Here is a 57671-nt window from a genome sequence, read left to right as displayed (position 1 = left end):
CCATAATAGACCGCGCTGATCGAACCATAATCCATCGGGAGATGAGAAGTCATTGCTGTCATCGAGCCCTGAAATATTCACCTGTGGATCGGTATAGGCTGCGCGAGCACCAAAGGCATAAATATCCCACGTAAAGGCATCACCACTTTCTTCTTTCCAGCGAATGACATGACCGTTGATATTCCCATCCGCTACACTGGGATCGCCTGTTTCGTCGTAGCTACGCGGATTGGCAGCGTTGCGCGCTTCAGAGGAGCCGCCGCCTTGACCACGTCCACTGCTGGAGCTTCTACTATTGGTGAGTGCAAAATAGACTTCGGAATTGGTTGGGTTTACACCACCCCATTCAGGGCGATCCATTGGCGTAGCACCAGCTCGGTCAGCCGCGATGCGGGTGTGTATGGCAATTTCATCAGCACTCATACCTTGTAGTGCTGCATTATCGCTTGTTAATGGCAGCCATTCGCCACTGCCATCGTCGTTAAATTTAGCGGCGAAAAGAGTGCCTTCATCGAGGTATTTGTCGCCGACTTCGAGAGCGCCATCAGCATCTGCTGCGTCCCAGTTTTGCGCAGAAACGAATTTGTAGATGTACTCGTTGCGCGCGTCATCGCCGGAGTAGCAAATCAGTGGTTGTCCTTCAACAGCCGGTGCAAACCATGCACCTTCATGTGAAAACCGACCGATAGCGGAACGTTTTTTAGGTGTTGAATCAGGGTCATAGGGGTCGATTTCAACAATATAACCAAAGTGGTTAGGCTCATTGCGATAGTCTGCCGTCGCCGTTTCACCCAGTTTAGAAGCATTGAAACGAGACTGTAGTGCTTCTGCACCGTCTGCTTTATCCCAATCTTTGTAATTGAACAGGCGTGTTCCGGAGTACATACCGTAACGAGTCAGCTCGTCAGATTCGCTGCTTTCATCATCCAGTGTAAAGTAAGCAAAAAAGTTTTCTTCTCCCGAGAGGTAAGTTCCCCAAGGGGTCACACCATTTCCGCAGTTATTGATGGTGCCAAAGGTGCTGATGCCATCGTTCGATAAAGCCGTTTTAAGCAAAGGAGAACCGCTTGCAGGCCCAGATATTTCCATGGCACTGTTGACGTGCCAGCGCTTATTAAGTGAAGAGCTTTTGTCTACAGCCCACTTGTTATCGGTCTTGCTAATTTCGATGACGGCAACACCAATTGCATACTGCTCTTTAAGGACTTCGGCCATTGGACGCATACCATTGTCATCAACGCTAGGACCATTTTTATGGAAGTATACTTCAGTGATTTCCTCGTGGTTTACTGCTAACAAGCCGTGATCAGAGGTGCTGCTGCCTTTGGGCAGAGGAAAAAATGCCATCGCATCGTGATGATCCCCTGAGCGAAGATCCCAGTTACCGTCGTCTTCGCCATCGTTTTGGTATTCACTTAAATCTGCACTCAGCGGATCGCCCAAGGCATAGAGCACGTCAGCTGAATAGCCAGTAGGTAATACGACTCGATCAGCTAGACTTTTTGATACTGCATCAAAGCCGAGCTCTACTGGGGTATCGTCCCCGGAGGAACCATTACTATCGCTACAACCCGTCAGGCCCAGAGAGCCCAGCAAAGAAACAGCAGTCACAGAAAGACCACCGGCGAGTACTTGCCTGCGACTTAAACGCAGCTGAATAATCTCGTCGATACTCGTGTTACCTGAATTGTTGCTATCTTCTACAGGATGATTACTCACAATTCTCCCCCTCCATTAGTGTTAACTATTGGGGAAAGATAGTAGACACGAATTATTGCCGTAATGTGACGTAATTATTAAGCAGCAAGAAAATCAGCCTTAACTAGGCTTTGTGCGTCAAATGTGACAGAACACGATAATGGTCAACAGGGCATTTATTATTCCTGCAGGTATTATCTAGCGCGCAACGCACTGCCCATTTTATAGCACAGCTACCATGAAGCAGCCGATCAACATGTTGAATATGGATGGGCCCCACCCGATGCCATCTCCCAGATGCTTCTTGCTATACCCATGTGGCTGTTATTTGAAGTAGGAATTATTTTCGGAAGATTGGTGAAACAAAAACCCTCTGAAGATAATAACGATAGAAACGAATAAAGCCCTGAATCAATAATCATCAGGGGGAGCATCGTATCCAAAAGCGAGGTTTTCAAAACGGGTGTGCTTACCAATAAAGCTAAGTCGAGCAGTACCAATCGGGCCGTTACGCTGCTTGCCTATGATAATTTCGGCCATTCCCTTGTCGGTGGACTCTTCGTTGTAAACTTCGTCACGGTAGATAAACATAATGACGTCGGCATCCTGTTCTATCGCCCCAGACTCCCGCAAATCCGAATTAATCGGCCGCTTATTTGGGCGCTGCTCCAACGCACGGTTAAGCTGAGAGAGAGCTACCACTGGGCACTCAAACTCCTTGGCAATGCCTTTCAAGGAACGCGATATTTCTGATATTTCAGCTGTACGGCCTTCGCTACTTGTCCCCGCCACCTTCATTAATTGAAGATAGTCGAGCATAATCATGCCGATACCACCATGCTCACGAACAATTTTACGCGCACGGGAACGAACTTCCGTTGGCGTCAGTGCCGGTGTATCGTCAATAAATAAAGGCCGGTCCTTTAGCTTTGCCACCGCAGCACTGAGTTTGGGCCAATCCTCTTCTTCGAGTCGACCTGTTCTAACTCTTGTTTGGTCTATTCGACCTACCGAAGACAGCATTCTCATCATCAGCTGATTGGCTGGCATTTCCATACTGAACACCAGCATTGGCAATTCACTATTAAGCAGCGCGTTCTCAACCAAGTTCATGGCAAACGTGGTTTTACCCATAGAGGGTCTTGCCGCAACAATGATTAAATCCGACTTTTGTAAACCCGATGTCATTTCATCAAGCTTTTCAAACCCCGTCGTTAAACCTGTAATGGCATCTTCGCTACTAAACAGCTCGTCAATTTTATCAACGGCTTGCTTTAGCAGAGGAGTTATCGGTGTAAGACCGCCCGTTTTGGGGCGCTCTTCAGAGATTTGCATGATAGCCCGCTCGGCCTCATCCAGAATCTCATCACTGTTACGGCCCTCGGGATTAAAGCTATTATCTGCAATCGCATTTGCAGCACTAATTAATGAACGGAAGGTTGCTCTCTCTCGAACAGCCTGAGCATAGGCGCGAATATTCGCTACAGAAGGGGTATTACTCGCTATATCAGCAAGATAAGCCGCACCTCCAACCGCTTCAAGCTCGCCCGATTTAGCGAGGGACTCCGCCAGCGTTACAACGTCTATCGGTTGCTCAAGCTGAACCAGCCGTGTCATCTGGGCAAACACCTTACGGTGCTCTGGACGGAAAAAGTCGCCCTCCCCAACCACATCGGCCACCGAGTCCCAGCCTTCATTCGCGATCATCAGACCGCCAAGCACTGACTGCTCGGCCTCAACGGAATGTGGCGGCAATTTTAGCTGGGCAAACTCGCGCTCATCGTCAAAGTTTGGCGGAGAATCAGGGTATACGTCAGGGTGCACAGGACCGTCACTAAGTATTGTAAGATCGAACATTGTGGCAAAAAAAAAGCACGGCCGCTACAAACAGCGATCGTGCTTTTTCGTCATATCATAAAATTATCAGACATGACCTACCTCAGCGACTACACACTGAGACAAATTATCTAAAGCAGTGAATCAGTATTATTCAGCAACTACTGAAATACTAACTGCCTGTACCACATCGCTATGAAGCTGAATCGCGACTTCGTAATCACCTAGATCACGAATTGGCCCCTCAGGCATACGCACTTCGCTTTTGTTAACTTCAACGCCAGCGGCTGAAATCGCATCAGCAATATCGCGAGTACCGATAGAACCGAATAGCTTTCCACCATCACCAGCATTTGCACCAATACTTACTGCCAGCTCAGCCAATTTAGCGGCACGGCCATCAGCAACACCGCGCTTCTCAGCTGCAGCAGCTTCTAAGTCTGCGCGACGAGTCTCAAACTCAGCAACATTTGTTTTCGTGGCTGGAACCGCTTTTCCAAATGGAATTAGGAAATTACGACCGTAACCAGATTTAACATTAACCTGGTCACCCAGATTGCCAAGCTTGCCAATTTTCTCTAGTAGAATCACTTGCATGGTTCTTACCCTCTTAAATACGCCGACATTTACGTTACCTCACTGTGCTGGAGGAACAGGCAAACGCCGTCTAATATCAATCCAACTATCCACAATCGCTGCTAATATCAAAGCCACCCAAAGCGGCTGTAAAATAAACAACGCTACGTAAAAAACTATTAACCAAACGCGGCCTAAACCCAAACGGCCAACCACACCATGTATCAACGCCAAGCCGGCAATCACAATGGGCATAACACACATAATTGCCCAAAACCGATAATGACCACCAATTTTGCTTAACAATAACATCACAGCTACCAAGCCGATCATTACTGTAGGGGACAATCTTAACTGCCACATTTCCACGCGAAAACCGCCTGGGTTGTATAACAGTGACTGCCACCAGCGCGCCAGCATTACGGCCAACACACTCCACAAAACGGTGCTAACACCGATCAACGCCGCCACATCTCCTGTCGTAATTTCAGGAAAAGTTCCCGGCGCAGATGCCTGCATTGTCTTCAACATTGGCTGAACTAGTTCAAGCACAGATGCCAAATAAGCGTTTGCAAACTGCAAAAGCAGTAAGGCTGAAAACAAGCCTACTGCCACCGCTGTAATTAGCGCACTAGCCCATTGTTGCGTGTTACGAAGTACAAGGGCTGTTACCGAGGCCCCTAGCAACATAGTCAACGGGCCAACATCAGCGCCAATGGTCGCTACAGCTATAGCGGGTAAAAGCGCCCAAAAAACAACATAAGCACCTTCAGCCAAACCTTTGCGCAACAACACCAAAACCGCTGCTGCTACACCAACCCAAGCAAACACGAGCGTACCAACACCCAAGCCTGCAACGGCTAATGCCTGCAAGCGCCCTTTCATAATAAATTCAGCTAAGGCGCGCATGGTATAACGTCGATATCTTACTTGTGACTATCTGTATAAGGCAGCAACGCTAAGAAACGCGCGCGCTTAATTGCAGTAGACAATTGACGCTGGTATTTAGCATTGGTACCAGTGATACGACTAGGTACAATTTTGCCTGTTTCAGAAACATAGGCTTTCAGGGTTTCCAAATCTTTATAATCGATTTGGCTAACACCTTCCGCAGTAAAGCGGCAAAACTTACGACGACGGAAAAAACGTGCCATAACTACTCTCCTAACTAAATCCGCTATTATTCAGCTTTTTCTTCTGCCGCTTCGGCATCAGAATCGCTATTGTTTTCAGCTGTTGACTCAGTTGAAGAGTCTTCACGGCTGCGCTCAACACGTTGCTCACTGCGGCTACGGCGCTCACGGCTTTCTTTTTCCGCTTTCATGATTGGAGACTCTTCAGTCACCGCATCATCGCAACGAATAATAAGATTACGCAGTACAGCGTCGTTATAACGGAAGTTAGTAGTTAATTCTTCCACAGCTTCAGCAGAGGCTTCAGCATTGATCAGCACATAGTGTGCCTTGTGGATTTTATTGATGGGATACGCTAGTTGACGGCGGCCCCAATCTTCTAGACGGTGAACTTTACCGCCATCTTTTTCAATGGCTTGCGTATAACGCTCAACCATACCTGGTACTTGTTCGCTCTGGTCAGGATGGACCAAGAACACTATCTCGTAGTGACGCATTTTTCAGCTCCTTACGGGTTAAGCCACCCTTTACGGTGTGACAAGGAGGACAACTCTGCCTTATAAAGACGGAGCTACCATAAATCAAGAGCGCGGATTTTATGCAAGGCAGCGATCAGATGCAAGCAATTAGCATATTTATTAAACAATTTTACTAAGGCTGACGCTGGCGAACCACTTCAAAAAGACAGATACCCGTCGCCACAGACACATTTAAACTGCTAACCGAGCCCGCCATGGGTAGTTTGGCCAGATAATCACAGTTTTCGCGGGTAAGCCGGCGCATTCCTGCACCTTCTGCACCAAGCACCAAGGCAACTGGGCCTTTCAGGTCGCGCTCATACAATGAAGATTCAGCTTCCCCCGCCATACCCACCACCCAGATACCGGCCTGCTGCATCTGCTGCAAACTACGGGCTAAATTTGTCACCTGAATAAACGGCACGACGTCCGCCGCACCACAAGCAACCTTAAACACCGTCGCCCCTAAACCTACAGAGTTATCTTTGGGGGCTACCACCGCCGTCACCCCAGCCGCATCAGCGCTTCGTAAACACGCACCCAAATTATGTGGATCAGTGACACCATCAAGTACCAAAATTAACGCAGCACTTCCTGCCGCCGCCACTAAATCAGGTAAATCTTTTTCCCGGTACTCCAAGGCAGGTTCCGCTAACGCCACCACTCCTTGATGACGACCTTCAACCATCTTATCCAGCTCTTCACGAGCACGCTGGACAACTGCTATTGAGGCAGATGCCGCCAAGCTCAATATTTCTTGTAAGCGCTTGTCGCCACGACCGCGCTGAACATAAAGATTTTTTATCCGCTCAGGATTACGCGCCAACACCGCTTGCACGGCATGAATTCCAAATATTTTTTCTGTCACAATACTTTGCTCTACCTACTACGACGCTTACTGGCAACACCCGACTTACGTGCGACCGTTTTTTTAGCCTTCGCAACAGTACTTGCCCCTTTTTTTACCGCAACCTTTTTAGCAGCAGCATTTTTCCCAGTCGCTTTCTTCGCAGCAGAATGAGAAGTCGCTTTTTTTGCCACGTCAGTTTTCGCATTACGGCGTTTAGACGAAGCCTTACCCGCAGAAGCCTTACCCCGCGCTGGCTTAGAGCCAGCTCCCGGCACTATACCTTTTGCCAAGGCCTCGCGAACCGATGGTTTTCTACGCTTAGTCGGTTCTCCAGTCGGCAAAGCCAAATCTATTTTCCGCTGATCAAGATCCACCCCCATGACCTGCACTCGTAGAGAATCACCAAGCTGGAAGGTACGACGTGTTCGCTCACCAATAAGTCGCTGATGCGCCTGATCAAACTGATAATAATCTTGCGGAAGTGCAGAAATATGTACCAACCCTTCTATATAGAGGTCTTTAAGCTCAACAAACATCCCAAAGCCGGTAACTGCGGCAATAACACCTTCAAACTCACTACCAACATGCTCCTGTAAAAATTCGCATTTCAAAAATGCCATCACATCTCTACTGGCATCATCTGCTCGCCGCTCAGCCATAGAACAGTGCATGCCTTGGGCAATCAACGCTTCCATATCGTAGGGGTAGATTTTTTTCCGGGCCAACGCAGGGGCGCCTTCTACTTTATGAAAGCACTTGGCAGCATCACCGCCACCGCTACGCACCAAATAACGCAAAGCCCGGTGTACCAATAAGTCAGGATAACGACGTATTGGCGAAGTGAAATGAGTATATCCAGTATAATGCAGACCAAAATGCCCCTCGTTATCAGGCTGATATACCGCCTGACTCAAAGAGCGAAGCAGCATGGTTTGTATCACCGCTGCATCCGCACGCTCACCCAAACTGGACAATAATAATTGGTAGTCTTTAGGACTTGGCTCCACCCCACCACGCAGGCCTAGGCCAATTTCCTGTAAAAACTCCCGCAGATTAGTTAATTTTTGTTCGCTTGGGCCATTGTGCACCCGATACAAAGCCTCTAAACCCGCTCGCTCCAAGGCTTTTGCTGTAGCAACATTCGCACACAACATACATTCTTCTATTAAACGGTGAGCATCGTGCCGACGAATAGGGACAATGGCATCAATCCGCTTTTCATCACTAAACACAATGCGTGTCTCTACCGTTTCAAAATCAATAGCACCACGCTCCGAACGCGCCTTACGAAGCGTGTGGTACAGCGCATGCAAATCTTTTAATTGCGGCACGAGATGATGATGCTTTCCACTATCGTACGAAGGATCAACATCCTTCAGCCCCAAAAGGGCACCCACTTCGTTATAGGTTAAGCGTCCATGAGATCGAATCAAACCTTCGTAAAATCGATACCCACTTAGCCTACCAGCCGCGCTAATCGTCATTTCACAGACCATGGTTAAGCGGTCCACATCAGGCTTCAGCGAACACAAACCATTAGAGAGCGCTTCTGGCAACATCGGCACAACTCGATCTGGAAAATATACCGAGGTTGCACGTTTGTGCGCCTCTTCATCCAGCGCCGACCCTACTTGGACATAATGAGAAACATCAGCAATAGCCACCCACAGCCGCCATCCACCAGACTTCTTAGGCTCACAGTAAACCGCGTCATCAAAATCGCGTGCATCTTCACCATCAATTGTCACAAGGGGAAGCTCACGCAAATCAACTCTGTGCTTTTTATCTTTAGTCGCCGGCTCAGACCCAAAACGGCGCGCTTCTTCCTCTACGGCATCAGGCCACTCAAAGGGAATATCATGACTACGAATTGCTAGCTCAGTAGCTACACCCACGGTACGGCGATCACCCAAAACCTCGATGATTTTACCGCGAGCCTGCTTCCGTGCAGCAGGTTGCTGGGTAATCTCTACCATGACGTAGTCGCCCTCTCGGGCACTACCCACATCGGCGTCATCCAACGCCAACCAATTCTGAATACGAGTATTTTCCGGAACGACCTGCGGTAAACCCCGATGCATCATCAACTTACCAACAAGCTGAACTGTATTATGCTCAACAACCTCAACAATAACCCCCTCGCGACGGCCACGATGATCGACACCGGTTACCTCAACTTTAACGAGATCGCCATCAAACACTTGCTGCATCTGTCGATTAGCGAGATACACATCCTCGCTCTCACCATCAATAATGACAAAACCATAGCCATCTCGGTGTCCCTGAACCGTTCCCTGCATGGCGTCGCCGCTGCTGATTGCACGCAACCTACCACGGCGCCCCTCGATAATTTGCCCGTCGCGAAGCATTGCCTTTACTCGGCGGCGCAAGCCCTCTTCCTGATCTTCGCCTTCCACCTCCAACTGTCGTCGCAATTGAGATAGGCTCAAACCATTATCAACATCTTTAAGTTGCTCGAGAATGAACTCGCGACTTGGAACGGGATTTTCGTAGCGCGAAGCCTCGCGCTCGGCATGAGGATCGGGGAGATTACGGCGTTTAGCCATTCAATCGGGTTTCCTATTTGAAAGGGTTTAAAAACTTATCTGCTAGTGTAACGCAACCGTTGACAAAAATACTTTCTATCAGTAAATTGCGCGCCTTGGCATCACTCGGCCCAGGTGGTGAAATTGGTAGACACGCTAGCTTCAGGTGCTAGTCCTCGCAAGGGGGTGGAGGTTCAAGTCCTCTCCTGGGCACCAAAACTCAAGCCCCCAAAGCAATTGTAAAACCCCTCAAGCAATCTCGCCAACTGAAATCGCTATTACCGCGCATCACTACCAGCTTTGCTAGCAGTTAACTATCAATACAACGCATTTCTTTTATCGCAAGATCCATTTTATCCCACTGAGCAAACAACATAGCAAGGCGCTCTGACTCATTCTGCGGAATATCCGCCGCCGCAACCCGCCAAAATCGCAATCGGACCGTTGCATCCAAGCAACTTCCATTAAATAATTTCACAAAACTCGCCGACCCTTCAAACCCGGTATGAGCACAAAACAATAAGTCCTTTTGTGGCGCATCACGCATTAACGCTAAAACCCCTGCAGGTCGCGGCGGCAACACATATTGCCAACGCTCAGCACGACGTAATGTGTCACTATCACCAGCAATCTTTAAAGCCTGAATAATGCGCTGACGCTTATTTAATGAAAAGCGCGTCCCTTCGACATAAATTACCAGGCTTTCCTGATCAGAAGCACCCGCTGCCAATCGCTGCAAAGCAGCCAGCTCAGCACTCATATCTTCTGCTACGCGATCAAGAAAAACATTAGGTAAACGGCCTCCAACAATATCTAAACATGGGTCTATCAGCAGCTCTTTTTTTAATACATAACGAACACGAAAGCCCTGCGGGATAGCATAAAAGGACACGGGGAAAATAGTGTCGCCAATACTGCAGTGCCTAGGAAGTAGAATGGCCGCCGAGCCAGATAAGGCATCACGGCCTTCAATGACAAATGTTAAGCGGAATATTTTTTGTGCTGCGCGTCGAAGTGTATCCGCCCACCAAAATTGCAAGCGACTATTCGCCGCCAAATAATCAGCCTGCCCTACACCCAAAACACGGTATCTTAGCCAAAGCGCAAAACTAAGAACAATACCTATGCATTCACAAAACAGATACACCAAAATAAAACACAGACAGCGTGGTGCCGCCCTTGCGCCACTCAAAAAACAAGCTAAGAGCAGACTTAAGGGAAACCATAAAAAAATACTAGCCACCATCACCAATAATAAGACGAAAAACAAAGGTATCGTCACTGCGCGGCGCCAAATAGTGTTGCGAGTAATTGCCATATTCTTACTCAAGTTGTTATTTCACTGCATAAGCAAGCAAAACAGCTCGCTAAGGTTTAATGAATAATAGGTCAACGACACGATTACGCAAAATACACTCACACTATGAGCTCACTCAGATACACACCAAATGAAAATCATCATAAATAGCTTATCAAGGCACCCAAGCCATAGGGCAGCCAAACAGGTATTATGATCATTTACGGGCTCGCCTTGCTCCCACAACTTTAATGACAGCAAACATATGCAGAAACTCATCCTCATTGGCGGTGGCCACACAAACGTCCAAGTTCTTAAATCATGGGGAGAGAAACCCATTCCAGGCGTTGCCGTAACACTGATTTCCACCCAACAGCAGACGCCATATTCGGGCATGCTTCCGGGGCTCATTGCGGGCCATTACACGGCGAAAGAAACCCATATTGATTTAATCAGCCTCTGCGCTTTCGCGAAGGCAGAGTTTATTCAAGGCAGTGTGAACCACATTGACCTTGTTAATAAAACCGTATGTATTAGCAGTGGAGACCCAATCGAATTCGACCTTCTTGCCATTAATAGCGGGATAACACCAAACATAGATATAGTGGGCGCAAAGGAATTCGCTACAACCGTTAAGCCAATCAGTGATTTTTACCCTCACTGGCAACACGCTGTACAAGAACTTCGTGATACACACTTATCCAAATCTATTTCTGTTATTGGCGGTGGCGCTGCAGGTATTGAGTTAATACTGGCTATGCACCACGCCATCACTCAAGATCCGAGCATCCAGCAAGAGGTTGAGCTTCATCTAATTTATCGTAGCAATGAGCCGATTAAACACTACCCCAAAAGGATCAAAAAGCATGTTTACGCCGCTCTGGAAAAGGCAAAAATCCAATTACATAAAAATTGTGATGTGACCCGTCTAAGCGAAGGACATATTCACTGTGCAGACACATCGACACTCAAAAGTGATTATATATTTTGGTGCACCAATGCCAAGGCACCTAGCTGGCCCGTCAGCTCAGGGCTGAGCACTAATCAAGATGGTTTCATTGCTGTGGATGACACTCTGCAATCACGTAGCCATGACTTTGTTTTTGCGGCTGGGGATGTCGCCCAGCAGTATCAAAACCCACGCCCCCATGCTGGTGTTTTTGCAGTGCGGCAAGGACCAACTTTATTCAAAAATCTACAGGGGAAATTGCTAGGCAAACGCCTAGAGCAACATCGCCCACAGCACCACTTTTTAAGCATACTCGCACTTGGAAATAAAAAAGCGGTTGCACATCGACACCTCTGGCCAGCACTCTATGGAAGCTGGGTGTGGCGCTGGAAAAATTCTATTGATCAACAGTTTGTCTCTAAGTTTTCCGATCTAAACTAACACCACATCAACTTGCTCAGATGTAAACAACTGCAGACCAACAATACTACATCACCCACACCAGCAACGGCTTGTTTCAAGACCAAGATACTGATGCCACACTTAAACCAAAATAGTCAGGACAAAAACGACAATACCAGCACCACTCAACAGCAACATCTTGCGCTTATACAATGGCGACATCCAGCCCAAATACAAGCCGCTCAACATAATCAACACCAAGGCTATGGCAAATAATTTTTCATATAACTTATAAATAGCAGGACCATGACCTTTATGTAACTCCATCATTGCGGCCTGCAAATTGGGATTCACTTCTTCTACATTCACACCCGTATCGCTTTGCCGCAACGTATAATTCCTGCCACTGGATGGACGCGTATAAAAGTTTTCACCACGCACCCTTACTGACTCAACACGGGCATCCACATTTAATGTCGCCAAGATATTTAAAACATCCACCCTCAATGTCTTACTGTTTGCATCCAATTTTTCACCCGCAACATGGCCTATATGCGTACGAGTCACCTCGCCTTTATAGTCCATCAAATACAAGCCACCGGAGACCGCCATAACAATGACGACAGGTGCAAAAAAAGCCGCTAGATAAAGATGGATCGAAACAAATAATTTACGTGACATAAAACCTCGCTTTAAAAAAGATACCAACAACTTACTAGAGACCAAAAGTCCCAACAAAGTTGCGCAGCTATTCTCGTACAGGGAGCGACAGTGCCGCTATTATCACTTACTGGAACCCAATCATTAATGAAGCGATTTTCTTCATTATCACAGCTCGACGAAAGCCCTAAGATGATTACCAGCAATATTACAATACAAGCCAGAAATCTGCCCCACCCAATATTTCAGCGGTCGGCTTTACCCACCCAAAACAGCTACTCCAGTGGGCATACTAACACTCAGAAGCAAAGGCTCGATGATGCAAGTCAACTTGTCGATCGATTTATTTAGCTTGCCAATATTGCGTGAACCACTAAAACTATAAATTACAGGCACTTTGTATTAACTGAATTTAACCGCCACTTGTTGCGTTCACTAAATTCAATATAACTAGCTGCGACAAAGTGCCGCATCTCGTCACCATCACTACCGGCAAGACACGGGTATACTTAGAATTCAATAACACGGCGAACAACACTACATTCAAAATGGCATTACAAAAACTGGGAGCAAACCCCAACACCGCCAATTTACGCGGTCTTTGTATTATTAGAAGTCTGGTTATAGCTGGGCAAGTCGGCACTGTATTCTACGCCGAAGCCCAGCTCGGCTGGCTGCTTCCCTACGTTACGCTAAAACTTCTGCTTGGCGCTATTTCTGTGTTTGCGTTATTTAGCTGGTGGCGAAGTTTTCGTAGCTGGCCAGTAACAGATATCGAATTGTTTGTTCACTTGTGCGTAGATATTCTTGGCTTTAGCGCTGTACTTTATTTCTCAGGTGGCGCCAACAACCCCTTTATTTCCTATTTATTAGTGCCACTATGTATTTCGGCGGCCACCTTACCCTGGGCCTACGCATGGACATTAAGCGCGCTAGCATGCTCCGCGTACAGCCTACTTTTATTCTTTTTTATTCCTCTTGAAGCAATATCGCCGCTACACCACCAACATGAAGCCTTGCCTAACACCCATATTATAGGAATGTGGGGTAGCTTCCTTGTTAGCGCACTGCTGATTAGTTATTTTGTTTTTAAAATGGCGCACCGACTTCGCCAACGCGAAGCAGAGCTTGCTCGTAGCAGGGAGTACCGACTCCAAGACGATCAATTATTAGCAGTTGCTACCCTAGCCGCGGGAACAGCCCACGAACTCGGCACACCACTATCCACGATGAAGGTCATCTTGGAAGACCTAGCCGACCAGCAAGATCCTGAAAATGCAGAGGACATTACGCTACTTCAGCAACAGCTTGACCAGTGCAAAGATATTTTAAGTAAATTAGTCAGTACCGCTCGCGATCTTAGCGAGAGCGAATTTATCACGATCACGGCCAAACAATATTTATCAGAATTAATCGAACGCTGGCAAGTGTTGCGCCCCGCTTGTGAGCTGACATCAAAGATAAGTAATGACACTGCCACCATCTCTCTTCATTTAGATGGCACGGTCAGCCAAGCAATACTTAATTTACTGAATAATGCCGCCGACGTTAGCCCCAACAATATTTCATTAGAAGTACGGCATACAAGTAGCGATCTTATCTTTGCCATTAAAGATCGTGGCCCCGGCCTTAGCCCACAACAGGCGAACTTGTTGACCAAGGCGTTTGTTAGTACCAAGGGCAAAGGCAGAGGCTTGGGTTTATTCTTGAGTCATGCCACCGCAAACCGCTACGGTGGCACGCTAAGCTGGCAACAGCGTGAAGGCGGCGGAAGCCATGTCGAACTTCGACTACCGCTAAGCAAAATAAGCGAGGGAGCATGAGCGAAAACAACAACAAATTTTTGTTAGTAGATGATGATGTCACCTTCACCACAACACTCTGTCGATCATTAAAGCGTCGGGGATATGTTGTTACTGTCGCTCACAGCGTTGATGAAGCCTTATTGTGCTGCCAGACCTATACACCAGACAAGGCAGTTATCGACCTTAAACTAGAAACCAAATCCGGCCTCAGCCTTATTCCGGTGTTGCGCAATCGCTTTCCGAATTTAAGAATGATTGTCTTAACTGGGTATTCCAGCATTGCCACAACGGTAGATGCTATAAAAATGGGCGCAGAGAATTACTTACAAAAACCCGCCGGCACAAGAGAAATTCTTGCCGCATTTGACAATCAAACCACCACGGAAGACACCCAACTTGATTCACTCAGCCCACCTTCTCTAGACCGAATCGAATGGGAACACATTCAGCGAGTTCTGACTGAACACAACGGCAATATCTCAGAAACCGCCCGTCAACTTGGCATGCATAGACGCACCTTACAACGTAAACTCCAAAAACGGCCCGTCAAAACTTAGCCGTCTTTCTTGGTAGAATAAAACGCATAAAAAAACCGCCATGTCTCCAAGGCGGTTTTTTGCAATGCTTAAATACTTATTCGTCGTCAATACCTGAGTCAACTAGCATAACTCGCACACTGCCAGTGCTGGCATTGGCAACAGCAATATACGCACTACTATCAATAAAAAATGCTGTGATAGCCCCGGCACCAACATCACCACTATCCAGCGACTGATCAGCAGTAAACGTCCGGTTGTTCACGTACTGAACAAACTGCACGCCCAATGGAGACGTAATATCGTAGACAGCAACGCCGCCCGTGCCCTCCAAGCTAATAAAAGCATATATACGGCTGGAGCTGGACAACAATACAATCCCTTTTGGCTCTACACCACGCTCATCGCTAGCCTGGTCACTATCATTAAAGCCAGCACCTACAATGGCATTTGTAATTTTGGCCAGATCAGAACCTGAGTCATACATTAGATCGCCATCTTCATTCCAAATCGAAAACGATCGCGCGCCAAAGGCCGTAATTTGATCGATATCACCGTCGTCATCGACATCGCCTGCCTCTGTGCTAACCGTTAATCGACCCAACTCATCACTATCCTGGGCATCAAAAAAGCTTGGGTTATCAGCGTCAATACCTGGATTACCAGCACTACCCAAATCTTCCGCTCTAACAGCCTCAGAAAAAGCCGCATTCTCTCTAGCTGCGCCTTCATTCACTGTCACAAAGTAATTTTCATTTCCGAAACGATATGCCGCAATACCGTCGGGCTGATACATGCCGTAAACACCATCCCAAGTTCGAATATCAACATTATCATCGTCATTGACATCTAACTCATTACCGGCAACACCAAAATTCTTACTCCCCAGGGCAACGATATGATCAATAGTCAGGTCACTGACATCAATCACCGCAACGGCGTTATTCTCTTGCAGAGTGACAAATAACTTGGCGTTATCCAGCGACACAACAATGTGCTCCGGCTCCAAATCCTGTGCCACAGACGGTGCATTGGCGCCAAAGATACGAACCGCTTCTGGCAAGTCAGCCTCGCGACTTCCACCAACATTAAAGTCTTCAAAACCTATTGTGGTTATCGTTGGGCTATCAACACTATCGGAGATATCAATGACGGTGACCGAACCCACTGGGTCAGAGCTGTAGTCATCGCTAGGGATACCTTCATTGGCAACAGAAATAAAATTCGAAAAGGCGTCAAACACCGCCATTTTAGGTGCAGCACCAACGGTATAGGTAGTAACAAGACTTAGATCTTCCAAGGAGTAAAGCGCCACAATGCCATTAGCCTGAGGATCGCTATTATCTATTGCCACAGCAACGTATGTCCCGCCAATAGTCACCCACTTAGGTGAACCCAAGCTTAGCCCTGAGCTAGTCGCCGCTTCGGCAAGATCCAATTCAACACTGCTGTCTGGCGGTGTTAGTGGGTCAGTGATATCCCACACATCAACAGTATCCGCTTCGTTATTCACCACGAACATCTGGAAATAAGTACCATCGATGGCAACTGATGTCGCCGCCCCAGCCCCAAAGCTTGCATCGTCTCGCTTATATGATGCAGAAGTATCTACATCGTAGCTGATGGAGGGCTTAACGGGTGCAGATGAAAGTACGACAAATGAGCCAATAGGCAGCACCGCAACAATGCTGCTGTCGCCATAAATACCGTATTGATTGTCATTGATAAGCACTGCAAAATTTGAATCTAGCAATGCCATCGCTTCTATATTTTCTGCCAAGGGATCAATTGTGGTGGGTAGCGGCATTGTTAACGAATCATAGCCTAGCTGCTTAACCACAAAATCAATGCCGGTGAGGCTTTCCTGTTCTTCCAAGCTAGGTACGGTGCTAATAAAATCAACGTCAGTACCCAAAACATTAGTGGCGTTAGCTAAGTTAATACGGAAATACTTACTCACCGTTTTTGCTTGCTCAACAATAACCAAATAATCATCATCAAGGGCAATCGCTTCATTGATGGTTACTTCACTCTGGGCCAGAAAATCCCCATTGCTATCTAGGTCACCACTATTGGTCGACTTAATGCCAAAATTCGATGCAGGATCAAGCCTATATAAGTACTCACCCACCATCGCATTTGGTGTGCCATCGCTGTTTAATTCAATTTTACCAATACGCACTATGCGCGAACTGTCTGCGGCATCACTATCAGGGTTAGCGAGCGCACTTTGCATAATAAAATACAAATGCGTGTTATCTGGGCTTAATGCCAATGCCTCGATACCGCGATCAAGCTTACGGCGAGAAAAGATGGCAGGTAAAATCCCGTCGCTTACGGTGTAATTGGCACCACCAAGATCAGTAGCAGAGCCAGATGGAACTTGGCGCTGTAAAATACGGCCATCGGTATCTACCAACAATAAACTTGGGCCATTCTCTTCCGCAATCCAAAATTTACCATTATCGAGCACAACCAGCGCTTCAGGGTCTATTCCATTTGCGGTTGCTGGCAATTCAAGGCCATCAGGCCCAAACGCCTTTTCATTTGTTGCATTGGTAAAGCTATTTGGCAAACCATTCACCGCCAAGCTATTACTACCTTTTATAGTAATAACCTCTGTTTGCTCAAGCGCCAGCTCGGTGCCAATTCCACTCAGCTCCCACTTGACGATTTTAGGTGCATAATCAGGAATAGCGAAGATTGAACCACTATCTGCTCCGCAAAAGTTAGCGACACCAATAGCTGCTTCACTGTCTGCACAATCAATGGTTGGACCGCGATCGCTGATGCTATAAAACACATCGTTAGACTCACCAATTGGACGAAATGCACTACTACCAAAGTTCTCAGTGAGGTTCAGCGTTGAACCACCTGCAAAGGACACCGATGCCAAACTCTCATTTATAGTAAATTGCCGAGAATTAGGCTCAGTACCAGAAAATGAAGACGAACTGTCGTCCCCACTACAGGCCGCTACCGTGGTGAAAGCAATGCCGAGCGACAGAACTTTGAGGCTGCGCGCGTAAATCTGCGGTTCAAAAAAATTCATCAATAGCGTCCCATTTTGCAAATACAGCCGGCTGCAAGGTGTGCACCGGAGCTTTAGCATAAAAGCCAGATAACCTGACTATGATTATTCTTTACTCTAAAAACAAAGGGGCTATATCGCCCCTTTCCATTCCTCTACGACAGCTGAGAACGACCTTTATTTGCAGCGATACGTAAGCGCAAGGCATTAAGTTTTATAAAACCTTCTGCATCTTTTTGATCGTATGCACCCGCATCATCTTCAAAGGTAGCGATAGCTTCGTCAAACAGGGAATTATCAGACTTGCGACCCACTACGACCACATTTCCTTTGTAGAGTTTCAAGCGAACCACACCATTCACAAAACCCTGTGACTCATCAATGGCGGCTTGCAGCATACGACGCTCAGGGCTGAACCAATAACCGTTATAAATCAATTTTGCATAACGCGGCATCAGTTCATCTTTCAAATGCGCCGCTTCACGGTCTAAGGTAATGGATTCAATCGCGCGATGCGCCCGCAACATAATTGTACCGCCGGGGGTTTCATAACAGCCGCGCGATTTCATTCCCACATAGCGGTTTTCAACTAAATCTAAACGCCCAATACCATTGTCACCACCCAGCTTATTAAGGGTCGTCAACATCGTTGCAGGACTCAAAGCTTCGCCATTTAACGTTACTGGGTCACCGTTTTGATAACCAATCTCTATATATGTTGGGGTATCTGGAGCCGCTTCTGGGCTAACACTCCAGCGCCACATATCTTCTTCTGCTTCCCAGAACGGATCCTCTAGATTGCCACCCTCATAGGAAATATGCAGTAAATTGGCATCCATAGAATAAGGTGACTTTTTCTTTTTGCCTGCAAAATCAACCGGTATATTACGTTCAGCACAATATGCCATCAACGTTTCACGTGAAGTCAGATCCCACTCACGCCATGGGGCAATCACTTTGATACCCGGCTTTAAGGAGTATGCGCCTAGTTCAAACCGGACTTGATCATTACCTTTACCGGTCGCACCATGAGAAATGGCATCGGCGCCGGTTTCATTGGCAATTTCAATTAAACGCTTAGCAATCAGAGGGCGAGCTATTGAGGTACCTAATAAATACTCGCCTTCGTAAATAGCGTTAGCACGGAACATTGGGTAAACAAAATCACGAACATACTCTTCACGCAGATCGTCAATATAAATCTCTTGGACACCAAGGGCTTTCGCCTTAGCGCGGGCAGGCTCTACCTCTTCGCCCTGTCCAATATCGGCGGTGAATGTAACCACCTCACACTGGTAGGTATCCTGTAGCCACCTGACAATAACTGAGGTATCGAGGCCACCAGAATAAGCCAACACAACCTTGTTGATATCCGACATTACACACTCCGCTGAATACCTGCAGAGCGCCTTGCCTGCAGGATGAAAAAAAGACCGCCATTTTACCGATCTTTAAGCCGCCGCGCCATGCCACACTACAAGAGGTTTAATATAACCAAGATTCAATGCAGCACTGAGCCCCAAAACCAACAAAAAACCACGAAATAACGACGTTTACTCGTTAACAATAAAATCAAATCACACTCTTTGCATCATTATCGACATGCTCTATGCTTAAAGTGAGTCCACCGGAGTGTGCGCTCACTTTAAAACTACCACCCACTTCATCTTTAAAAGGAACTTTTACGATGAAATACTCCCATTGCCGCGTATACGTGCGCCACGTGTTATTTATTCTACTTTTGAGCCTTCCTCTTTTTAATTCCGCCAACGCGATGGACATCAACACCGCCAGCGCGGAAGAACTACAGACTCTGAAAGGCATTGGCCCCAAACGAGCAGCAGCGATTATTCGCTACCGCGAGGAAAATGGCGAAATCCAGTCACCGGAAGATCTCATCAAGGTCCCCGGCGTTGGTAGCAGCATTGTTAAAGCCAATAGCAACGAGCTGACATTCAGCAAAATCGGGGCGCCACCACCAAGTGAAGAGTAAGCTTAAGCCAGTATAAACACCCGCCAAACGCATACCGCGGGTGTTTATACCCCAAGCAAATTCCTGTAGCATTCCCCGCCAGACACTACGCTTCCAACCAAGCCCGACTTTGGGCCAATAACGGGAGCTTGTATTAAGGCACAACATGCAAACCCTAGAAATTACCCGCCCTGACGATTGGCACATTCACCTACGTGACGGCGACGCGTTACCCCATACAGTCGCCGACGCAAGTCGATATTTCGGCCGCGCGATCGTTATGCCTAACTTGACTCCACCCGTTAGAAATCTAATCGAAGCTAATGCTTATCGGCAACGCATCATCCAAGCACTACCAACAAGCGGCCACCAAGTTACCCCTCTCATGGTGCTGTATCTGACTGACAACACCACAGAGGCTGATATTGCCGATGCCGCCGCATCAGACACGGTGTTTGCGGCCAAGTTGTACCCTGCAGGCGCCACAACAAATTCGGATTCTGGCGTCACCAGCATAGAAAAACTTTATCCCGTCATCGCCGCGATGGAGAAATACGGTTTACCCCTCCTAGTGCATGGCGAAGTTACCGACGCCGATATTGACATTTTTGATCGCGAAGCACGCTTCATTGAGCGCCATTTAACACCGATTGCCACTAACTTCCCCGACTTAAAAATGGTCTTGGAACATATTACCACTGCAGATGCGGCTCAGTTTGTTAGTGGCGCCAGCGCCAATATCGCCGCAACAATCACCGCCCACCATATGCTGTATAATCGCAATCATATGCTGGCCGGAGGCATACGCCCCCACTATTACTGCCTGCCCATTCTTAAGCGCAACACTCATCAACAAGCACTTATTAATGCAGCGACATCAGGCAGCCCAAAGTTTTTCTTGGGCACCGACTCCGCCCCTCATGCGCGTCACCGCAAAGAAACAGACTGCGGCTGCGCGGGCTGCTACACCGCCTACGCCGCTATCGAACTGTATGCCGAAGCCTTTGAAGCCGCAGACAAGCTGGACAAACTTGAAGCCTTTGCTAGCTTTTATGGCCCAGATTTTTACGGACTGCCACGCAACAGTGACACGATCATCTTGCATAAAAACAGCTGGACCGCGCCGGAGCAACTGCCGCTAGGATCAGATACTATTTACCCACTGCGTGGCGGTGAACAGCTGCAATGGCAGCTCGCCTGAGACAACTATGGATTTCAGCGATGAAAAATCGATGATTGCACAACGCTTTCGAGGCTTTCTCCCTGTCGTTATTGACGTCGAAACAGGGGGATTTAATAGCCAAACAGACGCGGTTCTTGAAATCGCGGCCACTTTTTTACGCATGGATGACTCTGGCCAACTCGAACCAGACGACACGGTAAACTACCACGTCGAACCTTTCGAAGGTGCGAATTTAGAACCTGCGGCCCTTGAATTTACCGGTATTGACCCCCACAACCCATTGCGACAGGCTCAAAAAGAAGTCACTGTAATGGGCGAGTTGATGAAACGGATTCGCCAGCAGGTTAAGGCTAATGGGTGCACTCGTGCAGTGCTGGTAGGGCACAATGCGCACTTCGATCTCGGCTTTGTGTTAGCCGCCATCGAGCGCAGCAATATTAAACGCAACCCCTTCCACCCCTTTTCAGTGATGGATACCGCAAGCCTATCAGGGCTTGCTTATGGCCACACTGTGTTAGCTAGGGCTTGTCAGCTGGCCGACATTGACTTCGATAACAATGAAGCTCATAGCGCGGCTTACGATGCGCTTAAAACCGCAGAGCTGTTCTGCCAAATTGTCAATCGCTGGCAGCAGCTAGGCGGTTGGCGTTGGCCCTGATTTTGCTGGAATAATTCACGACTAACAGTGAAAATATCGGCAGAACATAATAGCTTTACAACACAAAACCATACTCAGGAGAGAATCACATGGCTTTTGAATTACCCGCACTACCTTATGCAAAAGATGCCTTAGAACCACACATTTCCGCCGAAACCTTAGACTTCCACCATGGCAAGCACCATAACGCTTACCTGACCAAGCTGAACGAGTTGGTACCTGGCAGCGAGTTTGAAGGTAAATCACTGGAAGACATCATCAAAACATCAAGTGGCGTTTTATTTAACCAAGCCGCTCAGGTATGGAACCACACCTTTTACTGGAACAGCCTAAGCCCCAACGGTGGCGGTGCTCCAACGGGTGAATTAGCAGCGGCAATCGACAAAGCATTCGGCTCTTTTGACGAGTTCAAAACTGCCTTCAATGGCAAAGCGGTTGGTAACTTTGGTTCAGGCTGGACATGGCTGGTTAAAAATACCGATGGCAGCTTAGAAATTGTTAACACTGACGATGCCGACACCCCTATTGCCCGTGAAGGCCAAACGCCGCTTTTCACTGCCGATGTTTGGGAACATGCTTATTACATTGACTATCGCAATGCACGTCCCAAATACTTAGAGGGCTTCTGGAACTTGGTAAACTGGGAATTTGCTGCGGCTAACTTCGCATAACATTGCGTATTGCCAAGTTGTAAATCAAACCCCGCTTCCGCGGGGTTTTTTTTAGCCTATAGACTAACTGCAAGTGTATTTCCTAAAGCCTTTGGCAATGAGTACCTTACATAAATAAAAAAACCCGCACTCTCGTTCAAAAGTACGGGTTCCGACTATCGCAAAAACTTATAGCTGATCAGAATTCTCTGAAAGATAAGCAGCAACGCCATCAGGTGATGCATTCATACCTTTATCACCTTTGTTCCAGCCTGCAGGGCAAACTTCACCGTGCTCTTCATGGAACTGTAATGCCTCTACTAAACGTACAAGCTCATCAACGTTACGACCAAGGGGTAAATCATTGATCAACTGTGAGCGTACCAAACCTTCTTTATCGATAAGGAAAGCACCGCGGAAAGCCACACCACCCTCTGCTTCTACATCATAAGCACGGCAAATATCGTGGCGAACGTCAGCAGCCATAGTGTAGGTTACTGGGCCAATACCACCATCTTTAATTGCCGTGTTGCGCCATGCGTTATGAGTGAATTGAGAATCGATAGATACACTGATCACTTCCACACCCAGCTCACGGAATTTATCCATACGGTGATCTAATGCAATCAACTCCGAAGGACAAACAAACGTGAAATCTAATGGGTAGAAAAACAGTAATGCATACTTGCCTTTAGCCGCTTCGCTCAGTGTAAAGCTATCAACAATTTCACCAGTACCAAGTACTGCTGCACACGTAAAATCTGGAGCCGGCTTGCCTACTAAAACACCCATTTCATACACCTCTGATTAGTTAATTAATATAAATTTATTAAACGGCAAAGTATGCCGTTAAACATGATTCAGACCGGCAATCATACACCCCGCTCCCAGCCAATCCCATTGAATTTTATTATTATGATCATAGCTTTGTACTATTGAAACACCTCTGTAGCATAAGAAAAATCATAATTGACAAGCATTCTCATTTGCATTATCGTTGACATTCAAGATTAATCTTATCGGGATTGAAATTAATATGTACGTTTGTCTCTGTAAAGGTATTACCGACAAGCATATTCGTGATGCCGTAGATGCTGGCGCAGGTAGCTTCCGCGAAGTTCGCCGTGAACTTGAACTGGCAAGCCAGTGCGGAAAATGTGGCACCTTAGCGCGCAATGTTTATGATAGCTATCTAAACAGCTATGACGAAAACCTGTGCTATGCCGCAGCCTAACGCAACTGATAACGATTAGCCTTACCCTTCTCTTAACGCTTTAAAATCAATCACTTAGCTTGACTTTTCCTCGCCGCTGCGCGCACACTTTAGGCTTCGCAAACAGCTAATCGTAAAAAGGATCACAAGCATGAAAGGTGACAGCAAGGTTATTGCCTACCTCAATAAAGCCCTCGGCAATGAACTCGTAGCGATTAATCAATATTTTCTTCATTCCCGCATGTTCAAAGACTGGGGACTTAAGGAGCTGGCCGACTACGAATATCATGAGTCTATCGACGAAATGAAACACGCAGACCAACTCATTGAACGTATTCTCTTTTTAGAAGGCCTTCCAAACCTACAAGATCTTGGCAAGTTGTTAATCGGCGAAAACACCAAGGAAATGCTAGAGTGCGACTTAAGCCTTGAACTAAAAGCGATTCCCGACCTTAAAGATGGCATTAAATACTGCGAGTCTGTCGGTGATTATGGTAGCCGTGAACTAATGGAAGGAATTTTAGAGTCTGAAGAAGAGCACGTCGACTGGCTAGAAACCCAGCTCAGTTTGATTGACAAAGTCGGACTTCAAAATTACCAACAATCAATGATGGGCAGCATTGGCAACTAATTACCCAATTGTACAAAGGTGCCTCATTTAATGAGGCACCTATATAATTACTTCTGTTTTAGCGCCTCGCCCTCAAATCCAACCCCAGCCCAACCACTGTGCATAAAATTGCGTATATTCGCGTGATCAGTTCCCTCAGGATGAGCCAAGACGTCTTTAGTATAAAAATCACCAAATGCATTCAAAGTAGCTTGCACGCTTAATTGATGCATCAAACCAAACGCAAAAATCTTACAAGACCCATTATTAGTTCCCGCTTCATTTTTTTGCTCACCATTGCTAAATGCACATGGCGTAAAATCATACTCCGCGTCAATGACCGCCATAACCTCAGAAAAGGCTTGCGGCCCAGTATTAAGCTTCTCTATTAACTGTTCAATTTTCATTAATATTCCTATTAGCGCTACATCAAAAGTACCAGCACAAATTATAAACAAAAAAATACCGGAGCCTGTCCGGTATTTTTAAATGGTGTGCTAGCTGGCTTAATGTCGCTGACTTATCTTAACCCGTGTATTCCAATATTTTTCATTGTGCTTTTGACGATCATTTAATTGAGCTCGCCCCTTGGTATTTTGCTTACCCTGCCGATCATGGTTATCGCGAGCATACCGATCTGAATGGTTGTTGTTAGCATGGTGTTGGGATTTACCATTTTCATAACGGTAACTACCCTGGTTTGAATATCCCTTGTTGTAGCTATATCCACTATTATAGCTAGCCTGATGATGGCCAGGGTTTCTGTAAACTACTTGTTGATGAGAATGGCTCTTTTGCTGATATGTTTTACTATAATGCCTATCGTCACGATGAGAGTCATGAGCCGCATACAACACCGCTGCGCCAATCATTATCGCGGCCGCAGTTTCAACACCATCCGCATGAGCCCGCTTTGGCGACACGGCAACCGCAACAACGAGCAACCCAATAAGTGCAAGATTACGGATCAACAGGGGACTTCCAAAATGTAGTGCTTTTATATTCGTCATAGTTGTTTCTCCTTTGTGTGTAGACAAGGTATCAGGAGTAAACTGAATGCCGGCTTAAGCGCTCCTCTACAAATAAAAAATTAAGCATTCTACTCTCCACCACTTATTGAAGTGCTAAATTCGCCCGTCACGCTGCCCATAGCAGGCTCTTGCGTTGCCCCCCTCAGCATAAAAATTTCTACGCGCCGATTACGCGCACGCCCCTCAACAGTTGTATTATCAGCGATAGGACGGGTGTCAGCATAGCCTGCCACTCTAAACCGACTAGGCAATTGACCACTACTTTCAACGATACTACGAATCACCGTGGCAGCCCTTGCCGACGACAAATCCCAGTTTGAATAGAATCGGTCAGTATGGATTGGCACATTATCGGTATGCCCCGCTACCACTATTTGACCCGCAATATCATTCAGCACATTACCAAATTTATCTATCACCGTATCAAAGCCTGCCGCTAACTCTGCTTTACCGGAGTGAAACGAGCCGCGCTCACGAATTCTAATAATTATTACCTGATTACCATCATTTTCTACTTCAACCAAACCCTCATCAATCTCTAGCGCCAAATGTTCTTTTACTTTTTCCAAGTCATCCAGCATAGATTGATCGGCTTCTTCCGACACAAAGGTCGTCATTTCCTGTAACGCTTCTTGCCGTACTTGATCTTCCGTCGTTGGCCTCACCGTGCCGGGAGTAAAATCTCTGGCAATCATGCTCGTGCCAATGGGTGGCTTAAACGCCGGTAACTCCCGCTGAACACCGAAGGCATCCTTCATCGAACCCGACAGCTCTTTAAACTTTTGCTTATCCATTTCTGAAAACGAAAACAACAAAACAAAAAATGCCAAAAGCAATGACATCAAATCAGCAAAGGTTAGCACCCAAGCCGGAGCGCCAGCATCTGGTTTTTTGGCGGGAACATCTTCCACTTATGCCTCCTCAACCTTTTTATCTAGCTCACGCTTATTTTCTGGCAAATACGTGGTGAGCAGAGACTCAAGCACCCGCGGGTTAATCCCCTCTTGAATACCATCAACCGCCTCAAGGATTAAGTGGCGATTACGACGCTCCTCAGAGGTCCGAAATGCAAGCTTCTCAGCCATTGGCAAGGCAACGACATTTGCCAAGACGGCGCCATACAGAGTGGTCAACAAAGCAACTGCCATCGCCGGACCAATCGCCTTTGGGTCTGACATATTCGACATCATTTGCACCAACCCAACCAAGGTGCCAATCATCCCCATCGCGGGAGCAGACTCGCCAAACCCCTTAAAGACAGCCTCGCCCATTTCATGGCGCTCAATAGCTAGGTTGATTTCCTTGTTCAGAACCTTGCGCACAAATTCAGGGTCGTGGCCATCTATCGCCATTTGCACGCCCTTATTCAAAAACTCATTACTGATTTCAAGTGACTCAAGACCAAGTAAGCCTTCTTTACGCGCCACCCCCGCCATTTCCATGCACTCAGTAATTAGCGCTTCTGAGCTTGTTGATTTGTGAACAAAAGCACGAGAGGCCACCTTAAACGCCCCCATCGTCTGATCTAAGGGAAACTTAACTAAATTGGCAAGCAAGCCTCCACCGACTACAATCAGCAAACTTGGCGTATCGATAAAACCACTTGCACTGCCGCCAATCAAAATTGCCACGACAATGACACCAAGTGCCCCTAACATGCCTAAAAGCGTTGCGATATCCAACAGAATTCTCCAATACCGAATTTGCCAAACGGATTAATGAGTAGCTGACGAACACAGCGTCACCTACTATTGCCCGCCTACGTAACCTAGTTAACGACCACAATCCGATTCTCTGTATAAGAGAATACCCTGATAGCACGAAAAATATTTGGCAGCACCAGATCGTTATAAGGGTGAAATACAATCCACACTTAACAGCGTGGTATGCTTAGCTCCCCTAGTAGAAAAATACCAACACATGTTCACATCGCATCAATATGATTTTGGCTTCGGTCCCGCAAGCTGGCTGGAGTGCAAAAATTCCGCTCCCCCCCTGCACTTCTCTGCGGCTAACGGCTTCCCAGTCGCGAGCTATCAATTTTTCCTCAAGCACTTCCAGCGCGACTTTAGCTTATTGGGGCTTGAAAACAGAGGCGCATGGGATCAGCAACCGCCACCAGCAGACTTCTCTTGGCAGCAACATGCTGATGATTTAATCGCTTTCTTAGAATATCGCCACAACACTTTACAGCAGGGCCCGGTCATCGCTATGGGGCACTCTATTGGCGGCACTGTAAGCGCGCTTGCCGCAGTCAAACGGCCCGACCTCTTTAAAGCATTAGTGATGTTTGACCCAGCCACCCTGCCTGGACGAGTCGTACCTCTGCTAGCCCCTGTTACCCCCAAAGCATTAATGGGTCAAATCAAACTCGTAAAAAGCACCTTGCGACGACAAACTCACTGGCAAAGTAGGGCGGCGTTTATTGACTACCATCGCAGCAAACCGGCATACCGACGCTTTTCCCAAGCCGCCTTCGAAGACTACGCCCTAGCAGGCTTGAAAGAACAGGAGAACGGTCAGCTTTCCCTGACCTACAACCGCACTTGGGAGGCTCATAACTTTCAGCACACACACTGCCCATGGCAAGCATTGAGTAAAATGACCATCCCCACATTAGTTCTGCGAGGGGAGCGATCTTTTTTACACAAAAAGAAAGATTTTGAGCGAAATATAGCCAAAGCATCACCGCTAGTAAGCCATGTCGTAATTAGAGATGCAGGCCACATGATACTTCAGGAAGACTGCGAGCAAGTTGTAGCCAAAAGCTACCACTGGCTACGACGGCATAATTTAATTAGCCATTCATCATGAACTTTGTATCACATCAAAGCAGCAGACAAAGCCCAGTAAAAGACCGTAAATACTGGCTAATGGCCCTCATAGCCACACTACTTTTAGGTTGCGTAAACAATGCGCCAAACCCTGAGACACAAGCTAATTTAGCCACATCGACGGTTCAATATGAACAGTGGCAAACTGTTAGCCTAGGTGGTCACAAAATGGGTTACCGCCACATACTTACGGAAGCCATTAAACCCACCCTCATCAACACCAACAAAACACTATCCGTAACCCTAAGCCAACCAGGTGTAGCCAATCGAGATATCACCACCACACTCAGCTACCAAGAATCTGCCAGCGGCAAACCCATTTCTCTCTCTAAAACAGTTCAATCAAACAACACAAACCATCACTTAAGGGCTAACATTAAGGGCAACACCCTCACCTTAAATACAAAAAATAGCTCGCAAAAAGAGCATTACACCATCCCCCAGCCTTTTTACTTACCTGAAGGGCTCCGACTCGCATTACTGTCTCATAGCGATAACGTAAAGCCTTTTGAGTACTTCAGTTGGAATTTCAGCACACGTCAATTTGACAAAATTCAGTTAACCATCAAGCCCTATAGCAACCCTGAGCAACCCGAATACGTATGGCACATACAACAAAAAACAATACAGGGTGACAGCATAAAACACAGCGAAATTTTCTCTGATGCACAATTCCATGCCTTAACAGAACGCAGCTTTTCAAATGGCGATGAAGTCCTCATTCGCAGTTGCGACAAAGCCTGTGCGACAGCTAGTTTTAACCCAAACACCCACGTCTATCGTCAGCTAATTAGATCGCCCTACAAAATCACCGATACCGCTTTGCACGGAAAAATACGCTACCTACTCGACGGTAATTTCACCCTAAAAATACCAAACACATACGAGCAGCGCAGCAGTATCAAAGATCAGGGGACAGAGCTTGTTATCTGCGAAGACTGCGGCAATGAAGAGAAGCCAAGCCAATCAGATTTAAACACCGCACTAGAAGACAACTACTGGTTACCGGCAAAGAATCCGCTTTTCCAAAGCCTCGTCACCGAGATACTACCCGACCACAACAGCAGTGCAGCGGGTAAAATGCGCCGCCTAACACGATTTGTCACAAGACACATGAGCGAAGAACCCAGCTATTCGGGTTACTCCACGGCTTTAGAGGCTTACAACAGCAAAAAAGGCGACTGTACTGAACACGCCCTGCTGCTCGCAACACTCGCCAGAGCCGCCCAAATCCCCACTAGAGTGGTATTCGGCCTGGCTTACTCAAACGAGCGCTTTTTAGGGAGAAAATACGTGTTTGTTCCTCATGCATGGGTTCAGGCATGGACGGGAGAGCGCTGGGAAAGCTACGACAGTGGGCTTGGAGAATTCACCGCCGGTTATATCGCCCTTGGTTTAAGTGACGGCGACCAAAAAGACATACTAAAAATTAACGAGCAACTGCACAATATTAATATTAAATCTGCAATACAAATAAGGAGCCGCTGAAACATCAGCGGCTCCACAAAAGAGACCAAAGCGGGTAATAACTAAAGAGACTGACCGGCCTTATTCGTAGGCAACCGGCATTTCTTGAAGTGCTTCGTCGCCAGCCATATCAATGTCAGCAACATCTACAGATCCATTGCGAACGGCGCCAACAACTGTCACTTCTTCAATTAATTGAACTGGCTCATCTGCCATCGCCGTCATTGGTGTAGAAATTACAGCCGCTGCGGCAAGCATAACTACACGTACAAAACTATTTACACTCATAACTACTCCGTCGCCCTTGGGCTGCTAATCAATTTGCGGCAGCCTTTACACTGCAAGAGGGCCATCGAAGTGCAGATTATGTGATAAGAATATGACAGTAGTATTAAGGAAATATTAAAAGCACAAAAATAATGAGTATTTTTATCACACCCTCAGGTTCATAAAGGGGTATTTAATTACCAAACTACCCGCATCTATAAGAAAACACACACTGCAGGCCCAAAACCTGCCCAGCCCGCGCAGATATGTTAATACTGTCAACATAGAGTCATTCTGTTAAGCTGAGCAGATAATAAACAACAAAAGGATATACACCATGCCCAACCAGCTAGCCAATTGGCACCAACTCATATCGTCAGGAGATGTGTCAAAACTTGATGACATTCTCGCCGACAACGCAAGCTTTCACTCCCCTGTAGTACACACGCCACAGCTCGGTAAAGACATCACAAAAATGTACCTAAGCGCAGCTTTTCACGTACTTCTGAATGAAAGCTTTCATTACGTCCGCGAAGTGACTGATGCTAATAATACGATTTTGGAATTTATGGTTGATGTCGACGGAGTTCAAGTCAATGGCGTAGACATGATTCACTGGGATCAAGATGGCAAAATTGATGACTTTAAAGTGATGTTACGCCCCTACAAGGCCATTAATTTAATAAAAGACAAAATGAAAGAGATGCTTGAACGCCTTTAGATGCCAAATCACAGCAGCTGTACACCGTTCGCCTCACTTCAACAAGAGGGCAGATAAGCCGCTGCCCTCGCCATAACAAAGCACCGATGTTGTTCAAGCTCAGACAATATTAGATAGCCGACATATGCTCTGACAAATAAGCGACCAAACTTTTAATTTTTGGCGATAACTGTCTATTAAAGGGGTAAACAGCCCAAATCCCCTCGTCTGGCTCACAATAAGGCTCCAGCGCCGTCAGCAAACGCCCTTGCTGTATGTGCTCTTGCACGTAGTAATCTGGCACCTGTATTAAACCCAAGTTTTTCAGCGCTGCATCCACCAGCGCGTAGGCACTATTACACCGCAGGGGGCCAGATACCTTTATACTTCGCGCCTTCCCCCCCTCTACAAAACGCCAATAACCCGCTCCACCCACTAGGCAGTGATGCTGCTCAAGCTCAGACAATGTGTGGGGTACACCAAAACGATTAATATAGCCTGGAGCCGCACACACAAATCGGCGACGCACCGACAGCTTGCGCGCTATCATACTAGAATCTGGTAAATGCCCAAGACGAATAGCCAAGTCATAACCATCGGCTAAAATATCTACCAGCTGATTAGATAAGTGACACTCGACCTCCAACTGAGGATGCAGCACCATAAAATCATTAACCAGCGGCATGATGCGCTCCTCCCCGAAGGTAATCGGCGCCGTGAGCTTAATTTTACCCTGCGGCGTCGACTGAAGGTCAGACACCGCTCTTTCAGCCTCATCCAAACCCTCAAGGGCATGGCTACAATGGCGAAAGTACACCGCCCCCGCCTCAGTCAACATAACTTTACGGGTTGTTCGGTGAAGCAACCTAACATTAAGGCGAGCCTCAAGCGCGGTCACTTGTCGACTAATTTGCGCTACCGATAACCGCAAGCGCTTTGCCGCCGCCGTAAAACTGCCCGTTTCCGCCACCGCAACAAATTCGCTAACCCCACTCCAAATCATCATTATTATTACCACACAGTAAAAGTAATTTTCTATTTTAAGCATTATCACCAGCTTGGAAACAATTACAATAGGCAACTAACCGGCTATCCATGATCGCGACTGCCACCCCTTTTTATTATCTGGAGAATCCCCCATGTCAGAACAATTTATTAAATCCAAAGCCGCCATTGCTTGGGGACCAGGTCAGCCACTCAAAATAGAAGAGGTAGACGTAATGCCACCCAAGGCAGGAGAAGTACTTGTTCGTATTGTTGCAACAGGGGTCTGCCACACCGATGCGTTCACCTTATCTGGCGATGACCCAGAAGGCATCTTCCCTGCCATTCTTGGCCATGAAGGAGGCGGCATTGTCGAACAGATTGGCGAGGGTGTTACCAGTGTTGCAGTAGGCGACCACGTCATTCCGCTTTACACACCCGAATGTGGCGAGTGTAAGTTTTGTCTATCTGGCAAAACCAATCTATGTCAGAAAATTCGCGAAACCCAGGGCAAAGGCCTCATGCCAGACGGCACTACTCGCTTTTATAAAGACGGCCAACCCATTTTCCACTATATGGGCTGCTCAACTTTTTCCGAATATACCGTCTTGCCTGAGATCTCATTAGCCAAGGTTAACCCTAATGCACCGCTTGAAGAGGTGTGTCTTCTCGGTTGCGGCGTAACAACAGGCATGGGCGCGGTGATGAATACCGCCAAAGTAAAAGAGGGCGACACCGTTGCTATTTTTGGTCTTGGAGGCATCGGCCTATCAGCGGTAATTGGCGCAGCCATGGCCAAAGCCAGCCGTATTATTGCCATTGATATTAATGAATCCAAATTTGACCTTGCTAAAAAGCTAGGTGCAACGGACTGTGTTAACCCCAAGCTCTTTGATAAACCAATCCAAGACGTCATCGTTGATATGACCGATGGCGGCGTAGACTTTTCATTTGAGTGTATTGGCAACGTCAACACGATGCGCTCTGCTCTTGAATGCTGCCATAAAGGCTGGGGAGAATCCGTCATCATTGGTGTCGCAGGATCTGGGCAAGAAATATCGACCCGCCCCTTCCAGCTCGTTACCGGCCGAGTTTGGCGAGGCACTGCCTTTGGTGGCGTTAGAGGCCGCTCGGAATTACCCGACTACGTAGAACGTTACTTGGCTGGCGAGTTTAAACTAAGTGATTTCATCACCCATACCATGCCCTTAGAAGAAATTAACGAGGCTTTCGATTTAATGCACGAAGGTAAGAGTATTCGCTCAGTGGTGCACTATTAACCCTAACAACAAAGCAAAAGGACATGCCCATCGGGCAGGAATGACCTTATGAATATTGAAAACATAAGTAGTAATAAAACTTTTGGCGGCTGGCATAAGCAATATAGCCACCGCTCTGCGGTGCTTAATTGCGACATGCGGTTTGCCATTTTTCTGCCGCCCCAAGCGTCTGACGGCACAAAAGTACCCGCTGTATACTGGCTGTCTGGCCTAACCTGTAGCGATGAAAATTTTATGCAAAAAAGCGGCGCTCAGCGAGTGGCCGCCGAACTTGGCATAGCGATTATTGCCCCTGACACCAGCCCACGAGGCGATGATGTTGCCGACAATGATAGCTACGATTTAGGGACTGGTGCCGGCTTTTACGTGAATGCCAGCCAAGCGCCTTGGAATCGCCACTACCGCATGTACGATTACGTTGTGGAAGAATTACCCGCATTAATAGAAGCCAGCTTTCCCATCTCTGATCGCAAGTCAATTTCCGGACACTCCATGGGCGGGCATGGCGCGCTTACTATCGCGCTTAAAAACCCACTTCAATATCAGTCTGTGTCTGCATTTAGCCCCATAAGCAACCCTGTTAATTGCCCATGGGGAGAAAAGGCTTTTTCACAATACTTAGGCAATGACAAAAGCCAATGGCTAGCACACGACGCCAGCGAATTAATGCGCACAGCACAACAATTTTTGCCGGCTAAAGTTGAACAAGGAAACGCCGACCCCTTCTTAGAAGAACAATTAAAACCTGAAACGCTTGTTGCTGCGGCAAAGGCCAGCGGATATCCCTTGGAGCTAAATAGCCACGACGGCTACGATCATAGCTATTACTTTATCGCCAGCTTTATTGAAGAGCACCTGAGGTTTCACGCCAGTTATTTGCGTACTTAATCACTAGCGTGTGGTGGATAAAACCGGCACACGCTAACTAGATTAATGAACAAGCGCTTTAGGAAAGGCAGCAATTGATGGCATTGCTAAACTGCCCAGCCAGACATAACCATCATACTCATTAACACTGGTTACAGTGTGATAAACCCCGCTTGCAGACTGAAGATTAAACTTGACCTCACCATCAATACCTAAACCCATAACAAACCCCAATTTGCTAGATGGCACTAGCAATGATGCTGGCAATCCACCCACCAGTTTACGAACAAAAGGGAATTGCGCTAGGGCATCTATTTCTTTACTTCGCAAAGCGGGCATCGCTACCCAAAACGTATCCACACCATTAAAACTTATGTTATCTGGCATGCCTGGCAAGTTCTCTATAAAAACATCGTGGCTTCCCGCCACTGCCCCCGTCAACCACAATCGGGTTATTCGCGACGCGCCGGTTTCATTAACCAGCACCCACTTATCATCTGGCCCAAGAGCCACACCATTGGCAAAATACAAACCGGTTAAATGCACCTTAGTTTTGCCCGTTGATGGCGTATAACTCAGTAGGCGCCCAGTCGCGCTGGCCTCAACTAAATCATAGATATAATCATGCAAACCAAACCTGCCCGAGGCATCGCTAAACCAAATAGTGCCATCGCCAGCAATATCCACATCATCAATAAAACGCAATGTAGGATCGTCAGAATACGCAACTAGCTTAGTCACCTCTCCTGCGGGCGATACCGACAACAGCCCTTCAAAGGCGTCCGCAACGACTAGGTTTCCCGCATGGTCAAATGCCATACCTAAAGGTCGACCGCCTGTATTGATAAACTCCTCAAGCGAACCGCTAAGCACTCGCCCTTCACTGACGTTAAACCGCACAATACGGCCATCTTGATAACCAGTGTAAAACTCGCCATTAGGCCCTTGAACAATATCCTCTGGGCCAGTGCCATAAGCACGTAAATAGGTGGCCACCTCAGCCAAACGCTCATTAGACGCAAACTCGCCTGTTAAGCCATTTTCTATTGGCGCTTCAAAAGCCACGGCATCAATTGGCGAGCGGGCATACAGCGCCAAGCCAACAATAATCACTAACAGACACGCAATGGCGAAACCACGAATAAAATATCCCATTCCTTTCTCTCTTATCGTTATTAATAATTACTTTCAGCACACCTTTTGGCAGCCACTATCATCTCGCACTACAACATCAAGTACTGGAAACCGAATAATAATAGCGCTATGCTAATTTTAGCATTAGATGACAACATGCTCGTTAATTCTCAGGATGTAAACCTATGCGCCCTTTGATACGCACATCAGCTATCAGCGGATACAAAGAACTTGTTCGCGAGCTTGGCGCAGAACCTGAACCCCTGCTATTACAATTTAATATCGACCCTGACCGCCTCGACGACCTTAACTATCTTATTTTCTTTCACAGCTTAATGCAGCTGCTAGAAGCTTCCGCAGAAAAACTACAATGCCCCGATTTTGGCTTGCGCCTGTCTGAAAAACAAAATATGGAAACCCTTGGCCCCATTGCAATTATGGCCAGAACATCAAGCACTGTCGGCGACGCACTATTTTGCATTGCACGCTATATCTCCCATCACAGCCCTGCAATTACACTTGGCCTAGACGACACGTCGGCCCCCCAATTCCCCAGAATGATACTAGATATCAATGTAAGTGACTTCCCATACCGCCATCAAACTGTGGAAATGTGTATTGGCTTAATGGCAAATATTCACGCCATCCTCACTGAAAACCGGAAAAAACCGGAAGCGGTATTATTTCGGCACAGTAGAGCCTTAGATTTAAAAACCTATAAACGACACTTTGGATGCCCAGTACTTTTTAATCAGGAGTGCAATGCACTGGTATTAACGCCAGAGCAATTTGATTTCCCTATTCGTACCGCTGACGCGTTTCAACGGGACGTCATCGCCAACTACGTCATAAAGAAAAGCGGAAGCTCACCATTAAGCTTTATTGAACAGACTAACTTCATCATTAGCCGCTTACTTCCAACCCAGTGCTGCAATATCAAAACCGTAGCGAATGAACTGTTTATGCATCAACGCACCTTACAGCGACGACTAAAAGAAGAAGGCCATATTTTTGCCGACATGGTCGACAACATAAGAAAGCAGGATGCGCAAAACTTTCTAGCTGAACGTCGTATGCCAATGGCCCAAATTGCTGGAATACTTGGCTACCAAGAACAAAGCTCGTTCAATCGCGCCGTAAAACGCTGGTTTGGGGTTACGCCTAATACGTATCGTAAATCGCTATACAAACCAGCAAAATAAAAAATAAGGCATAGCTACACTAAATATGCTCGTTATAAAAAAATTAAAGCGATATGGGAAAATAACCATTGCCCATGTCATCAAATGATAAAAATACGTCATCAAAAGACAATTTAATGCAGCAGAATTTCGGCATTCTCCACGCACAAAAAACTCTAATGCATAACCAATCTCCGTTATCGTTTAAAAGGAAGAACTCATGCAGCAACGTCTTTCGCCTGAACTTAAAAATCGCCGTCATCTTCTACACGCGGGCATTTGCCTAGCCATAGCTAGCTCTATCAATAGCGCTTATGCCGCCCCCATGCTTGAAGAAGTCTTGGTTACTGCGCAAAAACGCAGCCAAAGCACCCAGGATATCCCTGTCGCAGTCACCGGCCTTACCGGCAATCAACTCGACAAATACGGCTTCGAAAACGCCAGCGACATTTCAGCCCAAGTACCAAATATGCAGGTCAGCGGCCCTTATGGTGACATCCAGCCCATCTTTGCTATTCGCGGCGTCAGCATGTCTGATTACAGCTCAAACCAAGCCAGCCCTATTGGGGTCTACGTTGACGAAACCTATCTTGCCCCTGTGTATAGCCACGGTGCCAACTTTTTCGACATCGAACGCTTAGAAGTCTTGCGCGGACCGCAGGGCACGCTGTACGGTAAAAATACTACCGGCGGTGCAATCAATATTATTACTCGTACACCGCAATTTAATGACGAGCCAAGCAACTACATCAAACTTGGAGCAGGAAGCTACAATGCAACTAGCGCTGAAGCTGGTGTAGAAACCCAGCTTATCGACGGTATTCTCTCTGCTCGAGGAGCGCTAAGCTTTAAGCGTGACGAAGGCTATGTCGACATCGTCGGCCGCGATGAGAACGGCGGCCAAACTGATTTTCAAGGTGGGCGCCTCGCACTTCACTTCGCACCTAACGATACTTGGGATGTGGTGTTTAAATACACTAAATCCGGCAATGACGCCTTAAGCACGCCTGCTCGTAACGAAGGCCGAACAGACCTTTTAGGTTCACCAGACTCAGATTACAACGGCTACTCTCGTCAAAGCCGCGACCTCGACTTCCACGAAACGGAAGCCAATGAAGTCGGCGCGCTCATCACCAACACGGATATTGCTGGCCTGACGGTAACTTTCGCCGGCGACAATTACTCGATTACATCGGTGTCGTCATACTACGATGCTGACTATTATCAAAAAGCCGACACCGATGGCTCACCCAACGACCTACTGACCATTACGTGGTCTTCAGACACCATTGGCTACAGCCAAGACCTGCGCTTCTCATCTGAGTTCGATGGCATGTTTAATATCATTGCTGGTGTCTATTTCGGCTACGAAGACCAGTATATGCACAATATCTATGACATCTTCGACACACCACCCGATGTGCGTGTTGGCGTTGCAAAGCCTGACACTGCTCAGCAGTATCCATTCCTGCTCGATTACGGCATGCTCGATCAGCGCATGGAGACTCAAAAAACCAGCTTAGCGGCTTACTCGCAAATGCGTTTTGATTTTAGTGATCGCTTTGGTATGGATCTGGGCTTGAGATACACCAAAGATGGCAACAAGCAAACCTACTTCAATATTTCACGTGTAGGTTATGACGGCAGCCCTAGAGGCACCTACGTCCCTGGCAACACTACCGGCGTAGACGATGCCTACATCTCATTACCTTTATCGCAATCACAACTTATCGATATTCTTGGTGATCCAACGTTACTGGCGAACCTGCTTAATATTGGCTACACCCATGGCGCTTACACACTTGATTCTGCTCCAGAGCTTGAAGCCAACGAAGCGGAGTGGACGGGTAAAATTGGCCTAGACTATCGCATCAATGAAGACGTCATGGTCTACGTCAGTGCGAGCCATGGTTACCGAAGTGGTAGCTTCAACGGCGGCGCTTACTACTTAGAGCGCCCCATTGAAACGGCGTATGCCTCACCTGAATACATAGACGCCTTTGAAGTTGGCTTTAAAGCCGATCTTCTCGACAACAGCATGCGCTTAAACGCAGCGCTATTTTCCTATGATTATACCGACCAGCAGTTTATCAACGTTGTTGGCTTTTCAAACTTCCTAGAAAACGCTGGCAGCTCACAAATTGCCGGTGCGGAAGCCGAGTTATGGGCTCGTTTAACAGAAAAACTGACCTTGCAAATTGGCTTCGGCTATCTGCAAACAGAGTTCTCTGAGCTGACTTTGGCGAATACCGAAACTATCGCCGACGCAGATGACCGCGTTGACCTCAGTGGCAACGAGCTCATTTCTGCCCCTAAGTTTAACTACAGCATCTCGCTCGATTACGATATCTGGGTTACCGACGCGGGCTACCTCACGGCAAACGTTAACGGCAACTTCCAAGACGATCAGTGGTATAGCGCTTACAATGACCAATACGGCTACGGTGAAATTCGTCAAGATGCCTACTGGCTATATAATGCACGTACAAGCTGGCACGCCAGTGATGACAGCTACTCAGTGTCTTTATGGGTGAAAAACATAATGGACAAAGAGTACGATAGTTACGCAATTAACCTGCAGGCAGGCTTCGGTCATGACAACTACTTGGCAGGCCCACCGCGCAGCTATGGAGCAGAAGTAACCTACCGCTTCTGATCATTTTGTAAAGACATGACTGCCACACTAAAAAGCGGCAGTCATGTTCATTAATAACAAGCCACTCCCGCCACAATAAGTCCAACCTCCCAGCTACATAGCCTGCCGAAATGTACTGAGCTAATTACTATTTATTGGCGTACACTGAAGTACACAAAGAGCAATCCAGCTTGCTGGCTAAAACGCCCAGTATTGACTTACTCAATACCATCAGGCCAAAAAAGGCGCTCGGAAAAATGAGTAAAAACACGAGCAATAAGCAACCGTCTGCATTAGCAGATATTTTTTCACACCCTGAATTTAAGGCGGCAGCAAGTATCCACAGCCAAGTCGGAGACAGTGGTTATACACGCATTATCACGGCTTTTCTGAATGGAATAAAAGAAGAGCTAAATCGCTTAGAGTCTTTGGAAATAATGAGACAGGAAGAAAAAAGGCAGCTATTTCATAAAGTTGCTGGCGCAGCTAGCGCCGTCGGGGCTGCGAAATTAGAAGCCATCAGCCGTAGCATGGAAGCTGAGATCCTAAATCACCCCACCATCTCGACAGAGCCACTCACACTCGAAATAAAAACTACCATCGCCCTATTAGAAAAACACCTAGTAGCCGTAAGTTAAACATCAACCGTTGTATTTAGCTCAATGTAATACTCTGATTTAAGATGAGCGTTTACCCTCATTAACACACGGTAAGGGCTAGCCGGTTTGGTTATAAAATCTACCGCACCAGCTTGAAATGCCTGGGCCTCAAACACAATGCCATCATAGCCAGTTAGAAATATGACAGGTACAGCTGCCGTCTCAGAATTGCTCTTTATTTGCTTGCACACATCAAAACCAGACTGGTCAGGCAAGTCCACATCCAAGAGAACCAGATCAATATTCTGTGAAAGAAGCGCGTCCAAGCCCTCTTGGGCCGTCGTCGCTTTTATCAAATCGCAACCATGCTCAAGCATGACACAAAGTGTTTCTAGCGACGCGGGCTCGTCGTCTACAATTAATATTTTGGCTTTTTGTTCAGTCAAAATAACCTTCCATGATCAAAGATGCCGCAGGAGAAAACTCCATAATAATAGTAAGACGAACAATCAAGAAGGACCACCTTTAACAGGCAGGCGACCATACTCTGTATGCCGATAATACTCTAAAATTTTATTCATGGGCATTGCCTCAGAATACAGCCATCCCTGACCCAAAGAACACCCCCTATCCTGAAGAAAATGGACATGCGCTTCAGTTTCGACCCCTTCACAGATAATATCCACATCGAGATTATGCAGTAATTGAATCAAACCCGTGAGAATTTTCGCGTCCTGAGAATTATCATCGCCAAGTGATTGTAAAAAAATTCGATCAATCTTAACAGTAGAAAAATCATACTGCTTGAGTGCATAGATTGAAGAATTATCTTTACCAAAGCTATCAAGAGTTAACTTTATTCCCAATGTAGTAAGTCGAGTAATATTCTGACTAATCACCGTGTCAGTATCAAGAATAAGGGGTTCAGTTATCTCAATAGAGACTCTACTGCAAAATTCAGCGCCCTTATTACCAAATAACATCTCTACATCAGAGATAAACTCTTCAGCACGGAGCTGTATGGCTGATAAATTCATAGAGACAGCCGCGGGCTTCTTCATTCGAGTTAATATCTGGCAAAATTGATAAACCTGTCTGGCCACACCCCGACCTAGCTCGATCATTAGCTTATCATTTTCAATAAGCGGCAGGTATTCAACCGGTAACTGAACATCCCCTCCCTCACGCTCCCACCTAGAAAGGGCCTCAAATGCAATGATATCGCCAGTAAGCAAGTTGTGTACGGGTTGGAAATAGGTTTTTATATCACGAGCGGTTAAAGCCTTGGCGATCTCCTTGATTCGCTCCTCTTTTAGGCTAGCCAACTTGTAAACTTGCTCATCAAAAAAGCAGCACCTATTTCGGCCTGCATTCTTTGATTGATACATTGCATTATCGGCAGCCTGAACTAACCGTTCCGCCACCACGGCATCCTCAGGGTAACGCGCTATACCAATACTAGAGGTGCACTGATAACTGATTTCCTTTAGTTTAAAGGGTGCTGACAACGTCGCGATCAACTTTTCGCCAATGATAGAAAGAGTCTCGGTAGAAAATATTCCCCGCATAATAATGACGAACTCATCCCCTCCAAGTCGAGCAATAAAATCAGCACTTTTTAAATTTTTCTTTAGCCTCTGACCAACATGCACAAGCAGTTCATCACCATAATCGTGACCATACTTATCATTTAAGGCTTTAAATTTATCAAGATCGATAAAAATCAATGACAAGCCTTCGCCACTTCGCTGACATTGCTTAAATTCACTGTCAAAATGATTGTTAAAGGCAAGTCGATTATACAAGCCTGTTAAAGGGTCAATTTCTGCATTCTGGGTTAACTTTTCCTCTAGCTTAACCTGGCGTTGAATATCCTCAACAATATTAAGAATATAGTACTCATTCTCTTGGTCTTTTTTTACCAAGACCGCACTCAAAGAAGACTGAAAAGTACCACCGTCACTGCAAAGACTAACAATCCGCCCATTCCACGAGCCCCACTCCAAAAGATGAGGAAGAATCTCTTTGGAACGCTTATGACTACTATCCCCGCCAAACAATACATCTTCATCTAGACCGATTACATCCCGCTCAGCGTATTTATATATTCTACAAAAAGCAGCGTTGGCATCCGTTACCTTGCCCGACTCATCCGATATATAAATCGCCTGCTGTGTGTGACTATAAGCTAGCCTATGGGCATTAAACTTGGCATCAAGTATGTGTTTTGCATCGACAACAAACAAAGCGAGATGGATCGTTTTAAAGCCGTCATCCTCAACGAGTTTTTTATAGGCAAAACAACGCATAAGCTCATTTTTGAAAACGATCCTGAGTTCAAGAGGCCGACTATTATCTTCATGTGTCCAATTAACAAAATCTGCCGTGCCATTTTTTAAATAACGCAGAAAGCTAACTCGCCTGATACTCGTCAAATCATGACAAATACGATCATCAATGTCGGCCTTGGCCACGTCATTGGCATAAAGAACCTGACATTTTTCATTCAAAATAAGAAAAGGGGTTGGATAGAGATTGCTATAGACCTCAGGCGAACAGACTGTCCCTACAGTAGCCATAGGAAAAATTTGACCGACATCGGTTCCCCTCGTCATAGCTCGCTATTCCGCCGCAAAGAATGTGACTAACATTCTACTTGCTAGACCAGTAGATTCATTCAAATCGTAAACGGTATGGTTTGCATACACCGGCACAAAGGAATGCGGATCTTTTTTAATAAAGGAATAATTATTGGGATAGGTCGCGCCAGGCGTACCATTTTTAACTTTATTAAAATGACTTTTTATTTTTTCATGCTCTTCTTGCTTGAATAACTTCATAAAGTTATTGCCAGAGAAGTCTTCAAGGTCAGCCAATGCAAAGCCAAAATGTTGCGTCAAAGTTGGATTAACATATTCAACATGCTGATTTTCAAAATTATATATATACGCGCAATTCAAACTACTGGTGAGAATGTAATTAATTTTGTCTTTATAAGCGCTGGTATTTCGCTCATAGAGGGTGCGTTCGGTAATATCCGTCATTGTCCCCATCACCCGTGTAGCCTGCTTAAGCTCATTGAATGACACAACAGCATCTAAGGAGATAATTGTTTCTGACTCAGAATTTGCTGCTTTAAAGACAATAGGGAGCTTAACTCGTTGATTAAGCATATCCTTCATTTGATTATCTAATCTATTACGATCATCAGGGTGAACCAAACCAATAAACGCTTCATAAGAAGGCTGAAATTCATTATCGTTAAGGCCAAACAATGAATAACTACCCTTACTCCAGGTTAATTTACGCGTCTCAAGGTCCCACATTAATGAGCCCGTCTTCCCTATTTTTTCAGCCTCCTGTAATAGGGTATTAGCTTGTATCAGCTCAGATCGCAGTGATATTAACTCGGCTTGCTGCTGCTCCTTGTCCTCATAAGCCATGCGCAGTTCTGCATACGCCGTTTGCAATTCTTCATTGGTAGACTGCAACTCTTCGTTGGTTGTTTCCAGCTCTTCGTTTGAGCTTTGCAATTCTTCATTTGAACTTTGCATCTCTTCATTAACAGCTTGCATTTCTTCATTTGAGGTTTCTAATTCCTCAATAACATTCTGCAGCTGATCACGGGTACGACTTAATAAGCGCTCTTGTTCTTTAACTACCTCGGAGCTGATATTACCTTCAAAATCTTGTAAGGCCGTTAAACCAAACGGGCGCTCAATATCACCAAAAATAACAATGAGATCACCTAGCGGTGAATTTCTTACTATTTTAGCTAAGATCAATCTTACCCAAACACTCTCACCCTTGAGTTTTACATTCTGGTAGCCCGTATCATAAAAATCTTTTCCGGCGCTAATCTCATGCAATGCCGACCTAAGCTCAACCACTAACTTTGGATGAAAGTTTTTAACAACATTATTCGTCGGCACTCCTTCGGGACGAACCAACAAGTCATTACTACCCTCGCTGAATACGATATCTTGATTGGTATTAATCAATAATGCGTTTGGTAACACCAACTCCTTTAATGCCTGAACAATTAAATTAGAATATTCAGAATCTAATTTCTTTGCGGGCAAAATAGCTTCTTTAACTGGCTCTGATGATGAGTCTACATAGTCAGGAACATTTCTATTTCGCAATGTACGCTCTGGGGGCAATGATTTACGTACCAGCACAGATTCATAGATTTTTGCACTTTTAGAAACGACCCGATACTGCTCTTGAAACACACCGATAGATTCAGACAAACCCAGCATCAATAAACCACCAGGATTGAGGGCATAGTGAAAGGTTGGCAATAATAGTCGCTGTAACTCAGTGGTAAAATAGATCATTAGATTGCGGCAGGATATTAAGTCTAAACGGAGAAATGGCGGATCTCGGTTAATATCATGCAAGGAAAAAATCACTAAAGACTTTACGGGCTTTATCAGCTCAAACATTTCATTTCTAACCGTAAAGTACTTATTCTTTATTTCCTTTGGAAGAAACTGAAGTGCGCTTTCAGGATAAACCGCGTCACGAGCCAGACTTATTGCATGCTCATCAATATCTGTGGCAAATATCTGAATTTTATAATCATTTACTTTGCTTCCCAATATATCGCTGAGAATAATAGCTAAAGTATACGGTTCCTCGCCGGTTGAGCACCCAGCAGACCAAATTCTAATGACCTTATCTTTTTTCTCTGCGAGATGCTCCCTTAACTCCCTCTTTAATATTTCATATGCTCTCGCATCGCGAAAGAAGGACGTTACGCCAATCAACATATCTGAAAATAAAAAGCTGATTTCCTCAGGGTACATTTCCAGGTGCTTTAAATAATCGTCTGCTTTAGGAATCTTTAGGGAAATCATTCGCCGCTCTATACGACGTAAAATGGTATTTTCTTTGTAAAGACTAAAATCCACCTTGGAATGTAACTTAAGTAATCGAATTATCCCGCTGTAGGTTTCCCTAGGCATGACTTTTTCGTCATCGATTGTTCTATCTCTAGGGAACATGGCGATGCTTTTTAGCTCCGCCCCTATTTGATCCGGCGATACGATGAGATCAACATTACCGGAATTGATGGCCGAATTTGGCATCCCATCAAATTTTGCGGTATTTGGGTCTTGAACAATGCCAAAGCCATTTTCAGCTTTAATCGCACGAATACCGCGACTCCCATCACTGCCCGTACCTGACAGCACAATGCCAATGGCATTGCCGCCCTTGTGGGTGGCGATTGACTCAAACAGCATATCAATTGACGGCCTGGGTGTATGACGGGCCTCAACATAACTCGTTAAAACAATCTTATTATCGCGTGATATTTCAATATTGTGGTTTGGCGGACAAATGTACAATGTATTGGCCCGAAGCGCGTCTTCATCTAATGCGGTGCATACGGGTATCGGGGCATCTTTCACCAATAGGTCAACCATCATACTGCGGTGAGACGGCGACAGGTGCTGGGCAACGATAAAACTCATGCCCGTATCAGTAGGGAGGTGGGCAATCATAATTTGGAGTGCATCAAGCCCGCCTGCACTAGCCCCAATACCAACTACAATGATCGGATCATCGCCTCCGCTCGGCACATCTGTTTTATTTACATCCACCGTATTGTCTGACATTGCCCCTTTCCCATATTTTCACTACTTATTTGACCTTGATGTTTCCTAGCCATATCCACACACTCGTCCCAATAAGCAATATCCTTTTTGACCTGCAGAGTGTCAATGCGTAAAAGAAAGATAAATGCTTGAATTGAAGTTCTTCAATTAGCCGTTTTCACACGTCAAAAACGTGAACCAGATAACAGCAATTCATTATAAATTCTTTTATTAATATTTTGGATACGAAACTAACGCTATCGTATAGGTAATTACCGAGACGCCAATGCTGGGGGAATTATGGTTTTAAAGGCTAGCGGCTCTCCAAGAGCAGCTAAGCAGGAAATAAAGAAAAGCTATCAATAATAACCTTCCTTCTATCAGAAGCAGCGCAGTCAGCTTCTGATAAAAACTATCAATTCAGCTTTACGCTAAAATCTATTCTTTAGATCTCCACTACTACAAAAAAAATTGCATGAACGGCTGATTTTCGCCAAAGAATTTCAATCTTCTTCATTGGCTTCTCGGATACGCTCCCGACGCTCAGCCTCTTCCGCCATTACAGCCTTAATCTCCAGCAATACAGAATCGACATCAGCGCTCTGACCACTATCGGCAAATTCGCCACTTAGTACAGTATCTTCGTTTAAATCACCGTCTTCATACAGCGCCCACATTTCATCTGCATAACGAGTACTTAATAGCTCGGGGGCAAACTGACCGTAATACTCCGTCATATTATTAATGTCACGCTGCAGCATACTCTGTGCGTTATTATTACCTGCGGCGTCGACTGCTTGCGGCAAATCAATTATGACGGGGCCATATTCATCCACTAAAACATTGAACTCCGATAAATCGCCGTGCACCAAACCGGCAACTAACATCAACTTGACGTATTCCATTACCACCGCATGATCCTCAACGGCCTGCTCTGCAGACATGGATACATCATTCAAACGCGGAGCCACGTCACCTTCTTCGTCGGTGACCAATTCCATCAATAACACACCATCAAAGCAGCCGAAGGGTTGCGGCACACGCACACCGGCTCTTGCTAGCCGGTACAAGGCATCGACCTCTGCATTATGCCAAGCATCTTCCTGCTGTTTACGACCAAACTTTGAGCCTTTTTCCATTGCCCGAGCTCGACGACTGTTGCGTACTTTTCGACCTTCTTGATACAACACAGCCTGCTTAAAACTACGCTGAGCGGCTTCTTTATAGACTTTAGCACAACGAATTTCATCACCGCAGCGCACAATATAAACAGCGGCTTCTTTACCACTCATCAACGGCCTAAGGACTTCATCTACAATACCGTCATTGATCAGAGGCTGTATGCGTTTAGGGGTTTTCATTTTATCCTTCACGTTATTTGGGAATAATTTTGGCAAATCACAGCCACAGCTATGGGTGTTAGGCCTCCACTGAAGATATCACCTTCAGTCGCAAGCTAGTAAATACGTTTGATAGCACAACACTTAGTCTATTTTAGTAGGTTTTTATGCCTAGACGCCAATAAATACAAGGCCTAGGCCATCATGATCTTAAGGGGTGCACTTTATGAGGCGCCAGCTTCTCACAGCTAGGCTATAGAAAGAATAAGTTAAAGGTATTTAGTCACCAGCGGATAGGCAAGAGATAGCCTGTCAAACCCAGCACAAAGCTAGTAGAGCCCAATAGGTATTATGCACTCTGATTTTCTAAAGACTCTGCCGCTTCGGCATCCTCCTCTGAAGGCGACTCATTAACAAAGGTTAAACGAGGGGTGTCATGCTGCCTCACCTGACTCGCCCCGACGAATTGCCCGCCAGATTCAATCACTAGTTCTCGCACTTTGATTTCACCACTAACTTGTCCAGTGGCAACAATTTCCAAGCGGTCCGCATCAATTTTACCGTCCAACACGCCACTGACTAACACCCGCTTGGCCTTTACATCGCCGGTAAAGTGCCCGCTAGTACTCACAATAAGGTCATGCTTAGAGGCTAAATTGCCCGTCATCACACCATCAAGATGGAAGTCATGATTCAGCTCGATGTCGCCGGTAAGTTTGGCGCCAGCTGCGACCACCGTCGTTCTGGTACTACCAGCTGCTTTCTTAGTGTTTTTGCCAGGGAATCCCATTTAATTTTCTCCTCACGTGTAAAAAGCACATCGTAGTTTTCCCAGGACCACTCCATAAAAGGGCCGGGGGCCAAACGTCGATGTAAATGCCGCACCTCATAATGCAAATGTGGCGCACTAGATAAGCCGGTATTACCGGAATAACCTATCAAGTCGCCTTGGCGCACATAATCACCACTGACAATTGCCGTTTTACTTAAATGGCCAAATATTGTTACAAAACCAAAATTATGACTTAGCTTTACCATGCGGCCAAAACCGGAGTTACTCAAGCCTGCCTGCTCAACCACCCCATCGGCAGTTGCGTATACCGGCGTACCCACAGCAGCACGTAAATCCGCCCCACCGTGTAGCGCCATCTTCCCCAACACGGGGTGATTTCTCATTCCGTATCGGCTAGTGACATACACATCAGAAAGGGGGTAACCACTAGGAATAGCGCTTAGCATGAAACGCTTTTCTGAGGCTGTTTGGCTCGCGGTGTCTAAGCGCTCATACAGCGCAATATTGGGATCAGGAGACAAACCAATCATCGCTTCAATTGATCCCAATTCATCAGTCATCACTGATAATGTCGCCACCTTGTCCTCTACAGACTGTTTAAGCTGACGTTGCTCTAGCAATAACGCACTATTTTCTTCTTTGATCGCTGTCTGAAATTGCTGCAATTCTGCAACTTCTGCGTTAAGCATACCCAAACGAGTACTCAGAAATAAAATGGCTAAGAAACCACCCAAAAAACAGGTTCCAAGAAAAATGCCAACACCGACAATATAGCGTCGCATTAGCTGAGTGACAGTATAATGCTTAGCACCGCTGTAGTTTGTAATGGTTATTCTGTAGTGATCACGCATTCTACATCTCTACTTAATCGGCTCGATTCTACACATAAAAGGTCACCCTTTAGAAAGCGAGTAATTGCTCTCGTACAAACCTCCGTGTTCAGGCATTTTTTCTTTAAGCATTTTGACATCCGAGTCTAAAAAGCCGAACCGATTATGGTATTACTGCGCAAAGGATGCAAATCGTGTAACACTTTATCAATAAGGCCCTCTATGAGAATTCAGCTCAAGAACAAATTTAGGCCAAAAAAAAGCGGCCCGAAGGCCGCTTAAACACATCTTTTACTGAGTAAAGATTAAGGCAGTAAACCACCAAGCAGGGTATCAACTAAACCTGATAACACGGCAGCCAAATCAGCGTCGCCATTTAATGCTAGCGCATCAGACAGACCTGTAGCTACATCACAAAGTGCTGCAAGAGGTGTCGCGTCTAGTGGGCAAGCGCTTTCACCGCCATCTAAAGCATTAACAAGCGGGGTTAGCAAAATATCTAGCGGCGTACCCGTTAAGCCATCATCACCAGATTGACCATCACCTGAGAGAAGCTCTTGTAATGGTGCCAACACTTCTAGCAAGGCATCAAAACCACCAGCGTTAGAACCGCCATCGCCACCATTTAATCCGCCTGTTAGCGCTTCTTGTATACCGGCCAAGAAAGTATCGCTTAAGGGGTCGAATAGCGCATCCGCTGGATTTTCAAAACCTTCACCAGGGAAATCACCAAAACCGCCACCTAAAAGACCTGCCAATGCCGCTGTTGCTGCTTCGATTTGCGAGCTCACAACCGGGCCTTGACCAGATTGATCTTCGATAAATCCAACAGGAATAACGTCAATCAACAAACCATTCAGCAAGTTTTCTAAGGTCATGCTCAATGCAGTAGATGCCGCGTCAACCTCTTGATCTTCAACCGCAACAGCTGTTGCAGTTAAATCAACAAGTGCTTGATCAAGTGTTGTTAACAAACCGCCCAATACTGGCGCGCCAGCAATTTCACCAGAAGGGTCTTGAGCAATAATTGTCGCCAAACCTTCACTAAAGGCAGCACTCAATTGTGCCAATAACACTGATGGAGTTGGTGCCTCACCGCTTCCACCACCATTAGCCAACTCTAAAACCGGTGCCAACGCTTCAGCCAACGGTGCCAAGGGCGTACCTGCTAAGGCATCCAATGGATCAGAGGAATCACCACCGTCACCACCATCACCACCGTCGTCACTGCTACCTGTACACTCTTCACCAGCCAAAGACGCCAGCGCGATAGGTAAATCCGATGCCAACTCCGTTATTGTTGCTTGGAAATTCGCAGCAGAATCGGTAAATAGTGCGGTAGGATCACTCTGCAATGTTGTTGGATCAAGATTAACCAGCAGCGAATCCAAAATATCTAATACATCAGTAACAACAAATGAGGTAACACAGCTAACCGGCCCCTCTAATGGCGTACCTGCCGCACCCGCGACGATGGGTGCCAAAACTTGTTCTGAAAGTGGTTGTTGTACAGCATCTAGCGGCCCTTCTACTTCTGAATAGCTAGAGGTCATTGGATCACTGCTACCATCATCTCCCGAGCCAGAACTACCGCCACTACTGCTACTGCCACCGCAACCCGTCAGTACCAAACCAGCACTGAGAGTTAAGGCCAAAAGGCCCTTATTTAACAACATTTTATACATACTAATTACTCCGTTATTTAGCGCTAAATTCCGCTGAAACTTCCACCCAAATCACACGTACGGCGACGTCGCCACTAGCAACTCACCCATTGATATAATGCTGCTATGCGTGCTGGGGACAGTAGAACAAAAATGAGACATAGTTTAAGTAAGGGAAAACCGAGGAGCCGCTAAAGCCAACAACAAAACGAGAACCACATCACATTTTTTAGTGTTCGACACATGAAACTGGAGCAGTATAAATCGTGAATGACACAATAACCGTGAATAAGGTCTGATTTAGAAGGTTAGAATATGCAAGAACCCAGATTGAAGTGGGATCACTCTCAGCCATTTACCATGAAGTTCAACGTTATGGCTGAGCACATTGACTTTATTGGTCATGTTAACAATGCGGTTTATGTAGCCTGGTGCCAGCAAGCTGGCTGGCAGCATTCATTGACACTCGGCCTAGGTCTAGATGAATACCGCAGTCTAGATGCCGCAATGGTAATCCGGCGCGCAAATTACGACTACATTCTTTCTGCCTATACCGATGAAGAATGCATCATGGGTACATGGCTTACCAACAACGATCACAAGCTCACCATGGAGCGACACTTTCAGTTATTGCGCCTATCCGATGGCAAAACACTGTTGCGAGGACACTGGCAATTGGTTTGCATCCGCATGAGTAATGGCAAACCCCGGCGAATGCCTGCAGAATTTGATTCAGGTTACGGCGCGGCGGTAATCCCCTCCGGCTAAAGCTCGGCATGCACAAGCTCGGAATCCGTGTAGAATAAGGCCATTCCTTTATTGATAAGAGAGCAATACGGTGACAAGTAACTACGCCGAACACCCCGCAATGTTTCGCAACAACCCATTGGGATTCATACTTGCCGTCATCCTAATTCCTGCCGCCATTGGCATTTTGATCCTGCTTTTCTGGTATTTAAAATGTAAATCAACACGCTTAGAGATTAATGAGAACGAGATTATTCTGGAGCAGGGGCTCTTGAGCAAAGAGCGCACCGAACTTAATGTCTCTGGGATTCGCACCGTAAAAATCAAACAATCATTTTTTAACCGTTTATTTGGGGTGGGCACATTGTCGGTTTACACCGCGGGCGACAGTCCTGAAATCCAAGCCCACGGCATGCCCAAACCCGAAATATTTCGCGACTTGGTAAAAGCTCGCCAGTCCGATCCTGCGTGAGAACACTGCCGTAATGAATACGCCAAATAAGCGCGACAGTCATCAAGCCAAGAAAATCGTGCTGATTTCTGCGCTACTCATGGTCTTACTAGGTATCGCGTTTTGGCTATTCCTACCCTTAGCCTCCTCATTTATTGAGCAGTATTTTAGCCCTGGGCTTGGCTTGAAAGATGCCGCTGTGGCCGCATTTTTTGTCACCGTTATTACCTTAGTTATTTTTGCTGTGGCTGCTGGCGACGGTCTGCTTGGTGAGCTGCAATTCATACTCAGCGGATTTTTAGGCTTCTTTATCGTGCTGTGGTTATTAATTGCATGGATTTTCTAAACACCCTCGTTATCACTTTTCCGCGACCGGAATCCCTCTCATGCTCGACCTAGCCGATGTCACCGCTCTATTTGGCTTTTGCGCGATTCTCGCCTATCTCTGGCGAGCCCAAGGCACCAGAGAAATTGCCTTACGCGCCACCCGCCAACATTTAAAGCTCCAACAACTGTTACTACTCGACGATCATGTTGCGCTGCGCGCAGTGTGGCTTAAACGTAATAAAAGCGGCGCCATCAGCCTCTGGCGGCGGTATATTTTTGAGTTCACGGCAACGGGACACGAAAGATATAAGGGCTGCGTAATCACCTTGGGCAACCGTATTGAAAGCATCGAGTTAGAACCACACCGCTTTCCAAACGACACGGTTCATTAACCCGATTTCCCCGCAGTGACTTTTGTAACTGCACATCAAAATAAGTGACCCCTCTCTATGCGCCACGGCACCAGCTATTCACAAAACCAAGATGTAAATTGGTCTACGCTACGCGAATTACTCCCTTATTTAATGGCCTTTCGCTCTCGCATTGGCATGGCATTGCTATGCCTGATCGCTGCCAAAATCGCCAGTGTAGGGCTGCCTTTTATATTAAAAAATATTGTCGACCAACTCGATGGAAACGATCAATCCGCCCTGCTCATTTTACCTATTGCACTCCTCATTGCTTATGGCATTGTACGTTTTGCCAACGTCTTATTTGGTGAACTTCGCGATACCATTTTTGGCCGTGTCACCGAGCGCGCCATGCGTCAGATTGGCCTAACTGTTTTTAAACACCTCCACGCACTTGACTTAGAATTTCACCTAAACCGTCGCACCGGGGGCTTATCGCGTGACATTGAGCGCGGTACAAACGGCATCAATTTTCTGTTGCGGTTTATGGTATTCAACATTGTGCCAACGTTTATTGAGATCGGCTTAGTCATCAGTATTTTAGGTTGGCAATACAGTATCTGGTTTGCCGTGATCGTGTTTGTTGCGGTGATTTGCTACGTTGGCTTTTCAGTGTTCGCTACAGAGTGGCGAACCGGCTTTATTCGCCGCGCCAACGAAGCAGAATCTCGCAGCAGCAGTCGTGCGGTAGACAGCTTGCTCAATTTTGAAACCGTTAAATACTTCGGCAACGAATACTACGAAGCCAATCGCTACGATAATGAACTCGAAAGCTGGGAGCTCGCCCGTCGTCAAAATCGCCTCAGCCTTTTTGCCCTTAACGCAGGCCAAGCCCTGATTATTGCCACCGCCATGACGGCAGCAATGGTGTTAGCGGCGAGTGAAGTGGTAGCTAAAAGCATGACGCTTGGTGACTTTGTTCTTATCAACGCGTTTATGATGCAGATCTTTGTCCCTCTCAATTTTCTCGGTTTTGTCTATCGAGAAATGAAAGGCTCTATGGCCAATATTGAAGCCATGTTTGCCCTACTTCGACAAAAAGCCACCATTACCGATATTGAAAACGCACCACAATTATTACTTGATAAAGGAAAAATTGAAGTTAAAAACCTCAGCTTTCGCTACCAAAGCGAGCGCCCTATCTTAAACAACATCAACTTCACGGTGGCCGCAAAACAGAAAGTGGCCATTGTGGGCAGCAGTGGCGCCGGTAAATCCACCTTGCTAAAGCTACTTTTTCGGTTCTACGATGCCAGTGAGGGACAGATTCTCATTGACGGGCAAGATATTAAGACCGTTAATCAATCTTCACTGCGCTGCGCATTAGGCATCGTGCCACAGGACACGGTCTTATTTAATCAATCTATTCTGGAAAACATTCGCTACGGCAGAATTGACGCCAGCGACGAGGACGTTCTCAGCGCCATACGCATGGCGCATCTCAGTGAGTTTATCGACCGCCTACCCAATGGCGTAGATACGCTGGTGGGCGAAAGAGGTTTAAAATTATCAGGCGGTGAAAAACAACGCGTCGCCATCGCTAGAGCCTTGCTTAAACAATCCCCCATTATGATTTTTGACGAAGCAACGTCCTCGCTAGACAGCGCCTCGGAACGACTGATATTAGAAGCTATTCGCGATATTGCCCAAGAGCATACTATGCTCGTGATTGCCCATCGCTTGTCGACAATTGTCGACGCGGACCACATCTTGGTACTGGAACAGGGCGAAATTGTAGAACACGGTACCCACACCGAGCTACTTAAGCTAAATGGCCAATACGCCCATCTGTGGTCATTACAACAAAGAGAGCGCGCAATAAATAGTATCTAATTAACACCTAGGCTAACACTTTACGTTATTGATGATTGCCAGCCCTTAGCGACTCTTATAACCTTAGCCACTATTACATAATAAGGATAAAATATGCAGCAGCTATCAGGCCAAGACGCCATGTTCATTCATACCGAGAGTATGGGCATTCCCCAACATATCGGCATACTCAGTATTTATGACCAATCCACCGCACCCAATGGATTAGTGCGCTTTAAACAAATTTTGCAGTTACTGGAAAACCGTTCGCACCTCTCCCCCATTTTCAACCGCCGGCTTCGCAGAGTTCCCCTTAACCTAGACCAACCCTACTGGGAAGATGTCGAACATGCAGATATTGAAACCCACGTTCATCATATAGCACTACCCAAACCCGGAGATTGGCGGCAACTGTGTATTCTTGCCTCACGAATTCATGCCCGCCCACTAGACACGAACAAACCGCTCTGGGAAATGTATGTTATCGAAGGTTTAGATAGCGTTCGTGATTTACCCAAAGGCTGCTTTGCGGTTATGAGCAAAGTCCACCACGCTGCAATGGACGGAGCCACGGGCGCACGTTTTATCCCACTGCTCCACGACCTTAGCCCCAATGTCAGCGTTGTCGACGACACTCCCACCAAAATCGTGCAGAAATATAACAACGGCCATATGTTAAGCAAAGCCCTAGCCAATAACTTAAAAAAACCTGGGCAATTCTTTAGCTTGATTGGCAGCGCCATTCCCAGCTGGCGACGGATACAGCGCGGTAAAAAGGAACAGGATTTTTCCACGCTTGAAGACAAGCAAAAAACCATCTTCCAAGGCAAGATTTCACCTTATCGAGTATGCGATGCAGTACCATTTCCTTTTGAAGATATACGCGCCATAAAAAACACAGTGGCTGGGGCCACCATCAACGATGCCATGCTTTGCATCGTATCTGGAGGCCTGCGAAAATATCTTGCAGCTAAAAACGCCTTACCTGAAAAAACCCTTGTCAGCGGCTGTCCTATTGACGTACGCAGCAACAATGAACAAAGCAGTGGCGGCAATATGGTCGGTTTTATGACGGTGTCGCTACACTCAGATATTAACGATCCCAAAGAACGCCTGAAAGCCATTCACGATGCCTCAATGAGCAGCAAAGCCTATGCCGACGCACTTGGCCCACGCATGGCGGTTGATGTCACCAATGTACTGCCCGGTGGAATGCTCTCCCTCGCCCTGCGAGCCGCATCGGCCACTGGTCTCACCGAAGCCGCCGTCATCTTTAATACCATTGTTACCAACGTGCCAGGCCCCACTCAGCAACTGTATTTCTGTGGCGCTAAAATGGTTGACGGAATGAACTTTGGACCACTACTCCCCAATGTTGGCTTATTCCAGATTGTGTATAGCTCGGTGATGGATAAAGTGGGTACCATTTCAATTTCATTTACAGCTTGTCGAAAAATGCTACCCGATCCAGAGCTATACTCGGCATGCTTACAAGCGTCTTTCGAAGAGCTAAAAGCAGCATGCCTTAACAACAAAACATAAGCCTGCAAAACACCGGCAACCCCATTTAAACGGCTAAAAGTTAAAAACCAACTTGCGGCCGTGAGCAAGGCTGAATAAGCTCAACAAAGTCTTAACCCGCCAAGCTCAGGGACAGAAGTTTACCGCCTATGAATGACAGTCACGATCTACGTCTAATTATTGAATCGCGAATTCCAATTATCATCATAGAAACATGGGAAGAAAAACGGGCTTTAACACTATTAGCTAAGCTCGGCATTCAATTGGGACTGCCGGTCTTTGCCTGGTCAATCACTGACGGTCTACGCCGCAGCGATTATGAGCAAGACGCCAACAATCCCCTCACCGCCGAACCCGAGGCTGCGCTTAAACATATTCGCAGTGGCAGTCTGGCGGGTATTTACGCCCTTTGCGACCTCCACCCTTTTCTTGGCGATGAGCCCCGCATTGTACGACTTATAAAAGATATCGCTCAAAATGCCGAGGACACCGGCCAATGCTTAATACTCATCAGCCACGCCATAGACATCCCTAGTGAATTCAAACGTCACAGCGCACGCTTTAGCTTGTCCATGCCACAAGATCACAAGCTTCGCGCCGCTGTTTATAAAGAAGCGCAAGATTTCAGCAACGCTAAAGGCCGTAAAGTTAAAACGGATCGAGACGCCCTTAATAAACTGGTGAACAATCTTCGTGGCCTACCGATAGAAGACGCACGCAAACTAGCTCGTGGCGCCATCTTTCAAGACGGTGCCATCACCCACTCGGACATCAGCGCCGTCAACAAAGCCAAATTTGAATTACTAGACATGGATGGCGTATTGAGTTTTGAATACGACACCACCAACTTCGGCCAAGTCGGCGGCCTGTCCAAACTTAAAAGCTGGTTAAGCAAGCGCGAACAAGCCTTTAACCATCACGGCGAAGATTCACCCAAAGGCATTATGCTTGTGGGTGTGCAGGGCGGTGGTAAAAGTCTAGCCGCTAAAGCCGTGGCCGGTTTATGGGGTTTGCCACTATTAAAAATGGACATGGGCGCGCTCTACAATAAATTCTTTGGCGAATCAGAACGCAATGTCCGCGAGGCATTAGCGCTGGCAGAAACCATGTCGCCCTGTGTATTGTGGATAGATGAAATTGAAAAAGGAATAGGCAGCGATGCCCACGACGGAGGCACCTCGCGACGTATTTTAGCGACTTTATTAACCTGGATGGCAGAGCATAAACACGCCGTCTTTATCGTCGCTACCGCCAACGACATTCAACGCCTACCACCTGAACTGATACGCAAAGGCCGGCTCGATGAAATCTTCTTTGTTGACCTGCCCTCAGAAAACGTCCGCCAAGATATTTTTTCTATTCACCTTAAAAAGCGCAACTATGAACTCAAAAACTTCCGCTGCGCCGAGCTCAGCAGTGCCAGCGACGGCTTCACTGGTGCAGAAATAGAACAAGCCATTGTAGCGGCACGCTATTCCGCCAATGCCCGCAATGAGCAATTAACGACAGCGCACATCCTGCATGAGATCAGTAATACCGTGCCCTTATCCATTACCATGAGCGAAGATATTAATGCGCTAAGGCACTGGTGTCAGAGTCGAGCGGTGGCGAGTGATTAATTTCTATCACCTAAACCCATACTAAACCACCTATAAACTACTTTTATCTTTTACTGATTTCATCTCTTGGGTATTTAAGATCGTTAATTTCCTCTTGAACATAAGGAAATGAGCTATAAAAGAAAAAGGTTAAGCCAACAATTAAAAGTATACCAGTAATATTAATTTTCTTGCTTTGAATTACCAATACATCCCTGTAAATAACAACCAACAATAATGCAAGAGAAAAAAATAATAGCAAGCTCATATAAAGCAAAATTTTAGCAATTTCAATAGAAGAAAAAAATTCACTTTCGTTGAAAAAAAACCAAAAGCTTGATACTAGAAGTGAAATATATACAAATAACGAAAACGCTATAATCCTTGTAATTACTTTAATATTGTATTTTTTCCGCCCCATTAATTCATCAACATCTTCGAATAACAGTATCAACCACTTAAATAAGTATAACCCACTACTCATAGCCGTAAACGCATATCGTTTTGAAATCATCGAAAAAACCTTTATCAAAATTCTATCCCAGCCCCTAGGACATAAAACAAACTTTCCTTTACAAAAAAATTAGAACCCAGACGCGGTATAATCTAAACCAAGTGTATCTAGCCTAAAAAAGCTTCTAAAAGACGACCATTCAATAGACCCGCCAAACTCATAACTAGCAACTGCCTAAACATTAAAACCAAACTTCCCCTTATGCTCAGGGTCAAAAGCCGAGGAAAAATTGAAAAGATCAAAATTAAAACCACTTTCATTGGCTGTATAATCACCAACACTCCGATTATAATAGAACTCCTGACACCTGAAACAACACCAATCGGACCCCAGACTAAAGACCCAACAGTCAAACCTGCGCTAACATTCACAGCAGCCCATTCTAGTGAAGTAACTTAGCAGATCGTACACCCCCGTAATTTCACTATCATTACCTACTGGGAAAGTCGCAATCGGTCATACTCAAATCACGCCCGCAAAGCCCGCAATAACTTTCCCGAAAAATTCGTCGCCGTATAATCTTCCCTATTGTATGAAACCATTACTACTAAACTGGAAATTAATATTTTTAACCCTTAATTCAAGTTATTTTTTTTCATCAAACCAGTTCTGCCTTGTCGCGATAACTGCTCATTTGGAAAAATATCATCAAACGTAAACGGTTTGCCATCCTTTCCCATATCCAATAAGTAGTAATGATCGGCGTCTACTACTTCATAATAATACTGTGAACTCCCGCCTAATACACCGCCCTTAGATACCAACACAGTAAAACTCGAATTCTCAGGCGCTAACTGCATAAGAGCTTCCAATGACTCTGGATATTCACCATGCTGGTCTTTATACACCTCGACAGCATGAACCAAAGAATTTAATGCCATGCTTGGAAATATCTTCTTCAAGAAGCTACCACCCTCCCCCCGCATCACTAAACCAAAAAGAAATAGTCCAAAATACAA

Annotated in this window: 53 protein-coding genes and 1 tRNA gene (2 of these 54 running past the window's edge); 25 read left to right on the top strand and 29 right to left on the bottom strand. The window is 46.2% G+C overall.

Annotated features, from left to right (window positions below; genetic code table 11):
• From AELLOGFF_RS02165 to rnr, 8 genes are all read right to left on the bottom strand, one after another.
• On the bottom strand, positions 1-1719 hold the 5' portion of the coding sequence (locus AELLOGFF_RS02165) for a PhoX family protein (RefSeq protein WP_159267127.1). 393 nt of this gene lie to the left of the window's left edge; 1719 of the gene's 2112 nt are visible here — the first part of the coding sequence; its start codon is at positions 1717-1719; its stop codon lies off the left edge, out of view.
• Between the two features lie 390 nt (positions 1720-2109).
• Positions 2110-3555 carry a replicative DNA helicase gene (gene dnaB / locus AELLOGFF_RS02160; protein WP_159267126.1) on the bottom strand — a complete coding sequence of 482 codons (1446 nt, stop codon included), beginning with the start codon at positions 3553-3555 and terminating at the stop codon, positions 2110-2112.
• Positions 3556-3684: 129 nt separating this feature from the next.
• Positions 3685-4131 carry a 50S ribosomal protein L9 gene (gene rplI / locus AELLOGFF_RS02155; protein WP_159267125.1) on the bottom strand — a complete coding sequence of 149 codons (447 nt, stop codon included), beginning with the start codon at positions 4129-4131 and terminating at the stop codon, positions 3685-3687.
• Positions 4132-4170: 39 nt separating this feature from the next.
• The gene (locus tag AELLOGFF_RS02150) at positions 4171-5019 is read right to left on the bottom strand and encodes a hypothetical protein (RefSeq protein WP_159267124.1); all 849 of its coding nucleotides are present in this window, start codon (positions 5017-5019) and stop codon (positions 4171-4173) included.
• A gap of 17 nt (positions 5020-5036) precedes the next feature.
• The gene (gene rpsR, locus AELLOGFF_RS02145) at positions 5037-5264 is read right to left on the bottom strand and encodes a 30S ribosomal protein S18 (protein ID WP_103682882.1); all 228 of its coding nucleotides are present in this window, start codon (positions 5262-5264) and stop codon (positions 5037-5039) included.
• A 26-nt stretch (positions 5265-5290) separates the two neighbouring features.
• Positions 5291-5740, bottom strand: a complete 450-nt coding sequence (gene rpsF, locus AELLOGFF_RS02140; RefSeq protein WP_159267123.1) for a 30S ribosomal protein S6 — start codon at positions 5738-5740, stop codon at positions 5291-5293.
• A 154-nt stretch (positions 5741-5894) separates the two neighbouring features.
• Entirely contained in the window at positions 5895-6629 is a 735-nt protein-coding gene (rlmB, locus tag AELLOGFF_RS02135) for a 23S rRNA (guanosine(2251)-2'-O)-methyltransferase RlmB (RefSeq protein WP_159267122.1), read from the bottom strand.
• 11 nt (positions 6630-6640) lie between these two features.
• Complete coding sequence (gene rnr, locus AELLOGFF_RS02130; RefSeq protein WP_159267121.1) at positions 6641-9178, bottom strand: ribonuclease R; 2538 nt, start codon at positions 9176-9178, stop codon at positions 6641-6643.
• A 108-nt stretch (positions 9179-9286) separates the two neighbouring features.
• Between rnr and AELLOGFF_RS02125 the strand changes: the two genes are divergently transcribed.
• A tRNA-Leu gene (locus AELLOGFF_RS02125) sits at positions 9287-9373 on the top strand.
• A gap of 94 nt (positions 9374-9467) precedes the next feature.
• Here the strand turns inward: AELLOGFF_RS02125 and AELLOGFF_RS02120 are convergent.
• Positions 9468-10475: a 1-acyl-sn-glycerol-3-phosphate acyltransferase gene (locus tag AELLOGFF_RS02120; protein ID WP_159267120.1), complete on the bottom strand. Its 1008-nt coding sequence runs from the start codon at positions 10473-10475 to the stop codon at positions 9468-9470.
• A 244-nt stretch (positions 10476-10719) separates the two neighbouring features.
• Here AELLOGFF_RS02120 and AELLOGFF_RS02115 point away from each other — a divergent pair, with 244 nt between their 5' ends.
• Positions 10720-11844, top strand: coding sequence for an FAD-dependent oxidoreductase (locus tag AELLOGFF_RS02115; protein WP_159267119.1), 1125 nt, complete (start codon positions 10720-10722; stop codon positions 11842-11844).
• A 102-nt stretch (positions 11845-11946) separates the two neighbouring features.
• Here AELLOGFF_RS02115 and AELLOGFF_RS02110 read toward each other — a convergent pair whose 3' ends face one another.
• A complete protein-coding gene (locus tag AELLOGFF_RS02110) occupies positions 11947-12486 on the bottom strand; it encodes a PepSY-associated TM helix domain-containing protein (RefSeq protein WP_159267118.1) in 540 nt (179 codons plus the stop codon).
• Between the two features lie 443 nt (positions 12487-12929).
• On the opposite strand from AELLOGFF_RS02110, the gene AELLOGFF_RS02105 reads away from it, so the two are divergent.
• Both AELLOGFF_RS02105 and AELLOGFF_RS02100 read left to right on the top strand, forming a co-directional pair.
• Positions 12930-14288, top strand: coding sequence for an ATP-binding protein (locus tag AELLOGFF_RS02105; RefSeq protein WP_159267117.1), 1359 nt, complete (start codon positions 12930-12932; stop codon positions 14286-14288).
• Entirely contained in the window at positions 14285-14827 is a 543-nt protein-coding gene (locus tag AELLOGFF_RS02100; protein ID WP_159267116.1) for a response regulator transcription factor, read from the top strand. Before AELLOGFF_RS02105 ends, AELLOGFF_RS02100 begins: the two co-directional genes overlap by 4 nt.
• A 76-nt stretch (positions 14828-14903) precedes the next feature.
• Here AELLOGFF_RS02100 and AELLOGFF_RS02095 read toward each other — a convergent pair whose 3' ends face one another.
• Together AELLOGFF_RS02095 and AELLOGFF_RS02090 are read right to left on the bottom strand one after the other, a co-directional pair.
• A complete protein-coding gene (locus tag AELLOGFF_RS02095; RefSeq protein ID WP_159267115.1) occupies positions 14904-17858 on the bottom strand; it encodes a choice-of-anchor I family protein in 2955 nt (984 codons plus the stop codon).
• Positions 17859-17992: 134 nt separating this feature from the next.
• Positions 17993-19216 (bottom strand): argininosuccinate synthase, encoded by a 1224-nt coding sequence (locus AELLOGFF_RS02090; RefSeq protein ID WP_159267114.1) that lies wholly within the window; start codon positions 19214-19216, stop codon positions 17993-17995.
• Positions 19217-19524: 308 nt separating this feature from the next.
• Here AELLOGFF_RS02090 and AELLOGFF_RS02085 point away from each other — a divergent pair, with 308 nt between their 5' ends.
• The 4 genes from AELLOGFF_RS02085 (at position 19525) to AELLOGFF_RS02070 (ending at position 22321) form a co-directional block, all read left to right on the top strand.
• Positions 19525-19830, top strand: a complete 306-nt coding sequence (locus AELLOGFF_RS02085; protein ID WP_200842584.1) for a ComEA family DNA-binding protein — start codon at positions 19525-19527, stop codon at positions 19828-19830.
• Between the two features lie 145 nt (positions 19831-19975).
• Entirely contained in the window at positions 19976-21010 is a 1035-nt protein-coding gene (pyrC, locus tag AELLOGFF_RS02080; RefSeq protein ID WP_159267112.1) for a dihydroorotase, read from the top strand.
• Between the two features lie 7 nt (positions 21011-21017).
• On the top strand, positions 21018-21650 hold the full coding sequence (gene rnt, locus AELLOGFF_RS02075; RefSeq protein ID WP_159267111.1) for a ribonuclease T: 633 nt from the start codon (positions 21018-21020) through the stop codon (positions 21648-21650).
• An 89-nt stretch (positions 21651-21739) separates the two neighbouring features.
• Positions 21740-22321 carry a superoxide dismutase gene (locus AELLOGFF_RS02070; RefSeq protein WP_159267110.1) on the top strand — a complete coding sequence of 194 codons (582 nt, stop codon included), beginning with the start codon at positions 21740-21742 and terminating at the stop codon, positions 22319-22321.
• Between the two features lie 168 nt (positions 22322-22489).
• Here AELLOGFF_RS02070 and AELLOGFF_RS02065 read toward each other — a convergent pair whose 3' ends face one another.
• Positions 22490-23092: a peroxiredoxin gene (locus tag AELLOGFF_RS02065; protein WP_159267109.1), complete on the bottom strand. Its 603-nt coding sequence runs from the start codon at positions 23090-23092 to the stop codon at positions 22490-22492.
• Between the two features lie 244 nt (positions 23093-23336).
• Here AELLOGFF_RS02065 and AELLOGFF_RS02060 point away from each other — a divergent pair, with 244 nt between their 5' ends.
• Positions 23337-23534, top strand: a complete 198-nt coding sequence (locus AELLOGFF_RS02060) for a bacterioferritin-associated ferredoxin (protein ID WP_159267108.1) — start codon at positions 23337-23339, stop codon at positions 23532-23534.
• A 130-nt stretch (positions 23535-23664) separates the two neighbouring features.
• A complete protein-coding gene (bfr, locus tag AELLOGFF_RS02055) occupies positions 23665-24144 on the top strand; it encodes a bacterioferritin (protein WP_159267107.1) in 480 nt (159 codons plus the stop codon).
• Between the two features lie 47 nt (positions 24145-24191).
• On the opposite strand, the gene AELLOGFF_RS02050 is transcribed toward bfr, so the two are convergent.
• The 4 genes from AELLOGFF_RS02050 to pomA all read right to left on the bottom strand — a co-directional run bounded on the left by AELLOGFF_RS02050 (position 24192) and on the right by pomA (position 26836).
• A complete protein-coding gene (locus AELLOGFF_RS02050; protein ID WP_159267106.1) occupies positions 24192-24530 on the bottom strand; it encodes a HopJ type III effector protein in 339 nt (112 codons plus the stop codon).
• A gap of 99 nt (positions 24531-24629) precedes the next feature.
• Positions 24630-25133, bottom strand: coding sequence for a hypothetical protein (locus AELLOGFF_RS02045; RefSeq protein WP_159267105.1), 504 nt, complete (start codon positions 25131-25133; stop codon positions 24630-24632).
• An 89-nt stretch (positions 25134-25222) separates the two neighbouring features.
• Positions 25223-26065, bottom strand: a complete 843-nt coding sequence (locus AELLOGFF_RS02040) for a flagellar motor protein MotB (protein ID WP_235035531.1) — start codon at positions 26063-26065, stop codon at positions 25223-25225.
• Positions 26066-26836, bottom strand: coding sequence for a flagellar motor protein PomA (gene pomA / locus AELLOGFF_RS02035; protein ID WP_159267104.1), 771 nt, complete (start codon positions 26834-26836; stop codon positions 26066-26068).
• Between the two features lie 148 nt (positions 26837-26984).
• On the opposite strand from pomA, the gene AELLOGFF_RS02030 reads away from it, so the two are divergent.
• Positions 26985-27968 (top strand): alpha/beta fold hydrolase, encoded by a 984-nt coding sequence (locus AELLOGFF_RS02030; protein ID WP_159267103.1) that lies wholly within the window; start codon positions 26985-26987, stop codon positions 27966-27968.
• Positions 27965-29476: a transglutaminase-like domain-containing protein gene (locus AELLOGFF_RS02025; RefSeq protein WP_159267102.1), complete on the top strand. Its 1512-nt coding sequence runs from the start codon at positions 27965-27967 to the stop codon at positions 29474-29476. Before AELLOGFF_RS02030 ends, AELLOGFF_RS02025 begins: the two co-directional genes overlap by 4 nt.
• Positions 29477-29536: 60 nt before the next feature.
• On the opposite strand, the gene AELLOGFF_RS02020 is transcribed toward AELLOGFF_RS02025, so the two are convergent.
• Positions 29537-29743, bottom strand: a complete 207-nt coding sequence (locus AELLOGFF_RS02020) for a hypothetical protein (RefSeq protein WP_159267101.1) — start codon at positions 29741-29743, stop codon at positions 29537-29539.
• Between the two features lie 316 nt (positions 29744-30059).
• Between AELLOGFF_RS02020 and AELLOGFF_RS02015 the strand changes: the two genes are divergently transcribed.
• Positions 30060-30443, top strand: a complete 384-nt coding sequence (locus tag AELLOGFF_RS02015) for a nuclear transport factor 2 family protein (protein ID WP_159267100.1) — start codon at positions 30060-30062, stop codon at positions 30441-30443.
• 109 nt (positions 30444-30552) lie between these two features.
• Here AELLOGFF_RS02015 and AELLOGFF_RS02010 read toward each other — a convergent pair whose 3' ends face one another.
• Positions 30553-31428: a LysR substrate-binding domain-containing protein gene (locus tag AELLOGFF_RS02010; protein WP_200842583.1), complete on the bottom strand. Its 876-nt coding sequence runs from the start codon at positions 31426-31428 to the stop codon at positions 30553-30555.
• Positions 31429-31561: 133 nt separating this feature from the next.
• Here AELLOGFF_RS02010 and AELLOGFF_RS02005 point away from each other — a divergent pair, with 133 nt between their 5' ends.
• Together AELLOGFF_RS02005 and fghA are read left to right on the top strand one after the other, a co-directional pair.
• Positions 31562-32686, top strand: a complete 1125-nt coding sequence (locus tag AELLOGFF_RS02005; RefSeq protein ID WP_159267099.1) for an S-(hydroxymethyl)glutathione dehydrogenase/class III alcohol dehydrogenase — start codon at positions 31562-31564, stop codon at positions 32684-32686.
• Positions 32687-32734: 48 nt separating this feature from the next.
• Positions 32735-33574: an S-formylglutathione hydrolase gene (gene fghA, locus AELLOGFF_RS02000; RefSeq protein ID WP_159267098.1), complete on the top strand. Its 840-nt coding sequence runs from the start codon at positions 32735-32737 to the stop codon at positions 33572-33574.
• Between the two features lie 42 nt (positions 33575-33616).
• Here fghA and AELLOGFF_RS01995 read toward each other — a convergent pair whose 3' ends face one another.
• Complete coding sequence (locus tag AELLOGFF_RS01995; protein WP_159267097.1) at positions 33617-34708, bottom strand: SMP-30/gluconolactonase/LRE family protein; 1092 nt, start codon at positions 34706-34708, stop codon at positions 33617-33619.
• Between the two features lie 164 nt (positions 34709-34872).
• On the opposite strand from AELLOGFF_RS01995, the gene AELLOGFF_RS01990 reads away from it, so the two are divergent.
• The 3 genes from AELLOGFF_RS01990 (at position 34873) to AELLOGFF_RS01980 (ending at position 39141) form a co-directional block, all read left to right on the top strand.
• The gene (locus AELLOGFF_RS01990; protein ID WP_159267096.1) at positions 34873-35889 is read left to right on the top strand and encodes an AraC family transcriptional regulator; all 1017 of its coding nucleotides are present in this window, start codon (positions 34873-34875) and stop codon (positions 35887-35889) included.
• Positions 35890-36088: 199 nt separating this feature from the next.
• Positions 36089-38524 (top strand): TonB-dependent receptor, encoded by a 2436-nt coding sequence (locus tag AELLOGFF_RS01985; RefSeq protein WP_159267095.1) that lies wholly within the window; start codon positions 36089-36091, stop codon positions 38522-38524.
• Positions 38525-38760: 236 nt separating this feature from the next.
• Positions 38761-39141 (top strand): Hpt domain-containing protein, encoded by a 381-nt coding sequence (locus AELLOGFF_RS01980; RefSeq protein WP_159267094.1) that lies wholly within the window; start codon positions 38761-38763, stop codon positions 39139-39141.
• Here AELLOGFF_RS01980 and AELLOGFF_RS01975 read toward each other — a convergent pair.
• The 7 genes from AELLOGFF_RS01975 to AELLOGFF_RS01945 form a co-directional block, all read right to left on the bottom strand.
• Entirely contained in the window at positions 39138-39548 is a 411-nt protein-coding gene (locus AELLOGFF_RS01975; RefSeq protein ID WP_159267093.1) for a response regulator, read from the bottom strand. The two genes, AELLOGFF_RS01980 and AELLOGFF_RS01975, sit on opposite strands and share 4 nt — an antisense overlap.
• Positions 39549-39611: 63 nt before the next feature.
• Positions 39612-41717: a putative bifunctional diguanylate cyclase/phosphodiesterase gene (locus tag AELLOGFF_RS01970; protein ID WP_159267092.1), complete on the bottom strand. Its 2106-nt coding sequence runs from the start codon at positions 41715-41717 to the stop codon at positions 39612-39614.
• A gap of 6 nt (positions 41718-41723) precedes the next feature.
• Positions 41724-44726, bottom strand: coding sequence for a chemotaxis protein CheB (locus tag AELLOGFF_RS01965; protein ID WP_159267091.1), 3003 nt, complete (start codon positions 44724-44726; stop codon positions 41724-41726).
• Positions 44727-45208: 482 nt separating this feature from the next.
• Positions 45209-46066 (bottom strand): PA4780 family RIO1-like protein kinase, encoded by an 858-nt coding sequence (locus tag AELLOGFF_RS01960; RefSeq protein WP_159267090.1) that lies wholly within the window; start codon positions 46064-46066, stop codon positions 45209-45211.
• Positions 46067-46394: 328 nt separating this feature from the next.
• Positions 46395-46781: a bactofilin family protein gene (locus AELLOGFF_RS01955; RefSeq protein WP_159267089.1), complete on the bottom strand. Its 387-nt coding sequence runs from the start codon at positions 46779-46781 to the stop codon at positions 46395-46397.
• Positions 46739-47689 carry a M23 family metallopeptidase gene (locus AELLOGFF_RS01950; protein WP_159267088.1) on the bottom strand — a complete coding sequence of 317 codons (951 nt, stop codon included), beginning with the start codon at positions 47687-47689 and terminating at the stop codon, positions 46739-46741. The genes AELLOGFF_RS01955 and AELLOGFF_RS01950 overlap by 43 nt, the downstream gene beginning before the upstream one ends.
• Before the next feature lie 284 nt (positions 47690-47973).
• Positions 47974-49353 (bottom strand): hypothetical protein, encoded by a 1380-nt coding sequence (locus tag AELLOGFF_RS01945; RefSeq protein WP_159267087.1) that lies wholly within the window; start codon positions 49351-49353, stop codon positions 47974-47976.
• Between the two features lie 294 nt (positions 49354-49647).
• On the opposite strand from AELLOGFF_RS01945, the gene AELLOGFF_RS01940 reads away from it, so the two are divergent.
• The 7 genes from AELLOGFF_RS01940 to AELLOGFF_RS01910 all read left to right on the top strand — a co-directional run bounded on the left by AELLOGFF_RS01940 (position 49648) and on the right by AELLOGFF_RS01910 (position 56219).
• Positions 49648-50100, top strand: coding sequence for an acyl-CoA thioesterase (locus AELLOGFF_RS01940; protein WP_235035534.1), 453 nt, complete (start codon positions 49648-49650; stop codon positions 50098-50100).
• A 70-nt stretch (positions 50101-50170) separates the two neighbouring features.
• Positions 50171-50551, top strand: coding sequence for a PH domain-containing protein (locus tag AELLOGFF_RS01935; RefSeq protein ID WP_235035535.1), 381 nt, complete (start codon positions 50171-50173; stop codon positions 50549-50551).
• Between the two features lie 13 nt (positions 50552-50564).
• Positions 50565-50876, top strand: coding sequence for a hypothetical protein (locus AELLOGFF_RS01930; RefSeq protein WP_159267086.1), 312 nt, complete (start codon positions 50565-50567; stop codon positions 50874-50876).
• Between the two features lie 40 nt (positions 50877-50916).
• Positions 50917-51249, top strand: coding sequence for a DUF3301 domain-containing protein (locus AELLOGFF_RS01925; RefSeq protein WP_159267085.1), 333 nt, complete (start codon positions 50917-50919; stop codon positions 51247-51249).
• 57 nt (positions 51250-51306) lie between these two features.
• Positions 51307-53100, top strand: coding sequence for an ABCB family ABC transporter ATP-binding protein/permease (locus AELLOGFF_RS01920; RefSeq protein ID WP_159267084.1), 1794 nt, complete (start codon positions 51307-51309; stop codon positions 53098-53100).
• Between the two features lie 93 nt (positions 53101-53193).
• A complete protein-coding gene (locus AELLOGFF_RS01915; RefSeq protein ID WP_159267083.1) occupies positions 53194-54621 on the top strand; it encodes a WS/DGAT/MGAT family O-acyltransferase in 1428 nt (475 codons plus the stop codon).
• Positions 54622-54749: 128 nt separating this feature from the next.
• Positions 54750-56219 (top strand): AAA family ATPase, encoded by a 1470-nt coding sequence (locus AELLOGFF_RS01910; RefSeq protein ID WP_159267082.1) that lies wholly within the window; start codon positions 54750-54752, stop codon positions 56217-56219.
• A gap of 43 nt (positions 56220-56262) precedes the next feature.
• On the opposite strand, the gene AELLOGFF_RS01905 is transcribed toward AELLOGFF_RS01910, so the two are convergent.
• Complete coding sequence (locus AELLOGFF_RS01905; protein WP_159267081.1) at positions 56263-56712, bottom strand: hypothetical protein; 450 nt, start codon at positions 56710-56712, stop codon at positions 56263-56265.
• A gap of 575 nt (positions 56713-57287) precedes the next feature.
• Positions 57288-57671 carry the 3' portion of a type II secretion system protein G gene (locus AELLOGFF_RS01900; RefSeq protein ID WP_159267080.1) on the bottom strand. Its footprint extends 180 nt past the window's final position, so 384 of the gene's 564 nt are visible here — the last part of the coding sequence; its start codon lies off the right edge, out of view; it ends in the stop codon at positions 57288-57290.

This window comes from Zhongshania aliphaticivorans, from assembly GCF_902705875.1.
In the GTDB taxonomy this organism is placed as follows: domain Bacteria; phylum Pseudomonadota; class Gammaproteobacteria; order Pseudomonadales; family Spongiibacteraceae; genus Spongiibacter; species Spongiibacter aliphaticivorans_A.
The sequence above is the reverse complement of the archived record's forward strand: the minus strand, read 5'-3'. Positions and strand labels throughout refer to the sequence as shown.

Coding starts and splice junctions, on each gene's coding strand:
- dnaB (WP_159267126.1), bottom strand. CDS start 3,555: ATGTTCGATCTTACAATACTTAGTGACGGTCCTGTGCACCCTGACGTA.
- rplI (WP_159267125.1), bottom strand. CDS start 4,131: ATGCAAGTGATTCTACTAGAGAAAATTGGCAAGCTTGGCAATCTGGGT.
- AELLOGFF_RS02150 (WP_159267124.1), bottom strand. CDS start 5,019: ATGCGCGCCTTAGCTGAATTTATTATGAAAGGGCGCTTGCAGGCATTA.
- rpsR (WP_103682882.1), bottom strand. CDS start 5,264: ATGGCACGTTTTTTCCGTCGTCGTAAGTTTTGCCGCTTTACTGCGGAA.
- rpsF (WP_159267123.1), bottom strand. CDS start 5,740: ATGCGTCACTACGAGATAGTGTTCTTGGTCCATCCTGACCAGAGCGAA.
- rnr (WP_159267121.1), bottom strand. CDS start 9,178: ATGGCTAAACGCCGTAATCTCCCCGATCCTCATGCCGAGCGCGAGGCT.
- AELLOGFF_RS02120 (WP_159267120.1), bottom strand. CDS start 10,475: ATGGCAATTACTCGCAACACTATTTGGCGCCGCGCAGTGACGATACCT.
- AELLOGFF_RS02115 (WP_159267119.1), top strand. CDS start 10,720: ATGCAGAAACTCATCCTCATTGGCGGTGGCCACACAAACGTCCAAGTT.
- AELLOGFF_RS02110 (WP_159267118.1), bottom strand. CDS start 12,486: ATGTCACGTAAATTATTTGTTTCGATCCATCTTTATCTAGCGGCTTTT.
- AELLOGFF_RS02100 (WP_159267116.1), top strand. CDS start 14,285: ATGAGCGAAAACAACAACAAATTTTTGTTAGTAGATGATGATGTCACC.
- AELLOGFF_RS02095 (WP_159267115.1), bottom strand. CDS start 17,858: ATGAATTTTTTTGAACCGCAGATTTACGCGCGCAGCCTCAAAGTTCTG.
- AELLOGFF_RS02090 (WP_159267114.1), bottom strand. CDS start 19,216: ATGTCGGATATCAACAAGGTTGTGTTGGCTTATTCTGGTGGCCTCGAT.
- AELLOGFF_RS02085 (WP_200842584.1), top strand. CDS start 19,525: ATGAAATACTCCCATTGCCGCGTATACGTGCGCCACGTGTTATTTATT.
- pyrC (WP_159267112.1), top strand. CDS start 19,976: ATGCAAACCCTAGAAATTACCCGCCCTGACGATTGGCACATTCACCTA.
- rnt (WP_159267111.1), top strand. CDS start 21,018: ATGGATTTCAGCGATGAAAAATCGATGATTGCACAACGCTTTCGAGGC.
- AELLOGFF_RS02070 (WP_159267110.1), top strand. CDS start 21,740: ATGGCTTTTGAATTACCCGCACTACCTTATGCAAAAGATGCCTTAGAA.
- AELLOGFF_RS02065 (WP_159267109.1), bottom strand. CDS start 23,092: ATGGGTGTTTTAGTAGGCAAGCCGGCTCCAGATTTTACGTGTGCAGCA.
- AELLOGFF_RS02060 (WP_159267108.1), top strand. CDS start 23,337: ATGTACGTTTGTCTCTGTAAAGGTATTACCGACAAGCATATTCGTGAT.
- bfr (WP_159267107.1), top strand. CDS start 23,665: ATGAAAGGTGACAGCAAGGTTATTGCCTACCTCAATAAAGCCCTCGGC.
- AELLOGFF_RS02050 (WP_159267106.1), bottom strand. CDS start 24,530: ATGAAAATTGAACAGTTAATAGAGAAGCTTAATACTGGGCCGCAAGCC.
- AELLOGFF_RS02045 (WP_159267105.1), bottom strand. CDS start 25,133: ATGACGAATATAAAAGCACTACATTTTGGAAGTCCCCTGTTGATCCGT.
- AELLOGFF_RS02025 (WP_159267102.1), top strand. CDS start 27,965: ATGAACTTTGTATCACATCAAAGCAGCAGACAAAGCCCAGTAAAAGAC.
- AELLOGFF_RS02020 (WP_159267101.1), bottom strand. CDS start 29,743: ATGAGTGTAAATAGTTTTGTACGTGTAGTTATGCTTGCCGCAGCGGCT.
- AELLOGFF_RS02015 (WP_159267100.1), top strand. CDS start 30,060: ATGCCCAACCAGCTAGCCAATTGGCACCAACTCATATCGTCAGGAGAT.
- AELLOGFF_RS02010 (WP_200842583.1), bottom strand. CDS start 31,428: ATGATGATTTGGAGTGGGGTTAGCGAATTTGTTGCGGTGGCGGAAACG.
- AELLOGFF_RS02005 (WP_159267099.1), top strand. CDS start 31,562: ATGTCAGAACAATTTATTAAATCCAAAGCCGCCATTGCTTGGGGACCA.
- fghA (WP_159267098.1), top strand. CDS start 32,735: ATGAATATTGAAAACATAAGTAGTAATAAAACTTTTGGCGGCTGGCAT.
- AELLOGFF_RS01995 (WP_159267097.1), bottom strand. CDS start 34,708: ATGGGATATTTTATTCGTGGTTTCGCCATTGCGTGTCTGTTAGTGATT.
- AELLOGFF_RS01990 (WP_159267096.1), top strand. CDS start 34,873: ATGCGCCCTTTGATACGCACATCAGCTATCAGCGGATACAAAGAACTT.
- AELLOGFF_RS01985 (WP_159267095.1), top strand. CDS start 36,089: ATGCAGCAACGTCTTTCGCCTGAACTTAAAAATCGCCGTCATCTTCTA.
- AELLOGFF_RS01980 (WP_159267094.1), top strand. CDS start 38,761: ATGAGTAAAAACACGAGCAATAAGCAACCGTCTGCATTAGCAGATATT.
- AELLOGFF_RS01970 (WP_159267092.1), bottom strand. CDS start 41,717: ATGACGAGGGGAACCGATGTCGGTCAAATTTTTCCTATGGCTACTGTA.
- AELLOGFF_RS01965 (WP_159267091.1), bottom strand. CDS start 44,726: ATGTCAGACAATACGGTGGATGTAAATAAAACAGATGTGCCGAGCGGA.
- AELLOGFF_RS01960 (WP_159267090.1), bottom strand. CDS start 46,066: ATGAAAACCCCTAAACGCATACAGCCTCTGATCAATGACGGTATTGTA.
- AELLOGFF_RS01950 (WP_159267088.1), bottom strand. CDS start 47,689: ATGCGTGATCACTACAGAATAACCATTACAAACTACAGCGGTGCTAAG.
- AELLOGFF_RS01945 (WP_159267087.1), bottom strand. CDS start 49,353: ATGTATAAAATGTTGTTAAATAAGGGCCTTTTGGCCTTAACTCTCAGT.
- AELLOGFF_RS01940 (WP_235035534.1), top strand. CDS start 49,648: ATGCAAGAACCCAGATTGAAGTGGGATCACTCTCAGCCATTTACCATG.
- AELLOGFF_RS01930 (WP_159267086.1), top strand. CDS start 50,565: ATGAATACGCCAAATAAGCGCGACAGTCATCAAGCCAAGAAAATCGTG.
- AELLOGFF_RS01925 (WP_159267085.1), top strand. CDS start 50,917: ATGCTCGACCTAGCCGATGTCACCGCTCTATTTGGCTTTTGCGCGATT.
- AELLOGFF_RS01920 (WP_159267084.1), top strand. CDS start 51,307: ATGCGCCACGGCACCAGCTATTCACAAAACCAAGATGTAAATTGGTCT.
- AELLOGFF_RS01915 (WP_159267083.1), top strand. CDS start 53,194: ATGCAGCAGCTATCAGGCCAAGACGCCATGTTCATTCATACCGAGAGT.
- AELLOGFF_RS01910 (WP_159267082.1), top strand. CDS start 54,750: ATGAATGACAGTCACGATCTACGTCTAATTATTGAATCGCGAATTCCA.
- AELLOGFF_RS01905 (WP_159267081.1), bottom strand. CDS start 56,712: ATGATTTCAAAACGATATGCGTTTACGGCTATGAGTAGTGGGTTATAC.